This window comes from Levilactobacillus sp. LN180102, from assembly GCF_050106635.1.
Classification (GTDB): Bacteria; Bacillota; Bacilli; order Lactobacillales; family Lactobacillaceae; genus Levilactobacillus; species Levilactobacillus brevis.
Genome location: NZ_JBNIIX010000004.1, coordinates 1 through 57,671, shown reverse-complemented (window position 1 = coordinate 57,671; position 57,671 = coordinate 1). Strand labels below are relative to the sequence as shown.

Sequence of the window (57,671 nt, the reverse complement as noted above, 5' to 3'; positions counted from 1 at the left end):
GGAACTAGCGGCTGGCTTGGGTCGGGAGCTAACGGCAGATGATATGGAGTTGTTGACGTGGGCGCTTTATCAAACGGGGAAACACACCTCCGCCGCAGATTATAGTTTAGCGCTAAGTAAGTGGGATCAAGCAGCATGGCAAATGGCCCAGTTACATGCGACTTATCCGATTATGTTGACACCAACAACGGCTTGGCCGGCTCCCAAAGTGGGTGATCCATTGGTATCAGCCAGTGACGCGGCCAAGATGGAAGAGATTACGACGATGCGACCAGCAGCGCAAAAACAATTAATTTATGACCAATGGTTACCAGCCCTGACGCGGTCGCCATTTACGCAGCAGGCTAATCTGACGGGGGAACCAGCCATTAGTTTGCCAACCGCGGTTACCGCAACTGGATTACCATTGGGGATTCAATTTAATGCAGCCAAGGGCCAAGAATTAATATTGCTGAGGCTTGGTGCTTTATTTGAACGCGCGGGAAAGTTAAAATGGTTACATGCGACAAAATTAGATTGAGGAGCGAACGTTTTGAAAGGAAAGCATTTAGGCATTTTAGTTGGAGCAGCAGTTGTGATTGCGGGAGGATTAGCGGCTTGTGGAACCACATCTAAGTCAACGAACCAATCGGGACAACTAGCAGCTAAACAGATCGTTAATTTATCGACCAAGTCTGAGGTTACGACTTTAGACGTTTCCAAAGCGGCGGATTCGGTCAGTTTAACGCAGCTGTATCATACCCAAGAAGGCCTATATCGGTTGGGGAAAAAGGAAAAGTTGATTAATGCGATGGCGACCAAGACCACCGTTTCTAAAGATGGTAAGCGATACGTCTTTAAATTACGTGGCAATAACCATTGGAACGATGGAAAACCAGTAACGGCTAAGGACTTTGTCTATTCATGGCGACGGACGGTGAATCCTAAGACAGCCTCTGAATATGCTTACCTGATGGCTGGAATTAAGAACTACAGTCAAGTTCAAAGTGGTAAGCTGGCACCTAGCCAGTTAGGGGTTAAAGCCCAAGGAACGAAGACGTTAGTGGTAACGTTAAGTAAGCCGGTTGCGTATTTTAAGTTGTTATTAGCGTTTCCGACTTTCTTCCCACAGGAACAAAGTGTGGTTGAAAAATATGGGAGCAGCTATGGTCATTCCAGCGCACAGACGGCTTACGATGGGCCATTTGTGATGAAGAACTGGCAAGGGACCAACCAAAGCTGGAAGCTGGTTAAAAATACGAAATTCTGGGATAAATCAGCCATTACGTTAAAACAACTGAATTTTCAAGTGGTAGCGGATGCCTCAACCGGACTTAATTTGTTCCAGAAGAAAGAATTGGATGCGACAACGTTAGACGGGACCCAAGTCGCTAATCTAAAGAATAATAGTGAGCTCAAAACTTTTGTTGGCGGAACGACCTATTATATGCAGATGAACCAAAAGAAGGTCAAAGCCTTGAAAAACTTAAAGGTTCGCCGGGCGTTGTCTCTAGCAATCGACAAGCAACAGTTGGCCAAGAGTGTCTTACGAGATGGTTCTAAGGCACCGCTAGGATTTGTTTCTCAAAATCTGACACAAAATCCCAAGACAAAAAAGGATTTTGCCACGGACGCCTACGTTAAGAGTGGCGTGGCCTATGACTTACCACAGGCTAAGCAATTGATGAAGGCTGGCTTAAAGGAAACGGGCACTAAGAAGTTGACGGTTACCTTAATGGCGGACGACACATCGGTAACCAAGACAGTGGCCCAGTATATCCAAGCGGAGCTACAGAAGCTACCTAATGTGAAGGTGACGATTAATAGTTTGCCTTACAAGACGCGATTGAGTCGGTCTAATTCAGGAAACTTTGACTTAGTCTTGTCGAGTTGGGGAGCCGATTTCGCTGATCCAATTAATTTCTTATCATTAATGAGTACGGGTAATACGAACAACAATGGTGGTTTTTCGGACGCCCAATACGATCGTGATGTAAAGAAGTCCGAGAACCAAGATGCTAACAACCCAACAGCTCGTTATCAGGATTTAGGCAACGCGGAAAAGCGGCTGATGACGAAACAGGGGGTTATTCCGTTGTATCAACCGGCGACCGCCGAGATGTGGAATGCAAAAGTTTCTGGCTACGTTTGGAATCCAGCCGGGATGAGCCGTGGTTATCAATGGATGAAAGTTGAAAAGTAACGCATAGTTTTCTGAAAGCGACCAGCGTTAGCGGGTCGCTTTTTTTGACCACTCAAATGAATGATGAAAAAGTTAAGGTGAAAGATTCGGAATTGAAATTAACTATGAAACATGTTATACCTAAGTTAGCAATCATGAAAGCGAATACATAATTGCGGAACTTATGAAGCAGGAGGCTGACACGATGCAGTTTGATGAGTTATTAACGGAACAACGGAATCACCGTTCAACCCACATTGACCGGGAATCCACGCTAGAGATGGTGGCCACGATCAACCGGGAAGATCATCGAGTCGCACGGGCTGTACAAAAGGAGCTTCCCCAAATTGCCGCTGCGATTGATGCGGCTTACCCGAAATTTGATCAGGGCGGTCGCCTGATTTATGTGGGAGCAGGGACATCAGGTCGGTTGGGGGTTATGGATGCGACCGAAATTCAGCCAACCTATGGCTTAACTGCTGAACAAACATTTGGACTAATCGCAGGTGGCGAGCCAGCGTTAACACATACGGTTAAGGCGGCTGAGGACTCTATTGAATTGGCACAAGAAGACTTGGCCGCTGTTCAATTGACGGTCCAAGATATTGTTGTGGCAAGCGCCGCATCTGGACAAACGCCCTATACCCTAGCGGCACTGCAATATGCGCAGGAAAAAGGGGCCCTAGGCATTGGTTTTTCGTGCGTTGAAGATAGTCCTTTGGCACAACTAGCCAATTATCCAATTACCCCAGTCGTTGGACCGGAGGTGATTACCGGGGCAACGCTATTGAAAGCAGGAACCGCTGAAAAGATGGTTCTCAACATGCTATCAACAGGGATCATGGTGAAGTCGGGTAAGGTTTATCAGAACCTCATGATTAATGTGGTACCGACCAATGGTAAGACCTTTGAACGGGCTAAAAAAATTATTGCTGAAGCCACGCAAACGTCACTGTTGGCCGCGGAACGTGCTTTGGAACGCGCAAATAATCACGTGCCGTTAGCGATCGTATTGATCGAAACCAAGGGCACGATTGCTGAGGCAAAGGCTTTGTTAGCAGCAACTAATGGGCATGTTTCACAGGCTGTAAAATTAAATGACAAGCAGCACTAAACCGGTGAGAAACTTGACTGGTCCACACCAATTCTTTATACTTTAACTTAGGTATAAGTGGAAAGGAATGTGACAGCATGTATCTTGCAGACGAACATCGTTACGAAAAAATGCCCATCAGACGCGCCGGGAATACGGGTTTCCAATTACCAGCTATTTCTTTTGGGATGTGGCACAGTTTTGGTGAAAATGCGAATTATGGTGATACTCGAGACATTATTCTAAAAGCTTTTGACGCCGGTATTTTTAGTTTTGATTTGGCCGCCAATTATGGGCCTGGTTCTTACGAAGCCGAACGACTCTTTGGCGAAGTCTTGGAACGTGAATTGAAGCCTTACCGTGATGAATTGGTCATCAGTAGTAAGGCCGGCTTTCATATGTGGCCAGGTCCTTATGGACAAATGAGCTCGCGTAAGGCGTTGATGGCGTCGTTGAACCGTTCCTTACAAACGATGGGCTTGGACTATGTGGACATTTTCTATAGTCACCGATTCGATCCAGAAACCTCTCCTGAAGAGACTGCTGTGGCTTTGGATGACATCGTTCGCCAAGGCAAAGCGTTGTATGTGGGAATTTCCAACTATACAGCACCGCAAGCAGAAGCTATGATTAAGATCTTCAAGGACTTACGGACGCCATTTGTGATTGATCAGGTGTCATACAACATGTTGAATCAAACGGCCAATGATGATGGCCTGTTTGACCTGTTGAAGCAAAATAATGCTGGTGCAATTGCCTATGGACCACTTTCGGAAGGTTTGCTGACGGATAAATACTTGAACGGTATTCCGGCTGACGTTGATATTCATTGGTCAAACCAATTTGTTTTGGATAACGGTCGTGATAAGATGTTGCAAAAGCTACAAGCTTTAAATAAAATTGCGCAGAGTCGGGGGCAAAAATTGTCGCATATGGCACTCGCTTGGCTTTTGCACAATCCAGTGATTACGAGTGTGATTACTGGGGCCTCCAAGCCAGAGCATTTGATTGAAAATGTGAAAGCTGTTCAAAACCTGGCCTTTGATGAAGAACAACTACAAGCGATTGATAAGATTTTAAAAGCATAATGTTATAGGGAGTGGATCTAAAGCTAATTGGGTCCGCTTTTTTAGTTGGGTGACGAATCGTGTTTAGTGGATGGGGGAAACCACAAATTGACCGCAAATTTTTGGAGGTCATGCGGTATAATGTGAGTAAGGATGAATTTTGATGGCGGAGGTTGCTATGACACGGAAAGTAACGATTCGAGATCTTGCGGAAGCGGCTGGCGTTTCGGTAACAACGGTTTCACAGATTTTAAATGGTAAGGGTGAGCGGTTTAGCATAGAAACACGCCAACGGGTTCATCAATTACAAGAGGATCTGGGATACGTGCCAGATTTTAATGCGCGGAACTTAATTATGAAGTCAGCACAGACAATTGGCGTACTCGTCCCTAATTTGGGGAATCCCTTTTTTAGTATGTTTATTCGGGGGGTTCAACAAACCAGTCGAGAACGGCATTTCATCCCACTGATCTTTGGTGCGAATCATGATGAGCAACTTGAAAGCTATTATTTGCAGGAATTGATTAAACGAGCAGTGGATGGGTTAATTATTGCAAGTGCTTCGATTACCGGAGAAGCCATTGATAATATTTTGAAAAAGAATGGGATTCCGTATCTGTTAATCGATCAAAATGGCGGTCCTAGTGTTGATCGTATTCGGGTTGATGATGAACAAGGCGGCCAATTAGCGGCGCGGCACCTATTGACCCTGGGTCATCAGCGAATTGTTGTGGTGATGCCAGAGCACCCGACCCAAAATTTGCGGATTCGCTTAGCGGGTTTCAAGGCACAATTGGTCGATCAGCAAATACCCTTGGCCGATAGTGCGGTCATCACATCGCCAATGACAAAGCTGGGGGGATATCAAGCGACCGCCGCCGTGTTGGCGCAACACCCCACGGCAGTCTTTGCGATTAATGACGAGACGGCGCTAGGGTTAATGCGGGGACTTCATGAACAGGGAGTACGAGTTCCAGATGATATTTCAGTATTGGGGTATGATGATATTGATTTAGATGAGTATGTCGTCCCTAAACTGACAACCATCCATCAGCCGGTGGTGACTATGGGACAGCAGGCAACAGAGCTATTGATCAATCGGGTTCAGAACCAACGGCAACCGGCCCAGATGGTGGATTTGCCTGTCGTCTTAAAGCAACGGGAAAGTACGGGGCCCGTGAAATAAATTTTATTTAGTTCTTGTAAGCCTTTTCGAAACATGATACGCTATGAGTAATCGAAAAAAACGAATTGCTCGGTGTGTCAGCAATACGTAAAACGTTTTACAAACAAATACCACTTAAGGAGTGACAGTTAATTATGGCAAATAAAGTAACGGTTCTGGGAAGTTTGAATGTTGATACGACGCTACGGATCGCGCGGATGCCGCAACCAGGGGAAACATTATCGACTGAAAACAAGAGTAGTGCTGCTGGCGGTAAGGGTGCCAACCAAGCGGTAGCTGCTGCACGGGCCGGAGCCGAAACAAGCTTTATTGGTAAGGTGGGGAATGATGATGCTGGTCGTTTCATGGTAGAGTCATTAGATAATGACCACATTGATACACACGCAATCATTACCGATCCAGTTGTAGGAACCGGGTCTGCCTTCATTCTCTTGGATGAAGCTGGTCAGAACAGTATCTTGGTTTATGGTGGTTCTAACCAACAGATTAAGGCCGAAGAAGTCATTGCTCGTGAAGATGAAATTGCCAATGCTGATTTCTTAATTACCCAGTTTGAAACGCCACAAGCAGCGACCTTGGCAGCATTTAAAGTGGCTAAGCAACACGGGGTAACAACTATTTTGAACCCGGCACCAGCTGCTGAAATTGATCCAGAGATTCTAAAAGTGACGGATTTGGTCATCCCTAACGAAACGGAAAGCGCGGAGTTAACTGGAATCGAGGTAACAGACGAAGCCTCAATGGATGCCAATGCGAAGAAGTTCCGAGAAATGGGTGTTAAGAACCTGATTATCACAGTTGGGAGTAAAGGCGCTTACTACGCAACTGAACAGGAATCCGGATTTGTGCCGGCCTTTAAGGTTAAAGCTGTGGATACGACCGCAGCTGGAGATACCTTTATTGGTGCTTTGAGTTCACAATTGAAGCCAGATCTTAGTAATGTTGCAACGGCGTTGGTCTTCGCGCAACGGGCAAGTTCCTTAACAGTGCAAGGTTTGGGTGCTATGCCATCTATCCCAACGGTTGAACAAATTGAGGCCGCTAGCAAGAAGTAGGTATTTTCAATAAATTGGTCTAACCGATAATTTTTCTGATTTTTTCAGAAAAATTATCGGTTTTTTTGTGTTCATAAGGCAACCGGTTGCAATATCTTAAAACCGGTATATTTAATTTGAATGATCGTATCAGATTACAATCACCGTATTACGGCGGTTTATAAAATGGGTTGCATTTATATCGTTAGATTGGTATAGTTGTGAAAGTCGATAGACAATGTCGAATTTACCGGTAGATTCAACACTTGAAAATTTCAGTAATTTAGAAAATAGCCGTGATTGGTCCGGCTAATTTAAGTGAGGTTATTTAAACATGTTGAATGAAGAAGTTCTGAATAAACAAGTTAACTTTGATGAGGTGGATACACAGGCTGTTACGGCTGTCCGCATGCTGAGTATGGATATGATTTCACGAGCACGGTCGGGCCACCCGGGATTACCGTTGGGGGCGGCACCCATGGCTTATGTTTTGTTCTCTCGTCACTTACGAGTGGATCCATCGTTTCCCCAGTGGTTTAATCGTGACCGCTTCGTTCTCTCGGCAGGTCATGGATCGGCAATGCTATACAGTCTGTTGCACCTTAGCGGCTTTGCATTAAGTCGCGATGATTTGATGAATTTCCGGCAGTTAGGAAGTAAAACTCCCGGTCATCCCGAGTACGGGGTAACTCCAGGGGTAGATGCAACGACAGGCCCCTTGGGACAAGGGATTGGGATGGCCGTCGGGATGGCAATGGCCGAACAACATTTACGAGCTAGCTACAATCGGCCGAATTTAAGTGTGGTGGATCATTATACGTATGCACTTTGTGGTGATGGGGACCTTATGGAAGGGGTCGCGGCTGAGGCAGCTAGCTTAGCTGGACAACTACAATTAAATAAATTAATTGTGCTGTATGACTCAAATGATGTGTCACTCGACGGACCACTTAGCAACGCTTGTCATGATAACGTGGCCGAACGATTTGAAAGTTATGGCTGGAATTACTTACGAGTAGCAGATGGTGATGATTTGGCGGCCATCGATCAGGCTATTCGGACGGCTAAAAACAATCAGAGTGGGCCAACATTGATTGAAGTGAAAACACAAATTGGTGCAGGGAGTCCAAATGCCGGAACCAATAAGGTTCATGGTGCACCATTAAATTCTGAGGATTTAGCGGCAACGCGGGCGCATTATCACTGGGAGTGTGATCCATTTACTGTGCCAGCGACCGTTCATGAACGGTTTATGACGACGATTAAGGCACGCGGGTGGGCCAGCCATCAAGAGTGGTCGAGTGTGATTACCCGTTATTCTACGTATGAGCCCCAATTGGCCGCGCAGTTTGCACAGGGGATTAGTCAAACGTTACCGGCTGATTTAAAAGCAACCTTACCTACTTATTATAAGAAAGATGATTTAGCTTCACGTGCTAGTGGTCATGAAGTCTTACAACGGTTAAGTGCCGCCTATCCCAATCTATGGGGCGGTTCCGCCGATCTCTTCAGCTCAAATAAAACGAATGTTGCGGCCACTGATCGGTTTAGCAAAGATAATCCAACTGGGAAAAACTTGTGGTTTGGCGTTCGCGAATTTGCTGAAGCAGCGGCAATGAACGGCATTGCCTTACATGGCGGAACTCGAATCTACGGTTCAACATTCTTTATTTTTTCCGATTATATGAAGCCAGCAATTCGGTTGGCAGCGTTGCAACACTTACCAGTTATTTACGTCTTAACCCATGATTCCTTGGCAGTGGGGGAAGATGGACCGACGCATGAACCAGTCGAACAGTTGGCAGGATTACGGGCAATTCCGGGGTTGACCGTGTATCGACCAGCTGACGGTAACGAAACAGCAGCAGCCTGGTTGGAAGCCCTGAAAGCAACCGATCATCCGACAGCTATTGTATTGTCACGACAGGGGTTACCAACGCTACCTAAGCCAGCATCTCGGGTGCATACTGGGGTCAAGCGTGGTGGCTATGTGGTGGCTGATGCACAGCGAGTCGCTGAAGGAATTCTAATTGCTACCGGGTCAGAGGTTCAGCTGGCGCTAGCCGCACAAAAGAAATTGGCTGAATTAGGCCGGGATGTTCGGGTCGTTTCCCTGCCAAGCTTTGAGCGGTTCAACGCCCAACCGGCAGCCTATCAGGAACAAGTTCTGCCTCATCAGTTACGACGGCGCGTGGCGATTGAGATGGCTAGCAGTCTGGGGTGGGGACAATATATTGGTCTTGATGGCGCGCTGGTCACACAAGATCAATTTGGCGCTAGTGGTCAGGGAGCCGCGGTTATGGCCATGGCCGGATTTATACCAGAGGCGGTTGTTGATGCGTACTTGAAACTTAACTAAGTAAAAAAGATAAAACGACTCGCTGCGGCGGGTCGTTTTTTGAAAAGTCTGATCCGAGAGCTAGTCAGCGAGTCGTTTTATTGGTATATTGGGGGTAAAGACACTGGAGGCGGTTTTTCATGGAAATTCGGCGAATTAAGGTGGCAACAGCATTGGTTTGGGCAACCCCAACGACCAGTAATCGAGCAGATCAAGCGTATTTGAAAACTGGCGACCTAACAACTTGGGTGAAAGCTTTGAAGCCAGTAGATCAGATCCGATTAGCCGATCAGAATGTCATTGTGACCGAAGCATTATTTAACGATCGGGTGGTGTTGGACCGAATTGAAGGGAATTGGGCCCATGTCTTTGTCAAACGACAGGCAAATCGGCAAGAGCGTCGCGGCTATCCAGGATGGGTACCTCTGAACCAATTGACGACACAAGATGAGGAGTTGGCTTATCCGACGACGACAGTTCGCTTGGTTCAGCTGACGACACCGTTGTTAGATGACGGTCGGCAACCAGTGATGGATCTGCCAATGGGGACGATCTTAACAACGGTAGCGCAAGATGCAGACTGGATTCAGGTGGTCACCCCATTGGGGAAAGGTTGGATCACGGCTCAGGCAGCACAACTGGGTATTAGTGGAGATGACGGTCAACGGCTATTGACTTTAGCACAACATTTTTTGGATACGCCTTATTTATGGGGAGGAATAACCCCAGCTGGGGTTGATTGTTCCGGATTGGTTTATGCACTACATCGTGCCTTAGGCTATGCCATTCCACGTGATGCGCAGGATCAGTTTGCTAATGGTTATCCGATTGCCCCAGAGGAACTGGTGGCTGGGGATTTGGTTTTCTTTGCTCAGGATCACGGCACCGGAACGATTCATCATGTTGGTTTGTATGCTGGAAATGGACAGATGATTCATGCACCCAAGCCGGGAAAGAAGGTTCAACTGGCGCCCTTAACGACAACTGAGCTAGCGCCAGAGTACGCAGGTGCTCGGCGGTTTTGGCAATAATCTCAACTCTGAAGAATTCTCTAAGGTCACCAGCAAGCCGGTTTTGCTATTGGCAAACATGCTATACTGAATTTTGGGAGAGTAGATGAAAGCCAAAAAGAGAGGGATCACGATGAAATTTACGCGACTTATTTTAGGTCTATCTACCGTTTTGTTGACGGTTGGCTTAGGTGGTCAAACACTTAGCCATGCGGATACCACGGATAATACAACAACCAGCTCAAGTACCTCAGCGAATAGTGGTAGTACCGTCCAAACTAAGGCCTTATCTAAGGCTTATGTCGTTTATGGTGCGGGTTTAGCGAGCGAAGATAAAGATACAGTGGCTTCAGCCTTAGGTGTGAAGTCCAATTACACAGCCTTAACCGCAACCGGTAGCGACTATGCGACTTATTTGAACGCGGCTGGGACAACGGACGCCAGCATGATTAGCTCGGTCGCTTTAGCGCCGGCCGATCCGGGAACCGGGGTTAAGGTCAATATTGCCAAGTATAATGGTAGTAATAATATTACAGAAGTGACGTCACAACAGTATGCGATGGTGGCGACAATGGCCGGGGTTAAGGACGTGATTATCACGGTAACGGCTGATAAGTCGGTTTCTGGAGAATCAGCCTTAACTGGGGTTTATAAGGCATTAGCAGCCGATGGGTTGACACTGAACTCGCAAAACACACAAGCAGCAAATGGCGTGTTGGATGCGACGCAACCAGCGATTGATTCAAATAGTAGCGATAAAAAGTATCCAGGAAAATTGATGTCAGCAGTTGGCTCAGTTTCTTCCGATTTGGCCAAGCAACGTCAAAATGGAAATGAACTGGCGACTAAGGCGGATATTGAAGAAATGCTACAAAAGGCTTTAGCTAAACAAGGCATTGCTAATCAAACGTCATCAACTCAGATTACCAATATTGCGATTGCTTTAAGTCAGGTACAAAAGGCACCAGTTTCGACTAGTAAGACGTATATCAAGAATGTGACGAACGTTGCTGATAATTTAGCTAACAGCATTGGTAATAAGATGGCCAGTGTAAAAGATTTTGCTAACAGCGCGGATGCCAAACAAGCCGAGAACTTTATTGTGCAGATTTGGCATAATGTGGTTAACTTCTTTAAGGGCTTAATTGGTGGTTAGTACAATAAGAAAACAAAATGGACGCGATGAGCGTCTTTTTTTGTGCTGTTTTTAAAATTTCACAAGTTAAAGGACATGAGGGTTAACTTGGTAGATACAAAAAGCGTTTTCAATAGTAATTTGTATTTTACAATAACTTGCTGGAAACCGATCTCTAAGCGTTAGAGAGAAATTAGCGGGAACTACTTGAATAGCAAAAAAGAACGTACGTTTTCTTATTAAAACGGTGATTAACCGGTATCATAGGCTTCCTAGCGTAACACATGGTGGCTAGTGGCTAGAATGGGAACCTCAGTTCTGAGTTTGAAAACGGTTAATAATTCCTTAATAATTCACAAGAAACTGGGAAAACGTGTGGTACTATTAATTTGTGATTTGTATTTACTGTAAACGACTGGGTGACACTTACATTGTAAGCTCAGGTATCACTTTGGCTGAAAAATATTAAAAGGACGTGTTGATGAAGATGAGTACAGGACAACGGAAAACAAAAGCAGTTGTTGGGGTCGTTGGTGCCATCGGTGCTTTCGCAGCTGGTGCCACAATTACGGCTAACGCGGATAGTATTCAAGTCAAGCAAGGAGATACAGTCTGGGATCTTTCACAGAAGTATCATACAACGGTCGCCAATCTTGAACAGAAAAATGGGATTGATGCCCAAACGGATCTGATTTTTGTCGGTCAACGACTACAGGTCAAGTCCGCATCGACTAAACAAACATATACGGTTAAATCTGGGGATACATTATGGGATTTAGCACAAACTTATCACCTGACGGTTGCCCAGTTACAACAAGCCAATCATTTAACGGGTGATGGGCTGAGTGTAGGACAACAGTTAGTCATCCCACAAGCAACAGCGAGTCAATCACAAACCACCGATGCATCAGGTACGACTTCGGCCCCAGCCGCAACGCATCAATCGACGCAAAAGGCTAATGCTGTTCAAGCCCAGATTGTGGCAGCACAACAGGCAGCAGCTAGCAAACAAAAACAACAGGTAAAGACGGGAACGGCTGCGACAACTTCAGCGAGTCAATCAACCGTTTCCAAGTCAACGACAACAGATCAATCCGCGGCAACAACGACTGCCAAGTCAAAGGGGCAACAAGCACCTGCAACTTCCAGCCAGCGGCATACACTGAGTCAGAATCAGGGAACGCCAGCGGCAAGCAGTGCTAGTTCGGTGACGCCAGCAACCACGAAGCAAGCAGTAGATGAAACGAGTACATCAACGGCTGCAACGACTTCGACGGCCACCAGTAGTGCGAGCCAGACAACGCAGACGAGTCAAGCAACTTCGGCTAATAGCTCAACGACTAGTAACCAATCAGTGACAAAGCAAAGCCGGGCAACTCCGGTAGCGCCGGCTAATGAGAGTAGCCAGTCAACTACGCGTTCGTCTAGTGTTTCGGCTGCTAGTCAGTCCACAGCAAGCCAGGCCGTAACCAGTTCAACTAGTCAGTCGAACACCGCTAACGTTTCGGTGGCTAAGACCACCAAGCGGCTAAAGACGATGACACGTTCAGCAGCCACAAAGTCGGCAAGCAATACGAGTCAAACGACTGATACAACCAGTCAAACTAGTTCATCGGCTAATAGTGTCAGTTCATCATCGACAGCTAGTGCTTCGGCTAGTTCATCGACAGTAACGTCGACTAGCAGCAGTGCCAAAAAGACTAGTACAAGTGGGCTAACGTCAGGTTCTGTGACGGAACTGGCTTTGAAGTTAGCCTCTGCTAACATCCCTTATGTGTGGGGTGGTTCATCATTAAGCGGGATGGACTGTTCAGGATTGGTGGCCTATGTCTATAAGAATGCCATGGGAATCAGTTTACCTCATAGTACAGTAGCCCAAGAATCCTACGTAACGACGCATTCAGTTGGTTCCGCAAAACCAGGAGATATTTTATTCTGGGGCGCTAAAGGATCGACGTATCACGATGCTATTTATTTAGGAAATAATCAGTTTGTTGCAGCACCAGCACCGGGACAAAATGTTGAAGTTCAACAAATCAGTAAGTATTTCATGCCGTCTTTTGCTGGAACACTTAAGTAATTGAATGAATCCGAATGATAACCTGACTTTTGCCGGTTTTAAGATTGGCAAAGGTCGGGTTATTTTGGTGGAGCATGACCGATAAGCTAATCAGTTACTTAACGGGAAAGCAATCGTTTTCATGAAAGTAATCAATGGAACACAAATTGAAAAGTGGTTAAAAAAGTTTTTCAAAAGGGGTTGCATCCGGGATTCTTTGGTGATAATGTAATTGCATTGATTAACGGTTTTCTTAAGAACCTTAATTTTCAGCGAAGAGAGATTAAGGCAGTCCGGTAGTGGATTAGCCGGGCAAATCAGCATGTTATGCAATTATTTAAGAGGAGTTGTTAAAGATGAGTAATCGGATGGAGATTCTGGAAGAGTATCGGCAGGCTAATTCACAGTTGGCGACCTTAAAACGGAAGGAATCGGAATGTGTTCATTCTAGTTCTGAAACGGTACAAATTGAGCCGCGTTATGGACAAGAAATGAATGATCTATCTACGAAATGTGCTCAGCTGGACATGATTCTCGAAGCCATGGAAGCTTCAGAAGATTAATAATGCTAATATTGAAAAGAGGCGTCATCACAATTGTGATGACGCCTCTTTTACTATGATCTTAGAGTGTGATGTCGAACCAAAAAGGATACTGTGTGACACCGACATAAACATCGAAGAAGCGACCACCCATTTCTTCTCCGTCTAACTGGCCGTATTCGATGGCTGGAACTGTCAGGTGGACCTTTGATACCTGATAGTAGTGAACGGCCTTAGACGTCAAATGACGCTTAAATACAAGTCGTAGGGCCAACCAAACCAATTTAAAGAAATTCGGTTTCTCAATAACGACCAAATGGATCTGATGATCGTCAATCGTGGCGCCGGGTGCAATGCCAACGCCGCCACCAAAGTAAGGGTGGTTTGTCGTGGTTACTAGAAAAGCATGGGGAAACATGTCGCGTTGATTACCTACATGGACCGTTAAGGTGAAACCGGTTTGGTTATAATACACACTGAGCGCGGATGCCAAGTAGGACAGGGAACCCAAGTGATGCCTGTTTAACCAAATTTTTGCTTTAGATTGATTAGCCTGAGAAATAATGGCAGCATCAAACCCAATGCCTAAATTATTAGTAAAGACGCCCCGTTCTTGTTTAATTGTTTCGTTGTAAGTACCGATATCGTAATTGGTGACGTGGGTACAATGAATGATCTGGTTAAGGGCTTGGTGCCAATCCAAAGACAGACCAGCACCGCGCGCAAAATCGTTGCCAGAGCCGATAGGTAGGTAAGCTACTGGAATGGGATGGGATCGCTTGATAGTGGTTAGACCATTGATAGCTTCGTGAAGGGTGCCATCGCCGCCAACGGCTAAGACAACCCAATCCTGATGGGGGCTGTCAGGCAGTTGTTTTGCAAATTGTTCACTTAATAATAGGGTATGGCGGGGATACTCCGAAACGGCCAATTGGTAGGAGACTGAAGCGGCATCAAGCCGTTCCTTGATCTGCGGCCAAAGCGTGCCGGCGTGACCACTTCCCGCATGTTCATTTAAAATGATATAGAACTGGACACTCACCGAACTGCTCCTCTCAAATTTTATTCCATCTTATTATAAACGAAAACCAGCATGGTGCCTAGTAGTTCTCCAATAACTTTGTCTGGTCATAAGAATTAATTCAGGAATTAAGACAATAAAAAAAGCCGAGATCAGCAATCTCGGCTTTTAAGCTACTTAGTCATAATGAACATCGGCAAAATCATCGGATGACGTTCTGTTTTTTCAAACAGGAAATTTTGTAAGTCATCAATCACCGCGTTCCGAATTGAAGCTTCCGTTGCTTTGGGATTACGCATGGCTCGGCGAATCGTTTGAAAGACGCGACGACGTCCTTCATTAAGGAGTTCACCAGATTCACGCATGTAAACAAATCCACGAGACAACAAATCAGGACCAGCTTTGATCTCTTGATTCTTCAAATCGATGGTTGCAACGACTACGACTAAACCTTCTTCTGAAAGTAGTTGGCGATCACGCAAAACCACGTTACCAATGTCACCAATACCAGAGCCGTCGATGTAAACATCCCCAGCGGTAAAGTGACCCGCTACCCGTGCAGAATCCTTAGTTAGGGCTAAAACATCCCCATTTTGAAGGATAAAGCTGTGGTCTAAGGGAACGCCACATTGTTCGGCTAACTCTGTGTGGATTTTTAACATTCGGTACTCACCGTGAATTGGCATGAAAAATTTAGGCTGCATCAAGCGTAGCATGAGCTTTTGTTCTTCTTGACCACCATGGCCAGACGTATGAATGTTATTGACCTTACCGTGGATAACGTTAGCACCAGCTTCTTCCAGTTCGTTAATCACCCGATTGACCGAAATGGTATTACCAGGGATTGGGTTACTGGAGAAGACCACCGTGTCACCGGGTTGAATAGCAATCTGGCGGTGGGTTCCATTGGCGATTCGTGACAATGCAGCCATCGGTTCACCCTGAGAGCCGGTACAAAGAATCATTACCTTGTTAGCAGGTAGGGAACGAATAGCATTTGCGTCAACTAGGGCGTCATCGGGAATATTTAGATAGCCCAATTCGCGACCGTTAACAATGGCTGCTTCCATCGAACGACCAAAGACCGCAATTTTACGGCCATGAGCCAATGCTGTTTCACAGGCAGTTTCAATCCGAGAGATATTAGATGCGAAAGTGGCGAAAATAACGCGACCTTCGACTTGGTCAAAAATCTTGCGAATCGATTTACCAACCCATTTTTCCGACTTGGTCCAGATCGGGCGTTCAGCATTGGTACTGTCAGACATAAGACAGAGAATGCCTTCAGCTCCGAGCTTGGCCATCTTTTGCAGATCAGGCGGCTGATTGGTAACGGGTGTTAAGTCGAACTTATAGTCACCCGTTTCCACAATAACCCCGACCGGTGTATGCACAGCGACCCCTAATGTGTCTGGAATCGAGTGGGTTGTCCGGAAGAAAGAAACGCTCATCTTGCGGAACTTAAGCACTGTATCATCATCAATTGCGTGTAGTTCAGTTGATTTAAGTAATCCGTGTTCTTCAAGTTTGTTCTTGATTAACGCAAGGGCTAATGGTCCCGCATATACGGGGACATTGAGTGCCTTGAGTAAATAAGGAATACCGCCAATATGGTCTTCATGACCGTGGGTGATCACAAGCGCTTTGATTTTAGCCTGGTTCTCAACGAGATACTGGTAATCGGGAATGACATAATCGATCCCCAATAGTTCGTCTTCTGGAAATTTAATCCCGGCATCAATTAAGATGATTTCATCTTGGAATTGAATACCATAGGTGTTTTTTCCAATTTCACCAAGTCCACCCACGCCAAAGATAGCAGTTTCGTTATTTTTGACGTTTAACTTGTTCATTCACTGAACTCCGTTAATTTGTAATTCGGATTCTGTTGTTCGTAAGCCAAGGTTTCTCCTTCGATGGCTTCAATGAATTCGATATTGTGTTCCGTGTGTGCTTCAACTAGAGCCCGCGCTTCAACTTCCGTTGGGGCTTCTAGATAAAGCGAATGCGTATCCTCGCGCTTAGGATTGCGCTTTTGGTCATTTTGATAATATACTTTATAAATCACAGACAAAACTCCTTTAATTAAACGATTTAATCCGTCACGACCTAGGGCCTAACAACGAATCATGGATGTTCTTTCCGAACTGCGGGTTGCTTACACAACAATTAGCACAATTTTAGCATAGTTTCCGCTGATTGTATAGAATTACCCCTAGACCGTAAAACATGCTATCATAAAAGAAAGACGAAACGAATGGAGGAAATGCCATGACTTCATTAATAGTAGAAGTAATTATTGGCATTGTCATTGCGGGAGTCATTTACGAAGTTATTCACCGAATGGTAGTGCAACGAGCAACAAGGATGGTGCGACGATCTGCACAAGATGAAACGGATGTCGCTGTCAAAGCGGCCTTGCAACGTTTAGTTAATGAACAGGTGTTGAGTGAAGCAGAATGTCAAATTCAATCAGCCGTGACGGTCGCAGATGTTTGGGGCCGGGGGGTTATGGCGTTTGAATACACATTATCCGTAGGCATGGCGGCTGAACACCGGTTGCCGGAGCTTGAGCGGGCATTTAACGCGGCTCTAGCCAGTTTTAGTGCGGATCATCAGGTTAAAACAGTTAGCACTGGTTCAGCGTTTGTTGTCAGTGATATTTGGGTATATGAAAATCAACTGCATTTAGATGTCGCTTACCTGGTCAATGAATCAACCGTAGAATATTTAAAAGATCTGAAAAAGTTAGACGATGTTGTTGAATAAATAAAAAGGATACCAAAATTTGGTATCCTTTTTATTTATCTTCTTAATTGTAACTACTCAATCATAATCATGTCATCATCACGGCTGAATGGTTGGTCTTTATTAATGTGATCGTAAAATAATGTGCCATGTAGGTGATCAATCTCGTGTTGACAAACAATGGCTGGATAGTTTTTTAAACGAACTTGGTGTTTTTCACCATTTACATCGTAATAACGTAAGGTAATCCGATCGTGTCGAGGGACAAATCCGGGTACATCTTTATCGACTGACAGGCAACCTTCACCCTCAGTCAAGGCACCAGCTTGGACTGATTCGGAAATGATTACTGGGTTAATAATAACATCCGTAAAGGGCGACTTACCATCTTCTTCAACAGGAGGAACTAAGACGGAAGCCATCTTTTTGGAAACGCCAACCTGAGGCGCGGCTAAGCCTACACCAGCACGTAGACCATATTTTTTACATTGTTCAGGGTCTTGTGAAACGACCAAATATTCCATTAAATCCTTAGCCAGTTGTTGATCCTCTTCTGAGAGTGGGAACGTTACATCCGCTGCTTCTTGGCGTAAAACTGGATCGCCATCACGGACAATATCTTTCATAAGAAACAAAGCGATTACCTCCGAAATTAAATCATAATTACCACCTATTATAACATAGGTATTGTGAAAAATGAAATGAAAAGAAAACGGTTGCGGTTTTCAAAAAAAGACGAAAACGGGCGAACACAATAGCCGCAATGATTCCCAACAAATCCGTTTATTCACAAGTATGAAAGGGCTTGCAAGGCCTGTGAAAAAATGGTACTTTATAAGCGTAGTCAGGAAACGCAACGTTAACTCACTTTTAGTTAACAATTTCATATCAAGTGAAAGGAAAGTGTTACTTATGGCTAATGGAAGCAAACAGATTGTAGACTTTGCCAAAATCAAAGCTACGATGGCTGACCCATACAAGCACCCGGTTCAAGTCATCGATCGCGAAGGCAAGGTTGTTGATCCAGACACGTTGGCAAAATATTCAGATGACCAACTTGTTGACTTCATGAAGAAAATGGTTTGGGAGCGTACGTTACACGAACAAACAATGAACTTCTCCCGTCAGGGTCGCCTCGGTTTCTATGCTCCAACTGCCGGTGAGGAAGCTAGTGAAATGGGTAGTGTTACCGCCTTTAAGGAACAAGACTACCTGTTACCAGCTTACCGTGATTTACCACAAATGATTCAACACGGGACTACCGTTGCAAAAGGTTTCTTATGGTCAAAGGGGCATGTTGAAGGTAATCAACATGAAAACCCTAATATGATGTTCCCACAAATCATTATCGGTGCGCAATATGTTGAAACTGCCGGTGTTGCTTTGGGAATTAAGAAGAACGGCGATGAAGATCGTGTCGCCTTTGCTTACACTGGTGATGGTGGGACATCACAAGGTGACTGGTATGAAGGGGTTAACTTCACCAGTGCTTATCAAGCACCCGCTGTTTTCTTTGTTCAAAACAATGGCTGGGCAATTTCCGTCCCACGGAAGAAGCAAACGGCTGCGGAAACGTTAGCTCAAAAGGCGGTTGCCATGGGTGTTCCTTCTGTCCAAGTTGATGGGATGGATATTGTGGCGGTTCATGAAGTTTCTAAAGCCGCTCGTGAATTTGCCGCAGCTGGTAATGGTCCAGTAGTCATCGAAACATTAACTTACCGGTATGGCGCTCACTCCTCTGCTGGGGATGATCCTTCGCGTTACCGGACTAAGGAAGAAGAAAAGCCTTGGTTCGATGCCGATCCATTGGTTCGTTTGCGGAAGGTCTTAACTGACAAGGGTGTTTGGTCACAAGATCAAGAAGACAAATTAGTCGACGGATACAAAGACGAATTCAAGCAAGCAATGAAGGAAGCTGAAGCAGCCCCTGCACAAAAGGTTTCTGATTTCTTGAAGTGGACTTACAATGTGCCTACTCCAGCTGTTAAGAAACAAATTGCAGAATTTGAAGCAAAGGAGTCGAAGTAATCATGGCTAAAATGACGTATATCAAAGCGATCACTTCCGGTCTGGATCAAGTGTTGACTGATGATCCTAAGACGTTAATCTTCGGTGAAGACGTTGGTAAAAACGGTGGTGTGTTCCGGACAACGGTTGATTTACAAGACAAGCATGGTGAAGATCGGGTCTTCGATACACCTTTAGCTGAATCAGGTATTTTAGGCTTAGCTATTGGTTTATCATTAACTGGTTGGCGGCCAATTCCTGAAATCCAATTCATGGGCTTTACGTTTGAAGCCATGGATGGGATTGTAGGCCAATTAGCTCGTGATCACTATCGTTTTGGTGGTCAAAAGAACTTCCCTGTTACGATCCGGACACCATTTGGTGGTGGGACTCATACCGCTGAAATGCACGCTGATAACTTGGAAAACTACTTTGTTAGCACCCCAGGGTTACGAGTGGTAACACCTTCCAATCCTTATGATGCTAAAGGCCTCGTGATTTCTGCGGTTGAAAGCGATGATCCAGTCTTATTCATGGAAAACTTGAAGTTGTACCGTTCCATGAAGGATGAAGTGCCTGATGACAAGTATACGGTTCCGTTAGACTCTGCTAAGGTTGTTCGTGAAGGTTCCGACATTACGTTGGTTGCCTACAGTGCTGAAGTCAACGAAGCTTTGACGGCTGCCGATGCCTTGGCTAAGGACAATATCTCTGCTGAAGTCATTGACTTACGTTCCTTGTCACCAATTGATACGGATACGATCTTTGCTTCTATTGATAAGACCCACAAGGTGGTTGTTATTCAAGAAGCACAACGCATGGCTGGTGTTGGTGCGGTTGTTGCCTCCGATATTGCCGAAGAAAAGATCATGTCATTGGATGCACCAATTGGTCGGGTTGCAGCACCAGATAGCGTTTACCCATTTGCCCAAGCTGAAAATGATTGGATTCCAAATGCCGATGATATTGAAGCCAAGGCACGTGAAATTTATAACTATTAAAAATCTTAAACTAATTGATAAAAATTAACGATGTGGGAGACATCCTGCATTAGATGAAAGAAAGGAAGTTTTCCCATGGCTTATACGTTCAAACTCCCAGAGCTTGGTGAAGGAATGGCCGAAGGTGAAATTTCTTCATGGCTTGTAAAAGAAGGAGACGCGGTTAAGGAAGACGACACATTAGTCGAAATCCAAAACGATAAGTCGGTCTCGGAATTACCATCACCCGTTTCAGGTACGATTTCAAAAATTGTTGCCCAAGAGGGGGACACTGTTGAAATTGGTGATCCACTGATTGTGATTGATGATGGATCAGATACCCCAGCTGATTTAAGCAAGGGTGGCGAAGAAAATGATGCAGCACCTGCTGAAGAAGCAGCACCGGCACCTGCCGAAGCGCCAGCAGCACCTGCTGAACCAGCAGCGGCTCCAACTGGAGTTCCTGCTGCTTCTGATCCCAATAAATTGGTTATGGCGATGCCATCGGTTCGTCAGTATGCACGTGACAAAGGCGTTGATATTACTCAAGTTGCGCCAACTGGGAATCATGGGCAAGTATTGAAAGCTGACATTGACAACTTTAATGGTGCGGCTGCACCAGCGGCCACGGCTTCAGCAACTACTGACGCTGCACCGGCTGGTAAGGCAGCTGCAGGTCAAGCAATCAAACCTTGGAACGCTGATAACCCTGATTTGGAAACTCGTGAACCAATGTCACCAATGCGGAAGATCATTGCCAAGAGCATGCGGACTTCTAAAGACATTGCGCCACACGTAACGTCCTTTGACGAAGTCGAAGTTTCAGCTTTAATGGCTAACCGTAAGAAGTACAAGCAAGCCGCTGCAGATCGCGACATTCACCTGACTTTCTTACCTTACATTGTTAAGGCTTTGGTTGCTGTTATGAAGAAGTTCCCTGAACTAAATGCTTCTATTGATGACACTACCCAAGAGATTGTCTACAAGCACTACTACAACATTGGGATTGCTACCAATACTGATGATGGCTTGTATGTGCCAAATATCAAAGCAGCAGATTCTAAGGGTATGTTTGAAATTGCCAAGGAAATCACTGAAAATACGCAAGCCGCTTACGATAACAAGTTAAGCCCTGCTTCCATGGCCGGTGGTTCCATCACGATTTCTAACGTTGGTTCTATTGGTGGTGGCTGGTTCACACCAGTTATCAACCAACCTGAAGTTGCTATTTTAGGGGTTGGCCGGATTGAAAAGGCTCCTTATGTTAATGAAGATGGCGACATTGCTGTTGGCCGGATGTTGAAGCTTTCCTTGAGTTACGACCACCGTTTGATTGATGGTGCCTTAGCTCAGAATGCTTTGAATGAATTAAAGGCCTTGCTGCATGATCCAGAAATGTTGTTAATGGAAGGGTAGGAATAATATGGCAGATGTTGAAAAAAAGGACACCGTCATCATCGGTGCCGGACCCGGCGGTTACGTTGCCGCCATTCGGGCTTCTGAATTGGGGCAAAAAGTAACCTTAATTGAAAAGTCCGATACCCTTGGTGGTGTCTGCTTGAACGTTGGTTGTGTACCGTCTAAAGCCTTAATTCAGGCCGGTCACCGGTTGGAACAGGCCAAGGATGGGTCCACTTATGGAATTTCTACAGACTCAGCCACAATTGATTTTAAGAAGACCCAAGAATGGAAGCAAAAGAAGGTCGTTGATCGTATGACCAGCGGCGTTAAGATGCTGATGAAGAAGCACCATGTTGACGTGGTCAGTGGTGAAGCTGTTTTCCTCAGTGACACACAGTTACGGGTAATGCCGACAGGCGAAAAGCAATTCATGTCAACTGACACGGGTCAGACTTTCGAGTTCAATAATATTATTATTGCCTCTGGGTCACACCCAATTCAAATTCCTGGCTTTAAGTTTGATGGTCGGGTTGTGGATTCAACTGGTGGCCTGAATCTGCCAGAGATTCCTAAAGAATTTGTTGTCATTGGTGGTGGCTACGTCGGTACGGAATTAGCCGGAGCCTATGCAAGTTTAGGTGCTCATGTTACCATTCTTGAAGGAAGTCCATCGATTCTGCCTAACTTTGAAAAGGACATGGTTTCTGTTGTTCTGAAGAAGTTGAAGAAAAAAGGTGTGGACGTTATTACTAACGCAATGGCCAAGAGTTCTAGCCAAGATGATCAAAGCGTTAGTGTTACCTATGCGGTTGATGGCAAGGAATCGACAATTAAAGCCGATTACTGCATGGTTACTGTTGGTCGGCGGCCAAATACCGATGACTTAGGGCTTGAATACACCAAGGTTGAGTTAAACGATCATGGTCAAATCAAGGTCGATAACCAAGGCCGGACAGCTTCCGAACACATCTGGGCTGTTGGTGATGTGGTTCCTGGTGCTGCATTGGCTCATAAAGCCTTTGCCGAAGCCAAGACGGCAGCTGGTGCGATTGCTGGTAAGAAGACGGCTAACGACTGGTTAAGTGTTCCAGCAGTTTGCTTCTCTGATCCAGAAATTGCGACCGTTGGTTACAGTGAATCAGCTGCAAAGGATAAAGGAATCAAAGTGAAGACGGCTAAGTTCCCATTTGCTGGGAATGCCCGGGCTGTATCTTTGGATTCCCCAGATGGTTTTGTTCGATTCATCTATACAGATGATGACAACCAAAACATCGTAGGTGCTGAAGCAGTTGGTCCTGAAGCCAGCACGATGGCTGGTGAATTATCAGTGATCGTTAATGATGGCTTGAATGTTGAGGATGTGGCGTTGACTATTCACCCACACCCAACGTTAAATGAACCAATTCAAGAAACGGCTGATATTGCTTTGGGCTTCCCAACGCATATCTAAAGTTTTGTGAAATAAGCAGTATGTGTATTGAGAGATTAGGGCGAAAGCTCTGATCTCTTTTTTTGTATAATACTGGAATCGATCAGCCAATAGTGTGAAATACCTCGCATTTGTGAAAAAAGCCGACTAACAAACTTGCTATCCAGTGGGGCTCATTTATAATGTAGCTATGTGGTTATTTACGGAATACACCGAGGAGGGGTGTTATGAAACCGACGTTAATTATTCAGGGGACCATTACCCAGGCCAGTCAATTATTACAACAATTATTAATTGCGGATCTACCTTTAGACTGTGTGGTGATGCCTGATAGAACAGAGGATACACCGCGTTACCAGTCGTTAGTGGTCGCCAGTGCATTATGTTCACACTTTGACTTGCGTGTTGGAACAACCGCTGATTATGGGCAAGCCACCTGGTTGGTCATTTTAGATCGAACGACGGATGATTCGGCTGTGGCGACTGAAATAGCGGAACTGCGGGTCTTTATGAATCGGATTGTTCAAAATGGGTTCAAAGGACAGCTCATTTTTGGTGGCGCGCATGACGAACAACTAAGCTACTTTGCTTGGAAGTTTTCTGGACTTCAAGCAAATCAAATTTGGGGATTAGGCACCTACCCGTTGGCTCGATTATTAACGGCTAGGTTGGCAGATCATTTAGGCGTTGGTTCAGCTGCCGTACAGGCGACGGTGATTGGAACGGCAGACTTGCCCATTGTCGTTTGGAGTCGAACATATATTGGTCCAGTCCCCATCCTGATGTATTTGGCCAATGCCGATACGAAAATTAGTGCTGATGATTTGGATAAGATGGCAAATTGGCTGCAACGGGAGGCCAAGGGAGATCAAATTAGTTTGCGCTTAATGGCACTTATTGAGCTGTTAGAGGCCGCTTTAAATGATCAACCATTAATTGCTCCAGCAACGACAATTCACACGGAAACTCCGGATTTTGCGGCCGCAACACCGGTGCTAGTGACGGCTAGTGGCGTTAAGCATTTGACGAATCTAATTTTGTCGGAAGATGAACAACAAGACTACAGCGAACAAGTCACAACTTTGCGAGCTAATATTGATGCGATTGAAAATCAGCAAACGGAGGGACGGGGTTAGATTGGCAGATAGTTATGAGTACCCATTGATGGCAGAGTGGTCAACAACGGATATTATTGCCGTTACAACACTATATCAGTGTGTAGAAGCAGCATATGAACAACCACAAGGAGTTGACCGGCACGCCTTATTACAGGCTTATCAGGATTTTCAACAAGTGGTTCCACAAAAGTTTGAAGAAAAGCAACTTGATCAGGCGTTTCAGACGGTCTCCGGATATAGTATTTATCGGACTGTTAAACAAGCCCGGGCAACGGACGGTATGGTTAAAATGAAGGGATGAGCATCAGCATGGAACAGGAGTGGCAACAACTAAATGAACAGGTTGTGTCGTTGCTAAAAACTGCACGCCAGCAAGTCTTACAAAAAATGCAAGAACCGCTGACGGTGGCAGCAAAGTCGAATCGTAAGGATTTAGTTACGAATATTGATAAGAGCAATGAACAATTTTTAATTGCTGGTATTCGCCGAATTGATCCTACCGCGCGTGTTTTAGGTGAAGAAGGCTTTGGTGACGCTTTGACGGACTTAAAGGGCCGCGTGTGGATTGTTGATCCAATCGATGGCACGATGAACTTCGTCAAACAACACGATCATTTCGCAATGATGATTGGTATATATCAAGACGGTGTCAGCCAGTTGGGGTACATTTATGATGTGATGAATGATATCTTATACGCCGGTGGACCACAGTTAGGTGGCGTGTGGGCTAACGAACGTCAATTGACGGCGCCGACTGATTTGGCATTGTCTGAGGGCCTGATTGGTGCCAGTGGGCCGCTGGTCATTCACGACATTGCACATATGCAAGCGATTGTTCATGCTAGTGCTGGAATGCGGGTGTACGGTAGCGCTGGTATTGAAATGATCCATATTCTAGAGGGAAAGTCATTGGGTTATATTTCACATTTGAAGCCATGGGATATTGCGGCTGGAAAAATCTTGTTGGAAACGTTGGGCGTTCAGGTCTCAACTATTGACGGGCGACCACTCGATATGCTATCATCTAACCTTGTACTAGTAGCGACGAAAAAAGCGCAACGTGATATTCTCCAAATTGAAGAAGATGACGTCTCACTGTGACCCCTGTCACAGTTTTTTTATGCGGCTGGCCGGTACGGATGGACTTTACCAGCTATTGACGCTACAATAAGCGTACTTACCGAGGTAAGCGCGCCGTGATCCATCTAATTTACCAAGCATGAAAGGAAGAAATACACTTGAAAATCAGAGATGATATCCGCAACATTGCCATCATTGCCCACGTTGACCACGGGAAAACAACCTTGGTTAACGAAATGCTTAAACAATCCGACACGTTAGATGAACACGCGTCAATCGAAGACCGTGCCATGGATACGAACGCCATTGAAAAGGAACGGGGCATTACGATCCTGTCCAAGAACACGGCCGTTCGTTATGGTGATAAGCAAATCAACATTCTGGATACCCCAGGACACGCCGACTTTGGTGGTGAAGTTGAACGGATCATGCGCATGGTTGACGGCGTTTTGTTGGTTGTCGATGCCTATGAAGGGACGATGCCACAAACTCGGTTTGTTCTGAAGAAGGCGCTGGATCAACACTTAACCCCTATCGTGGTTATTAACAAAGTTGACCGTGAAGGTGCCCGTCCTAGTGAAGTGGTTGATGAAGTTTTGGACCTATTCATCGAATTAGGTGCTGACGAAGATCAATTGGACTTCCCAGTGGTTTATGCTTCTGCCATGAACGGAACCTCCAGCTATGAACCAGAATTGGATACGCAAGAACACACCATGAAGCCAGTGTTTGACACCATTGTTAAGCACATTCCAGCACCAATTGACAACACGGATGAACCTTTACAATTCCAAGTTGCTATGCTGGATTACAATGACTTTGTGGGTCGGATTGGGATTGGCCGGATTTTCCGGGGCAAGATCAGAGTCGGTGACAGCGTTACAGTTATGAAACTTGACGGTAGCAAGCAAAACTTCCGGGTTACCAAGCTCTTTGGTTTCTTCGGGTTAAAGCGTTTGGAAATCAACGAAGCCCAAGCGGGTGATTTGATTGCCGTTTCTGGGATGGACGAAATCAACGTTGGGGAAACGGTTGTTGCCCCAGATACGTTGGAGCCACTTCCTGTTTTACGGATTGACGAACCAACGTTGCAAATGACTTTCCGGACCAATGACTCACCATTTGCTGGTCGTGAAGGGAAGTTCGTGACGTCTCGTCAAATCGAAGAACGCTTGAAGCGTGAACTGCACACCGATGTTTCCTTACGAGTGGATGATACCGATAACCCAGGTGCTTGGATTGTTTCTGGCCGTGGGGAATTGCATTTATCTATCTTAATTGAAACAATGCGTCGTGAAGGTTACGAACTACAAGCTTCTCGTCCAGAAGTTATCTACAGAACGATTGATAACGTTCGTTGCGAACCATTTGAATCCGTTCAAATTGATACGCCGGATGAATACACGGGTTCTATCATTGATACCTTGTCACAACGTAAGGGTGAAATGAAGAACATGGAAGCTGTTGGTAACGGTCAAACTCGTTTGACGTTCTTGGCACCTTCTCGTGGGTTGATCGGTTATTCAACTGAATTCCTATCATTGACACGTGGTTACGGAATCATGAACCATACCTTCTCTAAGTACCTACCAGTTATTAAGAACTGGAACCCAGGTCGTCACAATGGGACCTTGGTTTCAATTAACTCTGGTAAGGTGACGACTTATGCCATCATGGCTGTTCAAGATCGGGGAATTATTTTCACCGATGCCGGGACAGAAGTGTATGAAGGGATGATTATTGGGCAAAACAGCCGGGATAATGATATTTCCGTGAACATTACGCGTGGCCGGAACCAAACTAACGTCCGGGCCGCTGGTTCTGAAGATATTGCCAAGGTTAAGAGCCCACTGAAGATGTCTCTGGAAGAATCATTGGAATTCATCAACGAAGACGAATACTGTGAAATTACACCAGAACATGTTCGTCTGCGGAAGCAAATCTTAAATACGGGTGAACGGGAAAAGGCTGCTAAGAAGCGCCGGACTGCCGCTCGTAAGTAATTTAAAATTTAATTGAATCTTTACCGGTGAGAGTCGTGGGTCTACCACGGCTGTTGCCGGTTTTTTTGTGGTAAAAACCGGCAACAGCTATGCTATAATGAAAACATTCGATTGCCGCGTGGCGGTAGAGTAGACTTGGAGCGAATGAATCGTATGCGAAAGTTAAAATATTTAGATTATTGGCTATTAGTGCCTTACATGATTTTAAGCATTTTTGGGATTGTCATGGTTTATTCAGCGAGTGCCGATATTGGAACTCAAAATGGTGGTAGTCCGGGCAGTTATCTGGTGAAGCAGGCTATTTATGTGGTATTGGGCTTAATGATCCTGACGGTAATGGTTTTGATGAATTTACAGAAACTGCGGGATAAAACGGTCTTAAAATACGCGGGGTATGTGGCGCTAGGATCTTTGTTCTTATTATTAGTAATGGGACAGACGATTAATGGGGCAGCAGGATGGTTTCATGTTGGCCCGGTTAGTATTCAACCAGCCGAGTTCGTTAAATTTTATTTGATCATTTGGTTGGCTAATGTGATTGCCCAACGACAGGACCGAATCCAGCTAGAGGGTTGGTGGGTAACGATGCGTCAACCCCTCATCATTTGTTGTGGCATTGTTGGATTGATCTTGTTGCAGCCTGACTTGGGTGGTGCAACGATTAACGGCGCCATTATTTTTGTCATGATTTTGGCGAGTGGCTTTAATTCACGGTTAGCTAAAACGATATTTGTTGGCGCCTTTTTCATCATCGTTGGTGTTTTCTTTCCCATTCTGATCAAAATATCTGAACTGGGTTTTGCTAAGAACGTTTATCAACTACAACGGATTGTGGCTTTTGTGAACCCATTTGAGCATTCGCAATCGGTAGGGCAACAGCTGGTTAATTCATATTATGCGTTGAGCAATGGTGGAATTTTTGGCGTTGGTTGGGGAAATAGTATCCAAAAAACGGGCTATTTACCGGAACCCAATACCGATTTTATTATGGCTATCTTAGCGGAAGAACTGGGGCTGATTACAGCTCTGGCAGTGATTATGCTGTTGTTTGTCATTATCCTGCGAACCACGTTGGTTGGGGTTCGAAGTAATTCAACGTATCAAGCGCTAATTTGTTATGGCGCCGCGACTTACCTAACAGTGCAGACCTTGTTTAATCTTGGTGGTGTGCTAGGAATGTTGCCCATTACGGGAGTAACTTTTCCCTTTATCAGTTATGGGGGCTCCAGTACGTGGACATTGGCATTGGTACTAGGTTTGGTGATGAACATTAGTGCCCGGCAGAAGCGGTATCGAGCAACTCATTAATTTTCGAGGAGGGTTTTAGCGATGGCTTTTACGATTCAACCACGACAAAGTTTGATCGTGTATACGTATAGCTTAAAACAAACGCGACAGTTAAAGCGTTATGGTACAGTGATGTATGTCTCTAAAAAGATGCGTTATGTGGTCTTATATGTGAACCGAGAAGATGTAACGAAACTCACGGATCAACTGACCCATTTACGGTTTGTGAAGCGGGTGGTTGCTTCTTCACGGCCAACGATTAACGAGACGTTCAATGGTGTCGCCGCCGAAATGGTCACAACAACGGAAACCGAGGATGATGATGAATGAGAATTGTAGCTGGAGATTTTGGTGGGCGTCGGTTAAAGGCGGTCCCTGGAATGGCCACACGGCCGACAACTGATAAGGTTAAGGAAGCACTCTTTAACATAATTGGTCCTTATTTTGATGGGGGTCGTAGTTTGGATCTTTTTGCGGGATCTGGTGGACTCAGTATTGAAGCCGTTTCGCGGGGAATTTCCCAGGCGGTCTTAATTGACCGACAATATGCGGCAATTCAAACGATTAAAGATAACGTGGCAGTCACTAAGGCACCCGAGAAGTTTGAAATTCTGAAACGAGACGCCAATAAAGCGCTAGTTGAATTGGGTCGTCGTGGAGATCAGTTTGACTTGGTGTTCTTTGACCCCCCTTACGCACAACAAAAAATTCTAGCGCAAATGGCACAGTTACGTGAGTTGAAAGTGCTAGCACCAGCAGCTCGGATTGTTTGTGAGACTGATCAACAGGCTGCGTTGCGAGATGATGTACCGGGATTTGAATTTGTTGAGCGGCGAGATTACGGTATTACGGAGTTGACAATCTATCGGTTGGGAAGTGATGATCAGTGACAATTGCAGTATTTCCCGGAAGCTTCGATCCCTTAACCAATGGTCATGTCGATCTGATTACGCGGGCTAGCCGAATGTTTGATCAGTTAATTGTGACGGTTGGAAAAAACACCTCAAAGCAGGGCCTGTTTACCACGTCTGAACGGGTGGCCTTTATTGAGGCCGCGATTGCTGCTCTTCCAAATGTGACAGTTCAAGTCGAGCAGGGATTAACGGTTGATTTCATGAAGTCAGTACAGGCTACCGTTTTAGTACGGGGTATCCGGAATAGTACTGATTTTGAATATGAACAGGGTATCGCTAATTTGAACCGTCACTTGGCACCTCAGGTGGACACGGCTTGCTTAATGGCTGATCCTCAGTATCAATATGTTTCTTCTAGTTTGTTAAAAGAAGTTGCTCGATTCGGTGGCGACCTTAAGCAGTTGGTCCCATCAATGGTTGCCAAAGCGATGGTTGCCCGGTTAGAAGGTGACCATTAGGTGTGGAATTTAACGCGACGGCAATGGCGGCAGATTCTAGTAACGGTGATATTAGCACTTGCAGTGTTGCTATTTTTTCTGTGGCCATTGCCCAAGTATATTGAGGGTCCCGGTGAGGCAGACAATTTGAAATCATTTGTCACAGTTGACAAACATCCCGATAAGCATAAGGGAAAATATATGATTACCTCAGTTGCGTTGGCGCAAGCTCGTCCAGTTTCCTACCTCTATGCCAAATTTAATCCTTATTACAGCATTGAGAGTGTAGCGTCAGTGACGGGTGGCGAGAGTAATGCGACCTACGATAAAGTTCAGAACTTTTATATGAAAAGCGCCATCAATGAGTCAATTTATACCGCATATCGGGCGGCCCATAAAACGGTGAAGCGTCATTATTTGGGAATTTACGTTTTGAGTGTTGATCGTCAGTCACCCTTTGCCCAAGCGTTAAAGGTGGGCGATACGGTGACGGAGGTAAATGGTCATCATTTCAACTCTATGACGGGATATCAACGATATATCCAGCGACAAAAAGTGGGACAACGGGCGACCATTACGTATCAGCGCAATGGTAAAACACACCACGTAACTGCCAAATTGATGCGATTGCCAACGAAAAAAGCGGGTATTGGAATTACTTTAACGGATAACATCAAAGTTAGTGCTCGGCCTAAAGTGCAGGTGAACCCCGGCAACATCGGTGGTCCGTCAGGCGGTTTAATGTTTAGCTTACAGATTTATACGCAAGTGACAGGGCAAGACTTACGTCACGGGCGTAAGATTGCAGGAACCGGAACGGTTGATGGTGACGGCAACGTTGGCGAGATTGGTGGTATTGATAAGAAAATTATCGCTGCTAAGCGCGCAGGGGCGACGGTCTTCTTTGCACCCTACGTGAAACCGACAAAATTGTTACTGAAGTATGAAGAACAACACCAAACGAATTATCAATTGGCTAAGGCAACAGCGAAAAAGTATGCGCCGAATATGAAAGTTGTGCCAGTAAAATCGTTTGACGATGCAGTTCATTACTTAAGGACACACCGTTAAATAACTTAGAAGCTTGGTTGGGATTGCCGACCAGGCTTTTTTTAATGTCTTTGAATATTTGGGAAAGTTATTTCGGAGTTAACCCAAAGGAGGCGTGAATGTGGAAAAAATCAAAATGTGGTGGTCACTACTTAGTGAGCGACAGCGATGGTACGGGCTGCTGGTAATCGTTGGGGTATTAGGAATGGGTGGGTGGTGGTTAACCAGACCAGTTGCTAACCCAGCGTTTCCAGCAAGTGTCCCTAGTGCAACGCAAGCGTCGGCAACAAGTCGAGCTGGTCAAGTGGCAACCAGCCCGACAGCCAGTAATAGTCAGGTGGCCAGTAGTCACGATGAGCGAGTATTTGTGGACGTTCAAGGCGCAGTTAAGCATCCGGGGTTATACCAGTTTTCATCAACCATGCGGATAGCTGATGCCTTGAAGGCGGCGGGGGGACTAGTGGAACGAGCTGATCGACAACGGATTAATTTAGCAATGCGCCTGACGGATCAACAACAGGTTTATATCCCACTGAAGGGGGAAAAGGTGTCCGAAACAGCCGGAAGCGTCCCAAGCGGGTCAACCGCCACTACGGCAAGCAGTCAGGCGACAGGGACACCAGTTGCGGTAGTCAATTTGAATACCGCAACCGTAACCGAGCTCCAACAGTTGACCGGAATCGGTGAAAAAAAGGCCCAGAAGATTGTGGATTATCGCACGGATCATGGTCATTTCCAATCGGTTAAGGACCTCGCACAAGTACCGGGTTTTGGCGAAAAAACGGTGGCTAATTTACAAGATCAGCTCACTACTTAGCCGGTGGTGGTATACTGATAAAATAACTTAATTAAAGGAGCAATCAACGTGAAACGAGAACGAATTCCCTGGGATCAATACTTTATGTTACAGGCGTTGGTGATGTCGACACGAAGCACGTGTAACCGTCTGTCAGTTGGGGCAACAATTGTCCGTGATAAGCGAATCATTGCTGCCGGCTATAATGGCTCAGTATCGGGTGATGATCACTGCTTAGATGAGGGATGTTACCTAGTCGATGGGCACTGTGTTCGAACCATTCACGCTGAAATGAATGCCGTTTTGCAGTGTGCCAAGTTTGGTGAAGCAACTGATGGTGCGGAAATTTATGTCACGGATTTTCCATGTTTACAATGCACAAAGATGTTATTACAAGCGGGGATTACTAAAATTACGTATATGCGTAATTATCATAATGATCCATACGCTCAGAAGTTAATCGCTCTAAAGAACGTCACTTTGAATCAAGTGACTGTCGATCCGGCGTTGTTAACGCACCTCTCGTTTGATCAACCCGAAACCCATTAGTGGGTCATAAATACGCGTTCTTTATGGTATTACCGTTGGTAGCGGTAAGCGTGATAGTTGGCGGCCACTTTTGGGGTGGTCTAGGTCTTTTAGGCCTAACACTGGGGCGTATTCTTGCCTTACGAAATTGGAAAGTAGCCCTGATGGCGGTGATTGCCGTGGGGGGCTTTAGTGGCTATCTGTTAGGTCGCGAGCAGCAAATTAATCGGCGACAGTTACCAATTGATGCTAATCAATCGGTTAATGTGGCACTCAGGATCCAGCCCGACGCAGTCGTTTTACGGGGCGCTGCCTATTATCTGGTCGCCCAAAACGTTCAAACCGGTGAGTGGATGAGTGTCCGGGGCTATGCCAAATCGGCAGTTGAGCTGCATGCGTTGCAGCGACTGCAGCAACCGCAGATCTGGCAGGTGGCAGGACAACAGCAAGGAATCCTACCGGCGACAAATGTTAATCAGTTTGATGCAGCAGCTTATTGGCGGCATCGCGGAATTGTTAAGTCACTTAAAATAACGACAGTCAATCAAAGATCACCGGCAACGAGTCACTGGTATCAGTGGTTTAACGATTGGTGGCATGTTCGGCGAGCACAACTTATTCAGTATTGCGATCAGTTGCCCGGTGCACTACGGATTTATGCATTGGGATTATTTCCGGGGAGTCGGGCAGCAGAGACGGCCAATGAACTTCAAGGGATGCAGCAATTGGGGTTATTGCACTTGTTTGCAATTTCCGGATTACACGTTGCCCTATTATTAACAGCATTGGAATGGGTGTGTGTGCATCTGAAAATACCTCGAGAACATTGGGAGTGGCTCACGTTACTCAGCTTACCCGGCTATTTTATACTGGCTGGGAGTAATAGTGGCGTTTTGCGGGCTTGTTTGATGCGTGGTAGCCAACTGGCTAGTAAAAAACTGGGAAGCCAGGTAGACACGTTAACGGCTTGGTCATGGGCATTATTTGTGGGTTTACTGATCAATCCGGGATTAGTATTTGAATTGGGAAGTCAGCTGAGTTATGGTTTGTCGCTGGGACTGATTTTTTTAACGCAAGAGACACATTGGTGGCGGCAGATCGGGTTAACCTTACTCGGGCTACCTAGTCTGCTTAATGGTGTCTATCAATGGCATGGTTTAACGTTACTGGCCAACTGGTTGATTGTCCCGCTGTTTCCGGTCGTTATTTTGCCGATAACCATCGTTGGAACGCTTAGCTTTCTTTGGTTACCAGGACTTAGTCACGCGTGTGCCTTTTTATTAGAACAGTTAGACCATGGTTTACGGCTTGTTGGTAGTTGGCCAGGGAATATTTTGTTTGGTAAGCCGTGGTGGGGATTTTGCTGGTTATGGTGGGGCAGTGCGTGGTGGCTGTTCTCAAAACCAGTTGCTCAGCGCCGGCGTTGGTTACTTGGTTTATTGGCTAGCTATGGTCTAGCGTTTGGTGTCATTCATTTACCACTCCACGGAGAGGTCACTTACTTTGATGTGGGACAAGGCGACAGTATTTTAATTCGCGAGCCGTTTAATCGTCGGGTGACCTTAATTGATACGGGTGGGCATTTGTCCTTTGCGCAGCCTAAATGGGTGCCCAAAACAGTTCCCACGTACGCCGCCACCCAGACCAATATTAACTATCTAAAGAGTCGCGGAATCAGTCATATTGATGACCTTTATTTATCCCACCATGATGCCGATCATATTGGCGATTTACCAGCAATTTTACAAGCCTTTCGAGTGGAGCGGATCTTAGTCCCGGCTGGGATGGAAACCGAGACGGGCTGGCAACATCTATTACGGGGCGTGCGTCAATCACCGCCTGTGGTGCCCATCACGGTTGGGCTGCAACCACGCTTACAGGTTCGGCATCCATTTACGGCAGCCCCCGCAGAAAACGGGCAATCAACAGTCCTTCAGGGATCCTTTGGTGGCTTGAATTTCTTGTTTATGGGGGATCTGGATCAGGCTGGAGAACGGGCGATGCTGTCGGCGGATGTGCACTTACGGACGGACGTGTTAAAATTAGGACATCACGGCAGTAAGACGGCAACCGCACCGGACTTTGTGGCCCAGATTCAGCCACGGTTAGCGATTATTTCGGCTGGTCGTCAAAGTCGGTATGGTCATCCCCATGAAGAGACCTTGACGACCCTACGGCAGGCACAAGTTCCAGCTATCAGCACCCAAACAAGCGGTATGATTCGCTATGTTTACGCCGGTGACCATGGATACTGGCAAACTAAACTAAAAGGAGTGGTCAAACAGTGACCATTAATGAACTTTTAAAGACTTTGGCAACGGGGCAAACCTTATCTAATGTTTATGTCATTTTAGGACAAGCGGATTATTTTCAACGACGACTCAAGCGGGGCTTTAAACAACAAGTCCCAGCGGAAGAACAAACGATGAATTTTGCCAGTTATGATATGGATACGGTACCTCTGGCGGTGGCTTTGGATGATGCCATGGCAGCGCCGTTTTTTGGTGAACGTCGGGTAGTATGCATTGATAATCCCCAGTTTTTGACTGGGGAAACGAAAAAACAAAAGGTGGAGCATGATATAGATAGTCTCCAAAAATACTTAGAATCACCGATGCCGAGTACCGTGCTGGTGTTCTTTGCGCCGTATGACAAATTGGATGCCCGCAAGAAGGTTACCAAACAATTAAAAAAAGTGGCAACTATAGTTGAAATTAATCAATTTAGCGAACGTGATGTGCGACAGTTTGTGACGGATCAATTAAAGCAGGATGGGTATACGCTGGAACCAGCGGCTTTAAATGACTTGATTCAACGAACAGATGCTGATTTGACACTCATTATGAGTGAACTACCCAAGTTGGAGTTGTATACATTACCTGAAAAGACTATTACCCAAGCGGCAATCTCTGGGTTAGTTACCCAAACATTGACCCAAAATGTTTTTGATTTGGTTAATCGTGTATTAGCAAAGAATACGGCAGGGGCGGTAACCTTGTACCGGGAGTTATTGCAGGCAAAAGAAGAACCGCTAAAGATTAATGCTATTTTGCAAGGACAATTTCGATTGTTGATTCAAACCAAGGTTTTGGCCAAGCAGGGATATAGCCAAGGCAAGCTAGCCAGTATCCTTAAAGTACATCCGTACCGGATTAAATTAGCACTGCAAACGCATCGCCGATTCCAATTGACAGACTTGAATCGCGCTTATTTGGGCCTATTTCGGGTGGAGAAGCAAATGAAATCGACCACTATGGATCCTGAATTGTTATTTTCATTATTTATGACCCAGTTTGCCGGGACGGCAGCATAAGAAGCAGCAAAAAAGGGCGTTGACCATATGGTCAACGCCCTGATTGCATCATCTAATCATTTTGATTAATTGATTATTTAGCTAAACGTGCAGCCATCCGTGACTTGTCACGGGAAGCCTTATTACGCTTGATTAAGCCCTTTGAAGCAGCCTTGTCAACTGCGGCACTAGCCTTACGGTATAATTCTTCCGCATTGTCGGCGCCAGCGGTCTTAGCTTGTTCAAAACGCTTAACGGCAGTCCGCATCGTACTCAATTGAGCAGAGTTACGTTCGTTAGCCTTTACGTTCGTCTTCGCACGTTCGATTGCTGATTTGATAATTGGCATGAAAATTTCACCTCCGAATGAGATATCCTGGTACCGGAAATCTTAATTTCAACGTAAGTTATTATACAGAAGCCGCCGACCGAATGCAATAGCTGAGAACGATTAAATGTAAAGTAATTTTACTTGATAGGCTGTAATGGGAAAAAGCTTGCTATTTAATGCGAATTCTCGTATGATAAATAACTGTGCTAAGCACAAACCTCTTACTTAGTTCGTCAGGCGGCCACCGCCGGCTTACTCAGTTCGGGGCACTTATTTGAAAGGTGGTACTTTTACCATGGCTATTAGTCAAGCAAAGAAGAACGAAATCATCAAGCAATACGCTCGTCACGAAGGTGACACGGGCTCAACTGAGGTCCAAGTGGCTGTTTTGACCGCTGATATCAACGAAATCAACGTTCATATGCAAGAACACCGTAAAGACTTCCACTCACAACGTGGGTTGATGAAGAAGATCGGTCACCGTCGTAACTTATTAGCTTACTTGCGGAAGACTGACGTTCAACGTTACCGTGAATTGATCAAGAGCTTAGGCTTGCGTCGTTAATTCGTCGCACCGAGTCCCTTTCCATCTTTGGAGAGGGGCTTTTTTCTTTGCCCTCGCAACCAGATAGTTCTCTAAAATTGTAAAGTATGGTAGACTGAAAGAAGTTTAATCATGGACGAATGTGGGCAAGTCTGCCCAGCAGAAAACACTGGCAATCAGCTAGGATTGAATTGAAACGATAAAAGATACTTGAGGTGAACTTATGAGTGCAAAGATTAAAATTATCCCGTTTGGCGGTGTTCGCGAAAATGGGAAAAATATGTATGCCGTCGATGTTAACGGCGGAATTTACATTCTTGATTGTGGGTTGAAGTACCCGGAAAATGAATTGTTGGGAATTGATGTTGTCATTCCAGACTGGACGTATTTACGGGAGAATAAGGACCGAATTGTGGCGGTTTTCCTAACACATGGTCATGCGGATGCGATTGGGGCACTACCTTATTTTCTGAGCGAATTTAATGTGCCTGTCTTCGGATCAGAAATGACCATTGCCTTGGCTAAGATTAATGTTGCCGATGAACCGAAAATTAAAAAGTTTGATGATTTTCACGTCATTGATGAAAAAACAGAAATTGATTTTGGCGATGTAGTGGTTTCATTCTTCTCAACCACGCATTCAATTCCTGAATCTTTGGGAATTGATTTGAAGACAGATGAAGGACAAATCATCTATACGGGTGATTTCAAGTTCGATCAAACGGCTAAGCCGGGTTATCAAACTGACTACGCACGTTTAGGCGCAATTGGTCAGGCCGGGGTCTTAGCGCTGTTAAGCGATTCGGCTAACGCTGAAAATCCGGCGATGAACGCCTCTGAACAGAGCTTAGCAGAGTCGATTGAAGAAACATTTCACTATCGAGATAGTCGTGTGATTGTGGCTTGTGTGGCGTCAAACATTCTGCGAATCCAGCAGGTCTTCGATGCAGCCGCTAAGACGGGGCGCAAGGTTTGTTTAACCGGTAAAGATTTAGAAAAAATCGTGAATACGGCCATGGAACTTGGCAAGTTGACGTTTGATGCCGACTTATTGGTGACTACGGATCAATTGGATGATTTGGCACCCAATGAGATTGTTATCCTACAAACTGGGAAGATGGGCGAGCCAATTAAAGCCATTCAGCGGATGGCTAATAAGCAGGAAAAGGACTTTAACATTCAAGCGGGCGATTTGGTGTACATCACGACAACGCCATCACATGCGATGGATACGACGGTTGCCCAGACGCGAGATATGGTCTATCGAGCGGGTGGCGAAGTAAAAGCCATTTCTGATGAATTGAATTCGTCAGGTCATGCTTACAAGCGGGATTTACAGTTGATGTTAAACTTGATGAAGCCCAAGTTCTTAATTCCAATTCAAGGTGAATATCGGCTACTCAATGCCCATGCTGACGCGGCCATGGAGTTAGGTATTCCAGCCGATCACATCTTTATCTTATCTAAGGGCGATGTTTTAACTTATGCTCAGGGTGATATGGGCTTAGGCGAAGGTATTGATGTGAGTGATACCATGATTGACGGAATTGGTGTTGGTGACATTGGAAATATTGTATTACGTGATCGTAAGGTCTTAGCAGACGATGGGATCTTTATTGCGGTGGTGACAATCGATCGTAAGAAGAAACAAATTGTGGCTGATCCTAAGATTACATCACGTGGGTTTGTTTATGTTAAGGCCAATAAGGACTTGATGCAGGAAAGTTCACAAATTATTCGTAAGGCAGTTCAGAATAATTTGGATAACAAAGAGTTTGACTGGGGACACTTGAAGCAAGATGTTCGGGAACACCTTAGTCATTACCTGTTTGAACAAACTCACCGCCGGCCCGTTATTTTACCGGTCATTATGGAAGTTAACCAACATCACCGACGGACGACTAAGGAAAAGCCAGGTGCCGGTGCAACAAATGAAAAACCGGTTACTAAGTCAGCGCCTAAAGCTAAAGCTGAACAAACAGCTAAGCCGACGCATAAGCCACGTCGTAACCGTAAGCGGCGGCCAACGAAAAAAACGACAACAGATAACGCATAAATTTAAAACGGGTCGCCAGTCCAGTTAGGCTAGCGACCCGTTTTGCCATCACTTTAAGGAGGCCTATTGGCTATGACAGAGTTTTCCAGTCCGGCTGCACGCGAGGAGGCATTAAATGCCGCTCGCCAGGCTTTTGACAAGCAACAGTGGTCACAGGCCAGCAGTTTGTTTGAACGTTTATACACGGACGATCAGACCCCACAGCTTAATCATAAAGTGGTTGCCAGCCTGTATTACGATCAGCAGTATTTAAAGGCAGAACAACTTGCTGCTGAGCAGGACGGTAGTTATTTAGACAGCGAAGCTGATTTTCAACTGCGGTTAGATGTGGCCCTAGAAAACCAGCAGTTTATTTTTGCCCGTGAATTTTGTATGTTACCAGCTGCCAAGCCTTGGCGTCAAAGTGGACTGGCTCAAATTACGCAGGCCGAGACACGTTCGCAATCACGCTTAGAAGAAAAGCAGCGGATTGTGGCCAAGCAGTTCTATCATTTGGGAGATGTGAGCTTCCTGGAACAACGCCAACGTTTAGAACAGGCGCGTCAACTACCATTAGATTTGTTTATGCAGGGAGTTCAGTACTTGCTAGTTGATCCATTTTTACATCCACTAATGCGAGCAACTTTACTGGAGGAGTTGTTGCGACTACGAGTAACGGCTACCGTGAAACTTCATTGGTTGGATGACCAAGTTCACACGTTGAAGACCCAGGATTTAAGACCAGTTAATGCCAGTCGTGCGGCTGCGGCTATTCAGACTTATCTCCAAGGACAACTGGGACAACAGGACCCGATCTTGGCTGCTAATTTACAGCAAACAGTTACGTTACAGTTAATGATGCTCTATCCGTTCATCGATCGCGTAATCACCTATCCGCAAGCTTGGGTCCAATTGGCGGGAGACTTACCGGTAACTGGAACAGTTTCTGATGAGCAACTGGCACAGATACGTGACTGGCAAGCGCGTTTGAACAAGTATCTGAGTGCCCTTTTAGGTGAATAATCGGGTAAAATACCGAAAAACCTGAAAATGAGTGATTTTTTAGTTTACAAATAATTCTGCAGCATATATACTGGTCAAGGATTCTTTTTTGGGAGGGTTCCAGCTTTCCCTTTCCGAAAAGAAGTAGTATAATTTTACGCAAAGGGTGATTAATTTTCGTTTTCGAGAGTTAGTCATGCTTGCGATAAAATACAGGAGGGTTTCATTAATGGCTGAAAAAGAACATTATGAAAGAACTAAACCCCATGTAAATATTGGTACTATTGGCCATATTGACCATGGGAAAACGACGTTAACCGCTGCTATCACTAAGGTACTTGCTGACAAAGGTTTAGCAAAGGCCGAAGATTATGCAGATATCGATGCTGCTCCAGAAGAACGTGAACGTGGTATCACGATCAACACTGCCCACGTTGAATACGAAACGGAAAAGCGTCACTATGCGCATATCGATGCCCCAGGACATGCTGACTACATCAAGAACATGATCACTGGTGCCGCTCAAATGGACGGTGCTATCTTGGTTGTTGCCGCAACTGATGGTCCTATGCCACAAACGCGTGAACACATCTTGCTTGCGCGACAAGTGGGTGTTGACTACATCGTTGTCTTCTTGAACAAGACTGATCTTGTTGATGATGACGAATTGGTTGACTTGGTTGAAATGGAAGTCCGTGAGCTCTTGTCTGAATACGATTACCCTGGTGATGACATTCCTGTTATCCGCGGTTCAGCTTTGAAGGCTCTTGAAGGCGACGAAGAACAAGAAAAGGTTATCCTTCACTTGATGGATGTTGTTGATGATTACATCCCAACTCCAGAACGTGAAAACGACAAGCCATTCTTGATGCCAGTTGAAGATGTCTTCACGATCACTGGTCGTGGGACTGTTGCTTCTGGTCGTATCGACCGTGGGACTGTTAAAGTCGGTGACGAAGTTGAAGTCGTTGGTTTACATGAAGACGTACTGAAGACGACGGTTACTGGTCTTGAAATGTTCCGTAAGACGTTGGACCTTGGTGAAGCCGGGGATAACGTTGGTGCTTTGCTTCGTGGTGTTAACCGTGAGCAAGTTGTTCGTGGTCAAGTGCTTGCACAACCAGGTTCAATCCAAACTCATGAAAAGTTCAAGGGTGAAGTTTATATCTTGAGCAAAGAAGAAGGTGGCCGTCATACGCCATTCTTCTCAAACTACCGTCCACAATTCTACTTCCACACCACTGATATCACTGGTGTTATCGAATTGCCTGATGGTGTAGAAATGGTTATGCCTGGTGATAACGTGACGTTCACTGTTGAACTGATCCAACCAGCTGCCATTGAAAAGGGTACGAAGTTCACTGTTCGTGAAGGTGGCCACACCGTTGGTGCCGGTACCGTTACGGAAATTGACGACTAATTTCGATTAGTTAGTACCGAGAGGGCTCGAAAAGTTTAACTTTTCGGCCCTTTTATTTTACGCAAAATTGAGTGGCGAAAGACTACTGATGATAGCGGTTTTCTGTGGAAATGAATTTTAGGATAAATCCGCGTCATTCATGGACTTTCGGCAAAAATCATTTTACAATTGTCGATGGGTAAGGTACACTAAGAAAGTATGCAATTGATAGAATTGTAAATAGATTATTATCTTTCATTTCGGAGGGAAAATCATGGCTGCAAAGTGGGAAAAAAAGGACAATAACCAAGGCGAATTAACCTTTGAAATTGCCCCAGATAAAATTAAGGAAGGTTTAGACAAAGCTTTCCAACGGACAAAAAAGAACTTAGCGGTACCTGGCTTCCGTAAGGGCCGTGTTCCTCGTCAAATCTTTAACCAAATGTATGGTGAAGAAGCACTCTACCAAGATGCTTTAAACATTGTGTTACCAGAAGCTTACGATGCTGCGATTAAAGAAGCTGGCATCGAACCTGTTGATCAACCACAAGTTGATGTTGAATCAATGGACAAGGATCAACCATGGGTATTGAAGGCCGTTGTCACGGTTAAGCCAGACGTTAAGTTGGGCGAATACAAGGGCTTGAGTGTTACTAAGCAAAACACGCGGGTTTACCAAAAAGATATCGATGCTGAAATCGAAAAGCAACGTCAACAACAAGCAGAATTAGTGCTTAAAGAAGACGAAGCTGCTGCTAAGGGCGATACAGTTGTGATCGACTTTGACGGTTACGTTGATGGCAAGCAATTTGATGGTGGTAAGGCTGATAACTACTCATTGGAATTGGGCTCTAACTCCTTCATCCCTGGCTTTGAAGATCAATTAGTTGGTCACAAGGCGGGCGAAGATGTTGATGTTAAGGTTACATTCCCAGCTGATTACCAAGCTGAAGATTTGCGTGATAAAGAAGCAACCTTCAAGGTAACGATCCACGAAGTTAAGGAAAAGCAATTGCCTGAATTGGATGATGAATTTGCTAAGGATGTTGACGAAGATGTTGACAGCTTAGAAGAATTAGAAGCCAAGACCAAGGATCGTTTGAAGGAACAAAAAGTCACGGCTGCTCATGATGCAATCGAAGACGAAGCCATCAGCGAAGCTGTTGACAATGCTGAAATTGCTGCAGTACCTGAAGCTATGCTCAAAGATGACATCGATCGGCAAATGGACCAATACTTGGCCAACATGCAACAACAAGGTATCGAACCTAAGATGTACTTCCAATTGACTGGAACGACCGAAGACGATTTGCGTAAGCAATTCGCTGATGGGGCTGAAAAGCGGGTTAAGACCAACTTGGTACTAGAAGCCGTTGTCGAAGCTGAAAAGATCGAACCTAGCGAGGACGAAGTTGCTGCCGAAGTTAAGGACTTAGCTAGCCAATATGGTATGGAAGAAAGTGCTGTACGCAGTGCCTTGTCCGATGACATGTTGAAGCACGATATTGCTATTAAGAGCGCGGTTGACTTGATTGCTGACTCTGCTAAGCAAGACAAGAAGAAGGATGCCGAAGACGACGAATAATCGCTGTTGTTAGACATGACCGGGACGACAGGCACTGTTGTTCCGGTTTTTCTGTTATTTTGTGAGTTTTTGCGACCTTAAAAGGAATTGGCGAGGCGAATTAATTTTCTCCGGTCAATAACTGTGGTATAGTACACGATTGATAGGGATCGGGTGTATTTTTCCGGTTTACTGACCTAAGCAATTTGTAATTATAGCAAGCGCTTGAAGAGAAAGGGTGAAGTTTATTGTTTGAAAACACCGAAACAGAAGGACCAGTGACCTGCTCGTTTTGTGGCAAGACACAGGATCAGGTGCAAAAGATCGTTGCTGGGCCAGGTGTTTACATCTGTAATGAATGTATTGACCTTTGCAAAGAGATTATTGATGAAGAATTTAATCAAACTGCTGCACAAGAAACGTTGGAAGTTCCCACACCAGCCGATATTGTCAAGACGTTAAATCAATACGTGATTGGTCAAACAGAGGCTAAGCGGACCTTGTCAGTAGCCGTCTATAATCACTACAAACGGGTTAACGAAATGGCTCAGGAGACTGATGATGATGGTCCAGAATTGCAAAAGAGTAATATTGCCGTGATTGGACCCACTGGTTCAGGGAAGACGTATTTGGCGCAAAGCTTGGCTAAGATTCTTAACGTTCCCTTTGCTATCGCTGATGCGACGACCTTAACGGAAGCCGGTTACGTTGGTGAAGACGTTGAAAATATTTTGCTGAAGTTGTTGCAAAATGCCGATTACGATGTTGATCGGGCCGAAAAGGGTATCATCTATATCGATGAAATTGATAAGATTGCCAAGAAGGCTGAAAATGTTTCCATTACGCGAGATGTCTCTGGTGAAGGGGTCCAACAGGCCCTATTGAAGATCTTAGAAGGGACAATTGCTAATGTGCCACCTCAGGGCGGACGAAAGCATCCCCAACAAGAATTCATCCAAATTGATACGACCAACATCCTCTTTATCGTGGGTGGCGCGTTTGATGGGATTGAAGGCATTGTTAAGCGTCGTTTAGGGGATCAGACCATTGGCTTTGGTGCTGATAGTCAGGAACAGCATGTCCTGTCTTCCGGTGATAGTCTGATGCAACATGTTATTCCTGAAGACCTATTAGAATTTGGGTTAATTCCTGAATTCATTGGCCGGTTGCCGATTTTGACGGCACTTGAAAAATTGGACGAAAATGATTTAGTCCGGATTTTGACGGAGCCTAAGAATGCACTGGTTAAGCAGTATGAAAAGCTTTTGGCCTTGGATAATGTCGACTTACAATTCCAACCAGCGGCTCTGCGTGAGATGGCAAAGCTAGCAATTGCTCGTAATACTGGGGCCCGGGGATTGCGGTCCATCATCGAAGATGTGATGCGTGACATCATGTTTGACTTGCCAAGCCGTACCGATGTGGCTAAAGTTGTGATTACGCCAGAAACAGTGACGGAACACGCTGAACCAGAATTAGTTTTAAAGGATCAAAAAGCATCATAAAGAACTCATTTACACGGAGAGTGACTAGCTGATGGGCTAGCCACTTTTTTGTTGGACGCAAAGTAGGGCCAGACGGGCTTTATTCGATGATCTCACATAAAAAGCTAAGAGATTCATGCCAGTCAGCTCACGTTCTGTGTTAAAATGATGAAAGAGATTTTGGAGAGGATGGCATGAACTAATGGAAGTCAATCATGTAGAATTAGTGATGAGCGCGGTTGATCCCGCTCAATACCCAACAACGGGGTATCCAGAAATTGCGTTGGTGGGGCGCTCGAACGTGGGAAAGTCCTCATTAACTAATGTGTTAATTAACCGTAATTCGTATGCCCGGACGTCCAGTCAACCAGGGAAAACCCAGACGCTGAACTTTTATAACGTTGAGGACCAGCTTTACTTTGTGGATGTTCCCGGTTATGGTTATGCAAAGGTCTCCAAAACAGAACGAGAAAAGTGGGGGCAGATGATCGAAACCTACCTGACTCAACGCGATCAATTGCGCGGTGTGATTTCGTTAGTTGACGCCCGGCATGCGCCAACTGAGGATGACATTCAGATGTATCGTTGGTTGGCTTATTATGAGTTACCAACGCTGATTGTGGCGACGAAGAGTGACAAGATTGCTCGCGGAAAGTGGAATCAGGCGGTTAGTCAAATTAAGAAGTCACTGGAGTTGCCTAATACAGATAATATCGTGATGTTTTCGGCGCCAAAGAAAATGGGTAAGGATGCCGTGTGGAACTGGATCGAAGCCCAAGCATTTGGAGGCGAATAAACATGGAATTTAATGAGTATCAACAAGCTGCTAATCGAACCCTGTATGGCAACGAACAGGTCTTAACGAACTGTGCACTCGGCTTAGCCGGAGAAACCGGACAAGTGGTAGACTTGGTTAAGAAGTATACGTTCCACGGCAAGGATCTCGACCACGATGCCATTGTGAAAGAAATGGGCGATGTGTTGTGGTATCTGAGTCAAATTGCCCAGTGGGCCGATATTGATTTTGATGAAGTGGCACAGGCCAATATTAAACGCCTGAATGCCCGTTATCCACATGGTTACCAACCAAATCGGTAACAAAAAAGGACGACCCTTGTGGTCGTCCTTTTCGATTGATTTAATCGTTGGCGTGTTTCTGGTCATGTTTGAGTTGATCGTCTTTGATCAACGCTTTACCCTTCTTGTCACCCTTGTGATCGTCTTGACGCTTTAAGAACTTGTCCCGCTTAACGTCAGTAGGGTCCATTTGGGCGAATTTGCCAAACATGGAATCAAGGTCATCTTGTCGTTTAACTTTTAATGCCAAATTGAGGCACCTCCTTGCTTTTCCGTTATCATAGCAGAATTTGACGCGTTTGTCATTTTTGACTCATGCTGGTCAAAAGGGATTTCACTTGCACCAAACAAACATTCGGCATATACTTTATTAGCTTATTAACACGCCTAAACGGGAGGGATTATCCTTGGCATCAGAATACTTGGAGCATAAGCTTGCGTTACTGCCGGGCCTTCCCGGCTGTTACCTCATGAAAAATATTAATAGTCAAATCATTTATGTTGGCAAGGCTAAGAACCTAAAAAATCGGGTGCGGTCTTACTTTAAGAGTAGTCACACTGGGAAAACGGCACAGTTAGTCAGTGAGATTGTTGACTTTGAGACAATTATTACGTCTACAGATAAGGAAGCTTTCTTATTAGAAATTACGTTGATTCAAAAACATCAACCTTACTTTAATATTAAATTGAAGCGGGGAACGGGATATCCTTACATTAAAATTACTAATGAACGGGATCCCCAACTGCTTTTAGTGAGTGATATTCGGAAAGATGGCGCTTATTATTTTGGACCATATCCGAATGTTTACGCGGCAGAAGAAACAATGCACTTCTTGCAAAAGGTTTATCCGTTACGTCGGTGTCCTGGACATCAAGGCCGACCGTGCCTCTATTATCATATGGGGCAGTGTTTGGGTGCCTGTTTTAAAGAGGTGCCAGAAGCGGAGTATGACCAGCAGATTCGCAAAATTAAGTCGTTTTTAAATGGCAACGTGGGACATGCGAAGAAGGATCTAACGCAACGCATGGAAAAAGCAGCGGCGGATATGGCCTATGAACGTGCCGGCGATCTGCGTGACCAGATTCGCTACATTGAAGCGACAGTTGAAAAGCAAAAGATCATTTCTAATGACAGTACGCCACGAGATATTTTTAATTTTTATCTGGATAAGGGCTGGTTATCCATTCAGGTATTCTTTATTCGCCAAGCCCGCCTAATGAAGCGCGAAAAGCGACTCTTTCCGGTGGTCAACTCAGCGGAAGAAGAACTGGCTAGCTTTATTGTTCAATTTTATCAGCGCAAAAATACAGTCTTGCCGCGTGAAATTTTAGTTCCGGCCAGTATCGACCATGACGTTATCGAAGAGCTGCTAAAGGTGCCCGTTAGAACGCCTCAGCGGGGGACTAAACGCGATTTGCTAGAGATGGCAGGGAAGAATGCCAAACTGGTCTTAGAAGAGAAATTTCGGTTATTGGAGCTGGATGAAGGCAAGACAACCGGCGCGATGAAAGAAATTACAGATGCGTTAGGGATTGCACCGGGACACAAGATCGAGGCGTTTGACCACTCACATATCCAAGGCGCCGATTTGGTCTCGGCAATGGTGGTCTTTGTCGATGGTCAACCGAATAAAAAACTTTACCGTAAGTATAAATTACAAACGGTCGATCATGCTGATGAAACGGCTAGCACGTTAGAGGTCATCCGGCGGCGGTACGGGCGATTGCTTAAAGAACATGCGCCAATGCCCGATCTAATCTTGATGGATGGTGGTGACATCCAGATGAATGCCGTTAAAGAAGTCCTTGAAGACGAGTTTGACTTGCATATTCCAGTCGCTGGGATGGTGAAAAATGATCATCATAAGACGGCCGATCTCTTATTTGGACCGGATGACCACCATGTCCATTTGGACCCTAAAAGTCAGGGCTTCTATCTGGTTCAGCGGATTCAAGACGAAGTCCATCGGTTTGCCATTAGCTTCCATCGGCAAGTGCACACCAAGCATTCCCTGAGTTCACGTTTAGATCGGATTCCGGGAGTTGGACCTAAAACTCGGAATAAATTATTGCGCAAATTTGGCTCGACAAAGAAGATTAGTGAGGCTAGTATGGCCGAAATCCGGGAGTTGGGTATCAGCGAAGCGGTGGCACGAACGATTCACGTTACCTTAGCCGCGGAAACGGCCGAGATTAAGAATCCTCGAACCCCAACGAGTCTTTGACGTGACGGCCGTTTGCCGGTATACTGACTAGCAGGAGATTAACAGAGCAGACAGCACGGGCTGACTGAGAAAACGAGGAAATTAATTATGTTTGTAGATCAAGTTAAAATTAATGTGAAAGCCGGTAACGGTGGTAACGGAATGGTTGCCTTTCGCCGGGAAAAGTTTGTGCCCAATGGTGGGCCAGCCGGTGGTGATGGTGGCCGTGGTGGAAATGTCGTTTTCGTGGTCGACGAAGGTTTACGGACACTGATGGATTTTCGCTATCAGCGTAAATTCAAGGCGAAGAGCGGTGGCAACGGGGCAATCAAATCGATGACCGGTCGGGGGGCAGAGGACACAATTATCAAGGTGCCCCAAGGAACCACGATTATGGATGCGGAAACTGACCAAGTCATTGGTGATTTGGTGGCCCCCGATGATTCCGTTATTGTGGCGCATGGTGGTCGTGGTGGACGGGGAAATATTCACTTTGCCTCGCCCAAGAATCCGGCACCTGAGATCGCAGAAAATGGCGAGCCAGGTGAGGAACGTGAGATTCGTTTGGAATTAAAAGTGCTCGCCGATGTCGGTTTGGTGGGTTTCCCATCCGTTGGGAAGTCAACCTTGCTATCTACAGTGACGAGTGCCAAGCCCAAGATTGCGGAATATCATTTTACAACCTTAGTACCGAACTTAGGTATGGTGCGGTTGCCAGATGGTCGTGATTTTGTGATGGCCGATTTACCTGGTTTAATTGAAGGAGCCGCTAATGGTGTAGGCTTGGGATTCCAATTTCTGCGCCACGTTGAACGTACCCGGGTCATTCTACATTTAATTGATATGAGTGGTCTCGAGGGACGGACACCTTATGATGACTTTGAAAAGATTAATCAAGAGTTGCAGACCTATGATCCTGACATTTTGAAGCGACCACAAATTGTGGTGGCCAATAAGATGGATATGCCGGATTCTGCCGAAAACTTGGCTCAATTTAAAGAAGATTTGAAGCAGGATACGCTATTAGCGCAAACGCCAGAAATCTTTGCGGTTTCTGCCTTAACTCACGACGGATTGACGCCGCTACTGCAACGTACGGCGGATATGTTGGCAGAAACGCCACAATTCCCAGTTAAGCAGCCAGAAGTGGCTACAACGGCGGAATATAACTTCCAGCCAGAAGCCGGATTCACCTTGAATCAGGATGCCGATGGTACATGGATCTTGGGTGGCGACAAGCTGGTTAAGTTATTTAAGATGACCGACGTTAACCATGAAGAAAGTCTCCTACGCTTTGCCCGCCAAATGCGGGGGATGGGTGTCGATGATAGCCTCCGTGAACATGGGGCTAAGAACGGCGATTTGGTTAAAATCGACGACTTTACCTTTGAATATATGGCCTAACAAAAAAGACGTGACCGTTGCGTACGGGACGTCTTTTTTGTTTGGGCTTAAACTGTTAGTGTTAACCAGTCAGTGGGACTAACCACTTGTTTTTGGTTAACGTAAGCGCCAGCAAAAGCCACTTTAATGGTTTTGAACGTTGGTTTCGTTTTTTCGCTGGCCAGGCCAGTCGCAAAGGTGGCTAGTTGGCCCTTACCAGCAATCGTTTTACCTGCGCTGGCATCACTTAATTGGTTAGTCGCATTTAGTTGCTGGTTAGCTGATAAGCGGATCGCTTTAATGCCATCGGTCGTGACGGCCTGCTTTCCGTGGTTGTAAATGGTAAACTTAAGTTGAATCGTATAGTAGGGACTCTTCAACGCGCTGAGGTTTAGGGCTTGAGCTGCCATTCGCTTGGCGGCGGCAGTCTCGGCTGTGTTTTTAATCAGGCGAACAGTCGTAATTTTATAAGTTAATTGGCCGCTCTTTAAGGTTGTCTGGGGATGCTTTACTTTGGTCAGTTGTAACCGTGTGCCGACCTTATCGTAAGTGAACTGTCCCGACTTCTTTAGGTTACCGGACTTTACGTAGCTGGCACGCTTCGTTTGAGAAGCTGCAGGTCGATAAGTTTGCGCTTCTGAGGAACTAGACGATGATGTGGCCGAGACAGCGGCGTCGGGATTGGCGGCGCTGTAATGGCGGCTGGACTGGCTACTGCTGTTTTTAAAGCTAGTGGTGCTCTTTTGTGCGGATGATTGGCAGCCAGCCAATCCGAGTACTAGAAGACTTAGACCGGCTAACACCAAGGTTTGATGTAATCTCATGAAAAAAACTCCTTTCAACCTAATAAAATAAGATGGGTAACTAAACGATAACCGTATAGTCGTTGTGCCGGGGTGCCGGCGATGAAGAGGGCGGCGTGCGGATCGACTTGCTGACAGCGCGCCCGAAACTGATCGAGTGTTAGGGGCCGGCCAGAACGCGTGATTAATAAAAGTTGATGCGGGCCTGTCTGTAAATCAGTAATGGCGAAACGCTGGTCGTGATGCTCCCAGTAAAGGGCCAGTCCGGGATGTAAATCAGCAGTGGAACGGTTAAAGTCAATGAGTTGCATACAACTTCCTCCCCCGAAGTCTGGTTTTTCTGCTTTAAGTATACCGAATTTTGGTGGGGAACCCTAGCAAAATTACTGATTTGGATAAACGGAGCGGGAAAAGTTGCGGTTTGGTCTAAAATCCCCTAAAATAGTGAACGGACTTTAAATATAGAATAGGAACGAAAAAAATATGGAAATTGAATTTTTAGGAACGGGCGCTGGTTCGCCAGGAAAGTTCCGTAATGTAACCAGTACGGCATTACGGCTGTTAGACGAGCGAAATTCCGTTTGGCTGTTTGATGTGGGGGAAGCCACTCAGCATCAAATTTTACGGACAACGCTCAAACCACGTAAAATTGATAAAATTTTTATCACCCATTTACATGGTGACCACATTTTTGGGTTACCAGGATTGCTAAGCAGTCGTTCCTTTCAGGGCGGCGATGCCCCGCTAACCATTTATGGACCCAAAGGAATTCGAAATTTTGTTGAGGTGAGTCTGCGTGTTTCGGAAACAAAGTTGTCGTACAAGATTCGGTATCAGGAATTAACGACTGATGGCTTAGTTTTTGAAGACGGTAAATTCCGCGTGTATGCGCAACACTTGGACCACCGGATTGAATGCTTTGGTTATCGTATTGAGGAGAAGGATCATCCGGGTGAACTGCAAGTTGAGCAACTTCAAGCGGCTAAAATTCCTTCTGGGCCGGTATATGGGCAATTAAAGGCCGGTAAGACGGTGACTTTACCAGATGGCCGCGTGATTAATGGCGCTGATTTCTTAGGGCCGGCACAACCAGGGCGAATTGTGGCCATTTTAGGGGACACGCGACAAACGCCCAATGCAGAAAAATTGGCGATCAATGCGGATGTTTTGGTCCATGAAAGTACGTTTGCCAAGGGTGAAAGTAAATTGGCCCGATCCTATTACCACTCAACGAATATTCAAGCGGCGGAGTTGGCAAAACGGATGCACGTTAAGCAACTGCTGTTGAACCATATTTCGGCTCGTTACACCGGAAAGATGGCGGCTGAGTTGCAGCATCAGGCGCGTGAAGTCTTTAAACAGACGCGGGTCGTCAAGGACTTTGATGAGATTGAGGTACCATTTGAGAAGCTAACGAAGGAGGGAACGCCGTCATGAAAAATCAGTGGCGAATCGTGATCACTATTTTATTGGTTATTGTGGTTGCCGTTTTTGCAATTCTTAACGTGGAGAGTGTCCCAGTTTCATTTGGATTCACAACGGTTCACTGGCCACTGATTCTCATTTTGTTGGTGTCCATTCTGATCGGTGCGGTGCTAATGATCTTGTTCTCCACGATTACGGTTTTCCAGCATAATCGCGCATATAAGGACTTAGAACAAGCCAGTCAGGAGCAGTTAGCTGCTTTACAAAAGGAAAATGATCAGTTGACCAAACGGCTGCAAAACTCTAAGAGTAAGCAGATAACGGGGCAACAAGAAAAGCAAGTGCAGGAACTTCAAGCACAGATTGCTGACTTGCAGAAACAATTAGCAATTAAATAGGTTTATTGAGAAGAGTGGTGCCATTGACACCGCTCTTTACCGTTTTAGAAAGGGTGGTTCGGACGTGATTGCTGCACACTATCATTGGAATATTAAACACGTTGACCGGCCGTCAGCTGAAGCTCAGGCCTTGGCAACTGCGGCGGACATTTCGCCTATCGTGGCCCAAATTTTGTGGAATCGGGGATACCAGACGGCACCAGCTGCACATGATTTTTTAAATCCGGGGCCGGAGCAATTGCATGATCCTTCCTTGTTGCATGATATGGATAAAGGCATTGAGCGGATTGAGACTGCAATTGATGAAGAACAACAGATTACAATTTATGGTGATTATGATGCGGATGGTGTTACCAGTACCGCGATTCTATATGAAACGCTCAATGAGATGGGGGCTAAGGTTAATTACTATATTCCTAATCGCTTCAGTGACGGTTATGGACCGAACGTCGCGGCATTTGAAAAACTAATTGCGGCCGGCACACAGTTATTTGTGACGGTGGACAATGGGGTCGCCGGTAATGAGGCCATTGCAGCGGCCAAAAAAGCTGGGGTTGACGTGGTGGTTACCGATCACCATGAGCTGCCAGAAGAATTACCGGATGCTTACGCGATTATTCACCCCCGGTATCCCGGAGCTGAATATCCATTTGGTGGCTTGTCCGGAGCCGGGGTCGCCTTTAAGGTGGCACAGGCGTTACGAGAAGAAATTCCCCAAGACCTATTGGATTTGGCGGCAATCGGAACGGTGGCGGACTTAGTGCCATTGGTGGACGAGAATCGCGTGCTGGTTTATTTTGGCTTACAACTACTTAAACAAGATGAGCGGCCGGGCTTACTGGCCTTAATGCAAACAGCTGGAATTAAATCCGATGACTTGACGGAACAGTCTATCGGATTTGGGATCGCACCACGGCTGAATGCACTTGGACGGTTAGATGATGCCAGCCCGGCGGTAGAGTTATTGACAACCGTCGATGAAGCTAAGGCAGAAGAATTGGCCAAGATGACGGAGCAGAAGAATCGTCAACGCCAAGAGCTCGTCCAGTCGATTAGCACCGCGGCTTTACAACAAGCAGTGGATGCAGATCACCAAGACCGGGCCACGCTTGTCATTAGTGGTCATGATTGGCATGAGGGCGTATTGGGAATTGTAGCCAGCAAAGTGGTTGAGGCAACGGGAAAACCGACCTTGGTTCTGAACATTCAAGCAGGTCGTGCCAAAGGGTCTGGTCGAAGTGTGGAAGCCTTTAACTTATTTGCGGCCTTAGATGGTCATAGAGACCTGATGACGGCCTTTGGTGGTCATCACATGGCCGTTGGCTTAACGGTCCCTGAAGACCAATTGACAGCCTTAGCCGATGCGTTAGATGATGAGGCTCAAACGCAAGCGCTCGCTCAAAGTGGTCCTAGCGAACTGCCGGTAGCCGCGACGTTACCGGTTGCGGCCGTTACGCCATCCTTATATCAGGAGTTGGCGCAGCTGGCACCGTTTGGGACGGATAATCTACAGCCGCTATTTGCTTTTGAATCGGCGACGGTTACTCAAGTTAAGGTGATTGGTAAAGACCATAGTCATTTGAAATTTCAGTTACAAGAAGGACAACACCAATTGAATGCCATTCAATTTGGCGCGGCAAAGTACGTTGATGATCTTACCGCAGCACCAGATGATGCGGCTGTTTTGGGGACGATTGAGGATAATGTTTGGCAGGGTCGCCATTCATTGCAGGTAATGGTCAAAGACCTCAAAACGAGTGTAACGCCCGTTCAAGATCAACGAACAACGACGTTGCATGCCCAAATGTTTACGACAGTGGGTGTCTACGTTTTCTTTCACCGCAATATCTATCAACAATTGCGGTCACAACTGCCGGAGCAGGCCACGGCAATCCTAGTTGATGGGACGACGCAGGCACCAGTAACGGCTGAACAGCGGGTATTTATCGTTGATTGCCCGGATATGACAGTCGACTTAACGAACGTGCTACAGCAATTACGACCAACTCAGCTGACGGTTTATCTCTATAAGAAAGAAAGTCTTTCGCAATTAGGGATGCCAACTCGCGCCCAGTATGCTAAACTATTTAAGTTCGTTGCAACCCATCAACAAGTTGATGTGGGGCATCAACTGGCCCAATTGGCGACCTTTTTACAAATACCGAAAACCCAGTTGGTATTCATGATTCAAGTGTTCTTCGAGTGTGGCTTTATCACAATCGCACATGGAATGATGAACGGTGTGGCAAACCCGGCGCATAAAGAGTTAACGACGGCACCGAGTTACCAATTACGACAACAACAAATGCAAACGGAAGCAGAACTCTTGCAGTGTCCAACCGCGGCTTTGTTGCAACGTCTACATGCCCCATTTGAACAAAAATAAAGGAGCTACTCAATCTTATGGCAACTGATTTTACGAAATACATTGCAAGTGTTCCAGACTATCCTGAAAAGGGGATTATGTTCCGTGACATTTCACCACTGATGGCAGATGGTCAAGCCTTCCATGCGGCAACTGATGAGATTGTCGCTTACGCCAAGGATAAGGGCGTTGAAATGGTGGTTGGTCCGGAAGCCCGCGGTTTTATTGTGGGCTGTCCAGTGGCTTATGAAATGGGAATTGGTTTTGCACCAGCTCGTAAGGAAGGTAAACTTCCACGGGAGACGGTGAAAGCCAGCTACGATCTAGAATACGGGCAATCAGCCCTATATTTGCACAAGGATGCGATTAAGCCAGGACAAAAAGTCTTGGTCACAGATGACCTGTTGGCCACTGGTGGGACAATTGGCGCAACTATTCAACTAGTTGAAGACCTCGGTGGTATCGTGGTTGGAACGGCCTTTTTGATTGAATTACAAGATCTTCATGGTCGTGACAAGTTAAAGGGTTATGACATTTTTAGTTTAATGCAGTACTAAGTAGAAAAGCGCCAATCAACTTCCGATTAGGAAAGCTGATTGGCGCTTTTGATTAACTTGAAATTATTGGTCGTCTTCTTCGGGAACGTCATTGACGACAAAGACATTCGGCTCGGCGTGCTGAACAATATAGTTAGTGGTTGAACCAATCACTAACCGGGAGAAGGCGTTAGTCCCGGACTTACCAACAACGATTAAATCAATACCTAAATCAGCATCGTTGGCAATCTCCGTAATAATTTGTTTAGGAGCACCTTCCTTGAGGATCATGTCAGCATGAACCCCAGCGTTGTCAGCGACCTGTTTTGCCTTTTCCATCAATTCACGACCGTTTTGCCGCATTGAGGTAACCACTTCGGGATAACCCGCGCCTAATCCGCGGGAGGTAAACTGCGCAATATCAATGACGTGTAAGATCGTAATAGTTGCGTGCCAGTCCTTGGCAAGTGAAACGGCTGTGTTTAAGGCTTCAGCAGCATTGCTGGAACCATCTAACGGAACGAGTAGTCGATTATACATGGTCAAGACCTCCTTGTGGAATTCGGTGGGGGATGAGCTATTTTTTGGCGTTATCTAAATGTTCTTTGGCACTATCGGCAGCACCCTTTAAAGACTCTTTAGCTTGGGCAAATTTGTCTTTGGCCTTACCGGCTAATTGGTCGGCTTTGCCTTCGGTTTCCTTTTGCTTATCACCTGTGACTTTACCTGTGACCTCTTTAGCTTTACCTTGTAATTTATCCTTTGCTGCGTCGCCTTTAGTTGAACTCATAGATATGACCTCCTCTTAATTTACTAATCGTTTGGATTAGCTTATGAGTGTATTATGACAAAATTAATTCGATGTTTCAAGAAATATGCATGGCGAATAATTAACGGTAAGCAGAATAGCAAAAAACCGAGTGGATAGGGCCACTCGGTTTCAAAGGAGACAGTCCGTTGAGGAGGACGGAACTGAAAAATGGTTACGTTCATCAACGACTAGCAAGTACTTTACAAAGGGGATAATACTGGCAAACTAATTCTAATAATTAGTTTGTAGTTATATTATGCGACAAGTAGTTTTGCGGCGCAATTAATATGCTCAGTGTTAGAATTAAAAAAGGAGAGGGATGATAATCGTGGACTTTATTGATTTAACGCCGATACAACTACGGCATACCCCATTAGGGACGCGTGGACAGCTACCGATATTGCATAATTGGCAGTTGGATTGGCACAAATTGGCGGCTTTGATTCAGGATAATCAGTCGGTGATGGCAGTCGTACAGGCGGGATTAGCTGAAGATTGGTTGAATACGCAAGGGACAATCTGGGATGAACAGATTGGTTATTACCGTTACCCCAATGATAACCGTGAACCGGATGATACGGTCTTTTGGGCGGCTTCTACTTGGGCTACCCCGGCCATATTGGTCACCTTTCACAATGAGCTAACGCAGGCCTTTGCGTGTTATTGTCAGGGGCGAGACCCTGACTTTCATTATCTTGGAAGTCGGGGAATAGATTAGTTCGGGGTCATGACTTGAATGAAATCGGAGCGGATGGCGACTTTGATTGGCAACTTAACACTAGGGTCGCCATCAATACGCGTGTGAAGTGGACGATGAGATAAGTTTTCAATGGTAAGTGATGTACTTTTGAAATAACTAACACCGCGAGCATTCTTGAATTTTCCGGCAATGAATAATCGGCCGTAGTTCATGAGCTTACGGGGGGTAAAGCGGCGAAGGACGAAGGTGTGCAGTAAATCATCGTCAAAGCTGGCTTCTTGGTTAAAGGTAATAAAACCACCAACGGAATTAGTCGTGGTTATCAGGATAACCTGTGCCCGTTGGACGTGGGTCTGATCGTTAACAGTTAGCCGAAATTTGTAAGAGCGATTAGTAACTAATTGTTTAAATCCCTTAAATAGATAGATCATGGGTCCCCAACACTTTTTCTCAGATTGCTTGACGTTTTGAGCGGTTTCGGCTAATTTACCGATGGTGAGACTGCTAACAATTGCTTGACCAGTATCGGGGAGATAACCTAGGTCAACTGGTCGAGCGGTCCCTGTTAGGATGGTATCAATTGCGGCATCGGCTTCTAGCGGAAGACCCAAGGCTTTAGCAAAGTTATTGACGGTGCCACCGGGGATGATGCCTAAGGTAGTCCCGACGTTGGCTTTTAAAAGGGCCGTACAGGTGGTGTTTAGGGTGCCATCACCACCAATGGTGACGAGACAATCATAGTCTTTGGCGCGTTTTTGAATAGCCTGGAGGGCTTCTTGACGTGATTGTGTGGCTAATAGATCGGCATCCCCATGGGCGGTAGCCTGGCGTTGAAAATGATGGGCAATTTTTTCGTTATCATTGCTACCCGCACTGCCATTGTAAATGACAAGATATTTGGACATGAGGTTCACTCCTTCCTTTTAATTGTGCTGGATAGATGAGTTAATTGTAGGGATTTTTGTGATAGTGGTCAATGAATATACATAATAGGTGAGCGAATGTATCGCTTTTAAGTAAGGCTTGTTATATGGTTTTTATAAGAAATACATATGCTTGTTATGGTTTTGACTTTTGATACCGCTACACTTGTATCAAGTTAATTAAGAAGGGAGTTTGGATAATGAGCGATTTGTTTATTAGCTACCAGTCGGCAGACCCGTTAGCCCAATCATTCCAGGTCCAACTCCATGAATGGGCTGCGCAAAATTGGGCGTTTCCAACAGTGAGCTTTCATGAACAGGTGCCACCAGTCAAGTTTCAGGGACGAGGGGCAGCAGCAATTCGGCGGCAGCTACGACGTGAGATTCGACAGACCCATCAGTTACTAGTTGTGGTTAGTCGTGAAACTTGGCAATCGGAATGGACGGACTGGGAGATTGCGACGGCTCGTCAGGAAGATAAGCGCTTATTAGCGGCAAGGATGGATAGTACCAACATTTCTCCGCTGGGGTTAGTGGATGCCCAAGCGGTGTGGATTGATCCGTTTGATCCGGCCGTCTTGATTCAGGGAGGAATTTAAAATCTAGGCTTGCATTTATGGTCATTATTGGTAAAATATACTAGTAGTGACTTGGAGAGTTGGCAGAGTGGTAATGCACCGGACTCGAAATCCGGCGAACCGGCTAATACCGGCGCGCAGGTTCAAATCCTGTACTCTCCTTTTTAAACCGCGTAAGAAGTATAATAAAAATGGCTCTTTGTCAACGGGTGTTGATGGAGGGTTTATGTGGAACTTCGTTCACTTGCGAACGGGGTTCCTTTTCTTTAATCTGATTTTAAATTCAATTTGAATACGAAAAACAAAGTTTTTCCAATTCCGGTATCCGTATGCTGTCCGCTTAATCTGTTTAATCTTTCGATTGACGCCTTCAATGGGACCGTTGGAAAGTGT

The 57,671-nt window shown here is 45.6% G+C and carries 57 protein-coding genes and 1 tRNA gene (1 of these 58 running past the window's edge); 46 read left to right on the top strand and 12 right to left on the bottom strand.

Going from position 1 to position 57,671, the window contains the following annotated elements:
- The 11 genes from ACP4IT_RS03865 to ACP4IT_RS03815 all read left to right on the top strand — a co-directional run.
- Positions 1-520, top strand: partial view of an amidase gene (locus tag ACP4IT_RS03865; protein ID WP_024855580.1) — the final stretch only. 968 nt of this gene lie to the left of the window's left edge; 520 of the gene's 1,488 nt are visible here — the last part of the coding sequence; its start codon lies off the left edge, out of view; it ends in the stop codon at positions 518-520.
- Between the two features lie 12 nt (positions 521-532).
- Entirely contained in the window at positions 533-2,182 is a 1,650-nt protein-coding gene (locus ACP4IT_RS03860) for a peptide ABC transporter substrate-binding protein (RefSeq protein WP_156646449.1), read from the top strand.
- 163 nt (positions 2,183-2,345) lie between these two features.
- Positions 2,346-3,275 (top strand): N-acetylmuramic acid 6-phosphate etherase, encoded by a 930-nt coding sequence (gene murQ, locus ACP4IT_RS03855; protein ID WP_114684530.1) that lies wholly within the window; start codon positions 2,346-2,348, stop codon positions 3,273-3,275.
- A 77-nt stretch (positions 3,276-3,352) separates the two neighbouring features.
- A complete protein-coding gene (locus tag ACP4IT_RS03850) occupies positions 3,353-4,342 on the top strand; it encodes an aldo/keto reductase (protein WP_011668094.1) in 990 nt (329 codons plus the stop codon).
- Between the two features lie 157 nt (positions 4,343-4,499).
- The gene (rbsR, locus tag ACP4IT_RS03845; RefSeq protein WP_024526760.1) at positions 4,500-5,507 is read left to right on the top strand and encodes a ribose utilization transcriptional repressor RbsR; all 1,008 of its coding nucleotides are present in this window, start codon (positions 4,500-4,502) and stop codon (positions 5,505-5,507) included.
- Between the two features lie 134 nt (positions 5,508-5,641).
- Positions 5,642-6,562, top strand: a complete 921-nt coding sequence (gene rbsK, locus ACP4IT_RS03840; protein WP_011668092.1) for a ribokinase — start codon at positions 5,642-5,644, stop codon at positions 6,560-6,562.
- A 313-nt stretch (positions 6,563-6,875) separates the two neighbouring features.
- A complete protein-coding gene (tkt, locus tag ACP4IT_RS03835; RefSeq protein ID WP_082265299.1) occupies positions 6,876-8,900 on the top strand; it encodes a transketolase in 2,025 nt (674 codons plus the stop codon).
- Positions 8,901-9,019: 119 nt separating this feature from the next.
- The gene (locus tag ACP4IT_RS03830) at positions 9,020-9,910 is read left to right on the top strand and encodes a C40 family peptidase (protein WP_015473876.1); all 891 of its coding nucleotides are present in this window, start codon (positions 9,020-9,022) and stop codon (positions 9,908-9,910) included.
- 112 nt (positions 9,911-10,022) lie between these two features.
- The gene (locus tag ACP4IT_RS03825; protein WP_024855581.1) at positions 10,023-11,045 is read left to right on the top strand and encodes a DUF1002 domain-containing protein; all 1,023 of its coding nucleotides are present in this window, start codon (positions 10,023-10,025) and stop codon (positions 11,043-11,045) included.
- A gap of 466 nt (positions 11,046-11,511) precedes the next feature.
- Positions 11,512-13,104, top strand: coding sequence for a LysM peptidoglycan-binding domain-containing protein (locus ACP4IT_RS03820; RefSeq protein WP_024855582.1), 1,593 nt, complete (start codon positions 11,512-11,514; stop codon positions 13,102-13,104).
- A 335-nt stretch (positions 13,105-13,439) separates the two neighbouring features.
- A complete protein-coding gene (locus tag ACP4IT_RS03815; protein WP_011668087.1) occupies positions 13,440-13,646 on the top strand; it encodes a hypothetical protein in 207 nt (68 codons plus the stop codon).
- A gap of 61 nt (positions 13,647-13,707) precedes the next feature.
- Here ACP4IT_RS03815 and ACP4IT_RS03810 read toward each other — a convergent pair whose 3' ends face one another.
- From ACP4IT_RS03810 to ACP4IT_RS03800, 3 genes are all read right to left on the bottom strand, one after another.
- The gene (locus ACP4IT_RS03810; protein ID WP_426855166.1) at positions 13,708-14,667 is read right to left on the bottom strand and encodes a diacylglycerol/lipid kinase family protein; all 960 of its coding nucleotides are present in this window, start codon (positions 14,665-14,667) and stop codon (positions 13,708-13,710) included.
- Positions 14,668-14,819: 152 nt separating this feature from the next.
- Positions 14,820-16,499 (bottom strand): ribonuclease J1, encoded by a 1,680-nt coding sequence (gene rnjA, locus ACP4IT_RS03805; RefSeq protein WP_011668085.1) that lies wholly within the window; start codon positions 16,497-16,499, stop codon positions 14,820-14,822.
- Entirely contained in the window at positions 16,496-16,714 is a 219-nt protein-coding gene (locus tag ACP4IT_RS03800; RefSeq protein WP_011668084.1) for a DNA-directed RNA polymerase subunit epsilon, read from the bottom strand. The genes rnjA and ACP4IT_RS03800 overlap by 4 nt, the downstream gene beginning before the upstream one ends.
- A gap of 203 nt (positions 16,715-16,917) precedes the next feature.
- Here ACP4IT_RS03800 and ACP4IT_RS03795 point away from each other — a divergent pair, with 203 nt between their 5' ends.
- Positions 16,918-17,415 (top strand): hypothetical protein, encoded by a 498-nt coding sequence (locus ACP4IT_RS03795; protein WP_024526766.1) that lies wholly within the window; start codon positions 16,918-16,920, stop codon positions 17,413-17,415.
- 53 nt (positions 17,416-17,468) lie between these two features.
- Here the strand turns inward: ACP4IT_RS03795 and def are convergent, their stop codons facing one another.
- Positions 17,469-18,029 (bottom strand): peptide deformylase, encoded by a 561-nt coding sequence (def, locus tag ACP4IT_RS03790; protein ID WP_011668082.1) that lies wholly within the window; start codon positions 18,027-18,029, stop codon positions 17,469-17,471.
- Positions 18,030-18,306: 277 nt separating this feature from the next.
- Between def and pdhA the strand changes: the two genes are divergently transcribed.
- The 17 genes from pdhA (at position 18,307) to holA (ending at position 35,737) form a co-directional block, all read left to right on the top strand.
- The gene (pdhA, locus tag ACP4IT_RS03785; protein WP_011668081.1) at positions 18,307-19,422 is read left to right on the top strand and encodes a pyruvate dehydrogenase (acetyl-transferring) E1 component subunit alpha; all 1,116 of its coding nucleotides are present in this window, start codon (positions 18,307-18,309) and stop codon (positions 19,420-19,422) included.
- A 2-nt stretch (positions 19,423-19,424) separates the two neighbouring features.
- Complete coding sequence (locus tag ACP4IT_RS03780) at positions 19,425-20,402, top strand: alpha-ketoacid dehydrogenase subunit beta (RefSeq protein ID WP_011668080.1); 978 nt, start codon at positions 19,425-19,427, stop codon at positions 20,400-20,402.
- A gap of 75 nt (positions 20,403-20,477) precedes the next feature.
- Positions 20,478-21,797, top strand: a complete 1,320-nt coding sequence (locus tag ACP4IT_RS03775) for a dihydrolipoamide acetyltransferase family protein (protein ID WP_011668079.1) — start codon at positions 20,478-20,480, stop codon at positions 21,795-21,797.
- Between the two features lie 7 nt (positions 21,798-21,804).
- Entirely contained in the window at positions 21,805-23,232 is a 1,428-nt protein-coding gene (lpdA, locus tag ACP4IT_RS03770) for a dihydrolipoyl dehydrogenase (RefSeq protein WP_011668078.1), read from the top strand.
- Between the two features lie 206 nt (positions 23,233-23,438).
- Entirely contained in the window at positions 23,439-24,347 is a 909-nt protein-coding gene (locus ACP4IT_RS03765) for a lactate dehydrogenase (RefSeq protein WP_024855585.1), read from the top strand.
- A gap of 1 nt (position 24,348) precedes the next feature.
- Positions 24,349-24,630 carry a UPF0223 family protein gene (locus tag ACP4IT_RS03760; RefSeq protein ID WP_011668076.1) on the top strand — a complete coding sequence of 94 codons (282 nt, stop codon included), beginning with the start codon at positions 24,349-24,351 and terminating at the stop codon, positions 24,628-24,630.
- Positions 24,631-24,638: 8 nt separating this feature from the next.
- Positions 24,639-25,430 (top strand): inositol monophosphatase family protein, encoded by a 792-nt coding sequence (locus ACP4IT_RS03755; RefSeq protein ID WP_011668075.1) that lies wholly within the window; start codon positions 24,639-24,641, stop codon positions 25,428-25,430.
- Between the two features lie 137 nt (positions 25,431-25,567).
- Positions 25,568-27,412 (top strand): translational GTPase TypA, encoded by a 1,845-nt coding sequence (gene typA / locus ACP4IT_RS03750; RefSeq protein ID WP_011668074.1) that lies wholly within the window; start codon positions 25,568-25,570, stop codon positions 27,410-27,412.
- 153 nt (positions 27,413-27,565) lie between these two features.
- The gene (locus ACP4IT_RS03745; RefSeq protein WP_011668073.1) at positions 27,566-28,720 is read left to right on the top strand and encodes an FtsW/RodA/SpoVE family cell cycle protein; all 1,155 of its coding nucleotides are present in this window, start codon (positions 27,566-27,568) and stop codon (positions 28,718-28,720) included.
- Between the two features lie 21 nt (positions 28,721-28,741).
- A complete protein-coding gene (locus ACP4IT_RS03740; RefSeq protein ID WP_011668072.1) occupies positions 28,742-29,029 on the top strand; it encodes a YlbG family protein in 288 nt (95 codons plus the stop codon).
- Positions 29,026-29,589 (top strand): 16S rRNA (guanine(966)-N(2))-methyltransferase RsmD, encoded by a 564-nt coding sequence (gene rsmD / locus ACP4IT_RS03735; protein ID WP_011668071.1) that lies wholly within the window; start codon positions 29,026-29,028, stop codon positions 29,587-29,589. The genes ACP4IT_RS03740 and rsmD overlap by 4 nt, the downstream gene beginning before the upstream one ends.
- Positions 29,586-30,071, top strand: coding sequence for a pantetheine-phosphate adenylyltransferase (gene coaD, locus ACP4IT_RS03730; RefSeq protein ID WP_011668070.1), 486 nt, complete (start codon positions 29,586-29,588; stop codon positions 30,069-30,071). The genes rsmD and coaD overlap by 4 nt, the downstream gene beginning before the upstream one ends.
- Positions 30,072-31,121, top strand: coding sequence for a SepM family pheromone-processing serine protease (locus ACP4IT_RS03725; protein WP_172757597.1), 1,050 nt, complete (start codon positions 30,072-30,074; stop codon positions 31,119-31,121).
- A gap of 100 nt (positions 31,122-31,221) precedes the next feature.
- The gene (locus tag ACP4IT_RS03720) at positions 31,222-31,917 is read left to right on the top strand and encodes a helix-hairpin-helix domain-containing protein (protein ID WP_172757598.1); all 696 of its coding nucleotides are present in this window, start codon (positions 31,222-31,224) and stop codon (positions 31,915-31,917) included.
- A 48-nt stretch (positions 31,918-31,965) separates the two neighbouring features.
- Positions 31,966-32,445 carry a ComE operon protein 2 gene (locus ACP4IT_RS03715; protein WP_011668067.1) on the top strand — a complete coding sequence of 160 codons (480 nt, stop codon included), beginning with the start codon at positions 31,966-31,968 and terminating at the stop codon, positions 32,443-32,445.
- A 50-nt stretch (positions 32,446-32,495) separates the two neighbouring features.
- Positions 32,496-34,712, top strand: coding sequence for a DNA internalization-related competence protein ComEC/Rec2 (locus tag ACP4IT_RS03710; protein ID WP_225426735.1), 2,217 nt, complete (start codon positions 32,496-32,498; stop codon positions 34,710-34,712).
- Entirely contained in the window at positions 34,709-35,737 is a 1,029-nt protein-coding gene (holA, locus tag ACP4IT_RS03705; RefSeq protein ID WP_011668065.1) for a DNA polymerase III subunit delta, read from the top strand. The genes ACP4IT_RS03710 and holA overlap by 4 nt, the downstream gene beginning before the upstream one ends.
- Before the next feature lie 73 nt (positions 35,738-35,810).
- Here the strand turns inward: holA and rpsT are convergent, their stop codons facing one another.
- Positions 35,811-36,065 carry a 30S ribosomal protein S20 gene (rpsT, locus tag ACP4IT_RS03700; protein ID WP_011668064.1) on the bottom strand — a complete coding sequence of 85 codons (255 nt, stop codon included), beginning with the start codon at positions 36,063-36,065 and terminating at the stop codon, positions 35,811-35,813.
- Positions 36,066-36,342: 277 nt separating this feature from the next.
- Between rpsT and rpsO the strand changes: the two genes are divergently transcribed.
- The 8 genes from rpsO to ACP4IT_RS03660 all read left to right on the top strand — a co-directional run bounded on the left by rpsO (position 36,343) and on the right by ACP4IT_RS03660 (position 45,173).
- Positions 36,343-36,612, top strand: coding sequence for a 30S ribosomal protein S15 (gene rpsO, locus ACP4IT_RS03695; RefSeq protein ID WP_011668063.1), 270 nt, complete (start codon positions 36,343-36,345; stop codon positions 36,610-36,612).
- Positions 36,613-36,814: 202 nt separating this feature from the next.
- Entirely contained in the window at positions 36,815-38,647 is a 1,833-nt protein-coding gene (locus ACP4IT_RS03690) for a ribonuclease J (RefSeq protein ID WP_011668062.1), read from the top strand.
- A gap of 72 nt (positions 38,648-38,719) precedes the next feature.
- A complete protein-coding gene (locus ACP4IT_RS03685; protein WP_024855592.1) occupies positions 38,720-39,649 on the top strand; it encodes a hypothetical protein in 930 nt (309 codons plus the stop codon).
- 208 nt (positions 39,650-39,857) lie between these two features.
- Entirely contained in the window at positions 39,858-41,048 is a 1,191-nt protein-coding gene (gene tuf, locus ACP4IT_RS03680; RefSeq protein ID WP_011668060.1) for an elongation factor Tu, read from the top strand.
- 253 nt (positions 41,049-41,301) lie between these two features.
- A complete protein-coding gene (gene tig / locus ACP4IT_RS03675; protein ID WP_015473856.1) occupies positions 41,302-42,612 on the top strand; it encodes a trigger factor in 1,311 nt (436 codons plus the stop codon).
- 227 nt (positions 42,613-42,839) lie between these two features.
- Entirely contained in the window at positions 42,840-44,096 is a 1,257-nt protein-coding gene (gene clpX, locus ACP4IT_RS03670) for an ATP-dependent Clp protease ATP-binding subunit ClpX (protein WP_011668058.1), read from the top strand.
- 181 nt (positions 44,097-44,277) lie between these two features.
- Complete coding sequence (yihA, locus tag ACP4IT_RS03665) at positions 44,278-44,871, top strand: ribosome biogenesis GTP-binding protein YihA/YsxC (RefSeq protein ID WP_011668057.1); 594 nt, start codon at positions 44,278-44,280, stop codon at positions 44,869-44,871.
- A 2-nt stretch (positions 44,872-44,873) separates the two neighbouring features.
- Positions 44,874-45,173 carry a nucleoside triphosphate pyrophosphohydrolase family protein gene (locus ACP4IT_RS03660; RefSeq protein WP_011668056.1) on the top strand — a complete coding sequence of 100 codons (300 nt, stop codon included), beginning with the start codon at positions 44,874-44,876 and terminating at the stop codon, positions 45,171-45,173.
- A gap of 40 nt (positions 45,174-45,213) precedes the next feature.
- Here ACP4IT_RS03660 and ACP4IT_RS03655 read toward each other — a convergent pair whose 3' ends face one another.
- Positions 45,214-45,402 carry an SPJ_0845 family protein gene (locus tag ACP4IT_RS03655; RefSeq protein WP_011668055.1) on the bottom strand — a complete coding sequence of 63 codons (189 nt, stop codon included), beginning with the start codon at positions 45,400-45,402 and terminating at the stop codon, positions 45,214-45,216.
- A 157-nt stretch (positions 45,403-45,559) separates the two neighbouring features.
- Between ACP4IT_RS03655 and uvrC the strand changes: the two genes are divergently transcribed.
- A complete protein-coding gene (gene uvrC, locus ACP4IT_RS03650) occupies positions 45,560-47,377 on the top strand; it encodes an excinuclease ABC subunit UvrC (RefSeq protein ID WP_011668054.1) in 1,818 nt (605 codons plus the stop codon).
- 87 nt (positions 47,378-47,464) lie between these two features.
- The gene (obgE, locus tag ACP4IT_RS03645) at positions 47,465-48,760 is read left to right on the top strand and encodes a GTPase ObgE (protein WP_015473854.1); all 1,296 of its coding nucleotides are present in this window, start codon (positions 47,465-47,467) and stop codon (positions 48,758-48,760) included.
- 47 nt (positions 48,761-48,807) lie between these two features.
- On the opposite strand, the gene ACP4IT_RS03640 is transcribed toward obgE, so the two are convergent.
- On the bottom strand, positions 48,808-49,563 hold the full coding sequence (locus tag ACP4IT_RS03640) for a hypothetical protein (RefSeq protein WP_011668052.1): 756 nt from the start codon (positions 49,561-49,563) through the stop codon (positions 48,808-48,810).
- Positions 49,564-49,577: 14 nt separating this feature from the next.
- Positions 49,578-49,853: a hypothetical protein gene (locus ACP4IT_RS03635; protein WP_011668051.1), complete on the bottom strand. Its 276-nt coding sequence runs from the start codon at positions 49,851-49,853 to the stop codon at positions 49,578-49,580.
- Between the two features lie 172 nt (positions 49,854-50,025).
- Here ACP4IT_RS03635 and rnz point away from each other — a divergent pair, with 172 nt between their 5' ends.
- The 4 genes from rnz (at position 50,026) to ACP4IT_RS03615 (ending at position 54,287) form a co-directional block, all read left to right on the top strand.
- Positions 50,026-50,979 (top strand): ribonuclease Z, encoded by a 954-nt coding sequence (gene rnz, locus ACP4IT_RS03630; protein ID WP_011668050.1) that lies wholly within the window; start codon positions 50,026-50,028, stop codon positions 50,977-50,979.
- Positions 50,976-51,365: a LapA family protein gene (locus ACP4IT_RS03625; RefSeq protein ID WP_015473851.1), complete on the top strand. Its 390-nt coding sequence runs from the start codon at positions 50,976-50,978 to the stop codon at positions 51,363-51,365. The genes rnz and ACP4IT_RS03625 overlap by 4 nt, the downstream gene beginning before the upstream one ends.
- A gap of 64 nt (positions 51,366-51,429) precedes the next feature.
- On the top strand, positions 51,430-53,751 hold the full coding sequence (gene recJ / locus ACP4IT_RS03620) for a single-stranded-DNA-specific exonuclease RecJ (RefSeq protein WP_172757600.1): 2,322 nt from the start codon (positions 51,430-51,432) through the stop codon (positions 53,749-53,751).
- Between the two features lie 17 nt (positions 53,752-53,768).
- Complete coding sequence (locus tag ACP4IT_RS03615; RefSeq protein ID WP_015473849.1) at positions 53,769-54,287, top strand: adenine phosphoribosyltransferase; 519 nt, start codon at positions 53,769-53,771, stop codon at positions 54,285-54,287.
- Positions 54,288-54,350: 63 nt separating this feature from the next.
- Here ACP4IT_RS03615 and ACP4IT_RS03610 read toward each other — a convergent pair whose 3' ends face one another.
- Together ACP4IT_RS03610 and ACP4IT_RS03605 are read right to left on the bottom strand one after the other, a co-directional pair.
- A complete protein-coding gene (locus ACP4IT_RS03610; protein ID WP_011668046.1) occupies positions 54,351-54,806 on the bottom strand; it encodes a universal stress protein in 456 nt (151 codons plus the stop codon).
- A gap of 37 nt (positions 54,807-54,843) precedes the next feature.
- Entirely contained in the window at positions 54,844-55,056 is a 213-nt protein-coding gene (locus ACP4IT_RS03605; protein WP_011668045.1) for a CsbD family protein, read from the bottom strand.
- A gap of 349 nt (positions 55,057-55,405) precedes the next feature.
- Here ACP4IT_RS03605 and ACP4IT_RS03600 point away from each other — a divergent pair, with 349 nt between their 5' ends.
- Positions 55,406-55,795, top strand: coding sequence for a hypothetical protein (locus ACP4IT_RS03600; RefSeq protein ID WP_011668044.1), 390 nt, complete (start codon positions 55,406-55,408; stop codon positions 55,793-55,795).
- Here ACP4IT_RS03600 and ACP4IT_RS03595 read toward each other — a convergent pair.
- On the bottom strand, positions 55,792-56,682 hold the full coding sequence (locus ACP4IT_RS03595; protein WP_011668043.1) for a diacylglycerol/lipid kinase family protein: 891 nt from the start codon (positions 56,680-56,682) through the stop codon (positions 55,792-55,794). The genes ACP4IT_RS03600 and ACP4IT_RS03595 overlap by 4 nt on opposite strands.
- 218 nt (positions 56,683-56,900) lie before the next feature.
- Between ACP4IT_RS03595 and ACP4IT_RS03590 the strand changes: the two genes are divergently transcribed.
- Positions 56,901-57,299, top strand: coding sequence for a TIR domain-containing protein (locus ACP4IT_RS03590; protein WP_011668042.1), 399 nt, complete (start codon positions 56,901-56,903; stop codon positions 57,297-57,299).
- A 53-nt stretch (positions 57,300-57,352) separates the two neighbouring features.
- Positions 57,353-57,440 (top strand) — tRNA-Ser (locus ACP4IT_RS03585).
- A gap of 78 nt (positions 57,441-57,518) precedes the next feature.
- Here ACP4IT_RS03585 and ACP4IT_RS03580 read toward each other — a convergent pair.
- Positions 57,519-57,671: transposase (locus ACP4IT_RS03580; RefSeq protein ID WP_426855179.1), on the bottom strand; the 153-nt coding region annotated here is incomplete at its 5' end.

What these genes read in the sequence shown, in the direction of transcription:
- murQ (WP_114684530.1), top strand. Translation starts at nt 2,346, where the DNA reads ATGAAGCAGGAGGCTGACACGATGCAGTTTGATGAGTTATTAACGGAA.
- ACP4IT_RS03850 (WP_011668094.1), top strand. Translation starts at nt 3,353, where the DNA reads ATGTATCTTGCAGACGAACATCGTTACGAAAAAATGCCCATCAGACGC.
- rbsR (WP_024526760.1), top strand. Translation starts at nt 4,500, where the DNA reads ATGACACGGAAAGTAACGATTCGAGATCTTGCGGAAGCGGCTGGCGTT.
- rbsK (WP_011668092.1), top strand. Translation starts at nt 5,642, where the DNA reads ATGGCAAATAAAGTAACGGTTCTGGGAAGTTTGAATGTTGATACGACG.
- tkt (WP_082265299.1), top strand. Translation starts at nt 6,876, where the DNA reads ATGTTGAATGAAGAAGTTCTGAATAAACAAGTTAACTTTGATGAGGTG.
- ACP4IT_RS03830 (WP_015473876.1), top strand. Translation starts at nt 9,020, where the DNA reads ATGGAAATTCGGCGAATTAAGGTGGCAACAGCATTGGTTTGGGCAACC.
- ACP4IT_RS03825 (WP_024855581.1), top strand. Translation starts at nt 10,023, where the DNA reads ATGAAATTTACGCGACTTATTTTAGGTCTATCTACCGTTTTGTTGACG.
- ACP4IT_RS03820 (WP_024855582.1), top strand. Translation starts at nt 11,512, where the DNA reads ATGAGTACAGGACAACGGAAAACAAAAGCAGTTGTTGGGGTCGTTGGT.
- ACP4IT_RS03815 (WP_011668087.1), top strand. Translation starts at nt 13,440, where the DNA reads ATGAGTAATCGGATGGAGATTCTGGAAGAGTATCGGCAGGCTAATTCA.
- rnjA (WP_011668085.1), bottom strand. Translation starts at nt 16,499, where the DNA reads ATGAACAAGTTAAACGTCAAAAATAACGAAACTGCTATCTTTGGCGTG.
- ACP4IT_RS03795 (WP_024526766.1), top strand. Translation starts at nt 16,918, where the DNA reads ATGACTTCATTAATAGTAGAAGTAATTATTGGCATTGTCATTGCGGGA.
- pdhA (WP_011668081.1), top strand. Translation starts at nt 18,307, where the DNA reads ATGGCTAATGGAAGCAAACAGATTGTAGACTTTGCCAAAATCAAAGCT.
- ACP4IT_RS03780 (WP_011668080.1), top strand. Translation starts at nt 19,425, where the DNA reads ATGGCTAAAATGACGTATATCAAAGCGATCACTTCCGGTCTGGATCAA.
- ACP4IT_RS03775 (WP_011668079.1), top strand. Translation starts at nt 20,478, where the DNA reads ATGGCTTATACGTTCAAACTCCCAGAGCTTGGTGAAGGAATGGCCGAA.
- lpdA (WP_011668078.1), top strand. Translation starts at nt 21,805, where the DNA reads ATGGCAGATGTTGAAAAAAAGGACACCGTCATCATCGGTGCCGGACCC.
- ACP4IT_RS03765 (WP_024855585.1), top strand. Translation starts at nt 23,439, where the DNA reads ATGAAACCGACGTTAATTATTCAGGGGACCATTACCCAGGCCAGTCAA.
- ACP4IT_RS03755 (WP_011668075.1), top strand. Translation starts at nt 24,639, where the DNA reads ATGGAACAGGAGTGGCAACAACTAAATGAACAGGTTGTGTCGTTGCTA.
- ACP4IT_RS03745 (WP_011668073.1), top strand. Translation starts at nt 27,566, where the DNA reads ATGCGAAAGTTAAAATATTTAGATTATTGGCTATTAGTGCCTTACATG.
- ACP4IT_RS03740 (WP_011668072.1), top strand. Translation starts at nt 28,742, where the DNA reads ATGGCTTTTACGATTCAACCACGACAAAGTTTGATCGTGTATACGTAT.
- rsmD (WP_011668071.1), top strand. Translation starts at nt 29,026, where the DNA reads ATGAGAATTGTAGCTGGAGATTTTGGTGGGCGTCGGTTAAAGGCGGTC.
- rpsT (WP_011668064.1), bottom strand. Translation starts at nt 36,065, where the DNA reads ATGCCAATTATCAAATCAGCAATCGAACGTGCGAAGACGAACGTAAAG.
- rpsO (WP_011668063.1), top strand. Translation starts at nt 36,343, where the DNA reads ATGGCTATTAGTCAAGCAAAGAAGAACGAAATCATCAAGCAATACGCT.
- ACP4IT_RS03690 (WP_011668062.1), top strand. Translation starts at nt 36,815, where the DNA reads ATGAGTGCAAAGATTAAAATTATCCCGTTTGGCGGTGTTCGCGAAAAT.
- ACP4IT_RS03685 (WP_024855592.1), top strand. Translation starts at nt 38,720, where the DNA reads ATGACAGAGTTTTCCAGTCCGGCTGCACGCGAGGAGGCATTAAATGCC.
- tuf (WP_011668060.1), top strand. Translation starts at nt 39,858, where the DNA reads ATGGCTGAAAAAGAACATTATGAAAGAACTAAACCCCATGTAAATATT.
- tig (WP_015473856.1), top strand. Translation starts at nt 41,302, where the DNA reads ATGGCTGCAAAGTGGGAAAAAAAGGACAATAACCAAGGCGAATTAACC.
- yihA (WP_011668057.1), top strand. Translation starts at nt 44,278, where the DNA reads ATGGAAGTCAATCATGTAGAATTAGTGATGAGCGCGGTTGATCCCGCT.
- ACP4IT_RS03660 (WP_011668056.1), top strand. Translation starts at nt 44,874, where the DNA reads ATGGAATTTAATGAGTATCAACAAGCTGCTAATCGAACCCTGTATGGC.
- obgE (WP_015473854.1), top strand. Translation starts at nt 47,465, where the DNA reads ATGTTTGTAGATCAAGTTAAAATTAATGTGAAAGCCGGTAACGGTGGT.
- ACP4IT_RS03640 (WP_011668052.1), bottom strand. Translation starts at nt 49,563, where the DNA reads ATGAGATTACATCAAACCTTGGTGTTAGCCGGTCTAAGTCTTCTAGTA.
- ACP4IT_RS03635 (WP_011668051.1), bottom strand. Translation starts at nt 49,853, where the DNA reads ATGCAACTCATTGACTTTAACCGTTCCACTGCTGATTTACATCCCGGA.
- rnz (WP_011668050.1), top strand. Translation starts at nt 50,026, where the DNA reads ATGGAAATTGAATTTTTAGGAACGGGCGCTGGTTCGCCAGGAAAGTTC.
- ACP4IT_RS03625 (WP_015473851.1), top strand. Translation starts at nt 50,976, where the DNA reads ATGAAAAATCAGTGGCGAATCGTGATCACTATTTTATTGGTTATTGTG.
- ACP4IT_RS03615 (WP_015473849.1), top strand. Translation starts at nt 53,769, where the DNA reads ATGGCAACTGATTTTACGAAATACATTGCAAGTGTTCCAGACTATCCT.
- ACP4IT_RS03610 (WP_011668046.1), bottom strand. Translation starts at nt 54,806, where the DNA reads ATGTATAATCGACTACTCGTTCCGTTAGATGGTTCCAGCAATGCTGCT.
- ACP4IT_RS03605 (WP_011668045.1), bottom strand. Translation starts at nt 55,056, where the DNA reads ATGAGTTCAACTAAAGGCGACGCAGCAAAGGATAAATTACAAGGTAAA.
- ACP4IT_RS03595 (WP_011668043.1), bottom strand. Translation starts at nt 56,682, where the DNA reads ATGTCCAAATATCTTGTCATTTACAATGGCAGTGCGGGTAGCAATGAT.
- ACP4IT_RS03590 (WP_011668042.1), top strand. Translation starts at nt 56,901, where the DNA reads ATGAGCGATTTGTTTATTAGCTACCAGTCGGCAGACCCGTTAGCCCAA.